Below are 56,360 nucleotides of genomic sequence, written 5' to 3'. Positions count from 1 at the left end.
GGATGAGGTCAAGCGCCAGTTGGAAGATCGCAATAACTGACGGAACGCTTTTCGAAACAGAACCGCGCTTTCCAGTGATGGATGGCGCGTTTCAGTAGTGAGTGTCAATCACGATAGTGTGCTTCCGTTTTGGCGGTCTTTTTGGGAATAAACGTCCCCAAATCTTGAACTTTGGAGCATAATCGTATATCGTCGATATACGATGAAAATAATTCTCGACAAAAATTCAACTGATGCTGCCCCCGATCTTGTGCAGCTCGGCATTGATGATGAAGCGGCTGCGCGCATTTGCGCTGCGCTGGGCCATCCTGTCCGCATTCGAATTATCCGCCAGTTGATGATGGAGGACGCCTGCTGCTGCAAGGATATTGTCGGCAAGCTCGACCTCGCTCAATCGACGGTTTCCCAACACCTCAAGGTCCTCGTGCAGGCTGGCCTTATCGATTATCGGCCTGATCGCCAGTCCTCGCGTTACAGCGTCAACTGGCCACAACTCAATGCTGTCCGCACGCATTTTGCTTCCTTCAAAAGCAGATGCTGCGGCTAAAACATGTCTCCCAAAAGTGGGAACCGGTTTTGGGATAAAGACATGCGTGAAAACAAAAAATAGAGCATTTCCCGAAAAACCCGAAGCGGTTTTCGGAAACGATGCGTCAATACAAACAAATAAAGCGGTAACGGAGTTTCATCTCGTACGAAATCGCTTGAGCCCACCGACTTGAAAGAACGCACCATGAGTTCCCCCAAAACGGTTTCCGCCGACTCCGGCGAGACGTTCAAAACACTGCGAAATCTCTGGCCCTATATGTGGCCGTCCGACAGGCCTGACCTGCGTATGCGCGTGGTCTGGGCCACGTTCTATCTGGTGATTTCCAAGATCGTACTCATCCTCGTACCCTATTTCTTCAAATGGGTGACGAATGCCTTGACCGGTCAGTTGAACCCGCCGGATTACATCCCGTTGTTTCTGGTCGGCGCAGTCATGCTGGTGCTGGCTTATAACGGTGCCAAGATCGTGCAGGCCGGTCTCAACCAGCTCCGCGATGCATTGTTTGCGAGCGTCGGCCAATATGCGGTGCGTCAGTTGGCCTACAGGACCTTCGTGCACATGCACCAGCTTTCGCTGCGGTTCCATCTGGAACGGCGTACGGGCGGGCTTTCGCGGGTCATCGAGCGTGGCACCAAGGGCATCGAAACGATTGTCCGTTTCACGATCCTGAACACGCTGCCCACCATTCTTGAATTTGCGCTGACGGCGGTGATCTTCGCCTTCGCCTACGGCATCTCCTATCTTCTCGTCGTCGCTGCAACGGTCTGCCTTTATACCTGGTTCACGATCAAGGCGAGCGACTGGCGCATCAATATTCGCCGCGAAATGAACGACTCCGATACGGATGCCAACACCAAGGCAATCGACTCGCTGCTCAATTTCGAAACCGTCAAATATTTCGGCAACGAGAACATGGAAGCCAAGCGTTTCGATGCTTCGATGGCGCGTTATGAAAAAGCGGCAACCCAGACCTGGACCTCACTTGGCTGGCTGAACTTTGGCCAAGCCGTCATCTTTGGCGTCGGCATGGCGGTGGTCATGGTCATGTCAGCGCTGGAAGTGCAGGCGGGAACACAGTCCATCGGCGATTTCGTTTTCATCAATGCCATGCTGATGCAACTATCCATTCCGCTCAATTTCATCGGTTTTATCTACCGCGAAATCCGTCAGGGCCTGACCGATATCGAGCAGATGTTCGATCTCCTCGATGTGAAGCAGGAAGTTGTCGACAAAGCCGGTGCGCCAGCATTGAAAATCGATCACGGCGCAATCCGTTTCGATGATGTGCATTTCGCCTATGATGCGAACCGTCCGATCCTGAAAGGCATCAGTTTCGAAGTTCCGGCAGGAAAGACGGTAGCGATCGTCGGACCGTCCGGGGCAGGTAAATCCACGATCTCCCGACTGCTGTTTCGCTTCTATGATGTGCAGTCCGGATCGGTTTCCATCGACGGGCAGGATGTCCGCGACGTTACGCAGGAAAGCTTGCGCAAAGTTATCGGCATGGTGCCGCAGGACACTGTTCTGTTCAACGATACGATAGCCTATAACATTCGTTATGGCCGCCCCGATGCCACGACCGAAGAGGTGGAAAAGGCGGCGGAACTGGCGCAGATTTCCGGCTTCATCAAGCACCTGCCGGAAGGCTATCAAGCCATGGTCGGCGAACGCGGCCTTAAGCTTTCGGGCGGTGAGAAACAGCGTGTAGCCATTGCACGTACGATCCTGAAAGCGCCTCCGATCCTGATCCTTGATGAGGCGACCTCCGCACTCGATACGGCCACCGAACAGGAAATTCAGTCAGCGCTCGACATCGTTAGCCGTGGCCGGACAACGCTTGTCATCGCGCACCGCCTGTCGACTGTGATCGGTGCCGATGAGATCATCGTGCTTAAGGACGGTCTGATCGCCGAGCGCGGCACGCATCGCATGCTTCTCAAGCATAAGGGGCTTTATGCGTCCATGTGGGCTCGCCAGCGCGAGGCCGATGAGGCGGAAGAGCGTCTGCGTCAGGTTCGTGAAAGCGATGAACTGGGTGTCGTCACACGCGGCGTTCCGGCGGCGGAATAGCCGGTTTACCGATGGCTATTTATATTAGGGCGCGATCACGTGCCCTAACAGCCGTGAATAATTTGCGAAATGGATTTCGATTCTGAACAGGATGAGGTAAATAACGGCCAAACTCAAAGGAAGAGCGATGAGCCTTACTGACACCATCCGCAACACTTTCGTGCCGATCCACCGGGAAGGCTATCCGTTTATCGCGGGCTTTTTCGTGGTTTCTCTCATTCTGGGCTGGCTTTGGGACCCGTTGTTCTGGATCGGCTTGGTGCTGACCGTCTGGTGCATCTATTTCTATCGCGATCCCGAACGCGTCACGCCAATGGACGATAATCTGGTCATCAGCCCCGCTGACGGCAAGGTTTCCTTCGTCGGTCCGGCAGTGCCGCCCGCCGAGCTGGATCTCGGTGCCGAGCCGCGCATGCGCGTATCGGTTTTCATGAATGTGTTCTCGGTTCACATCAACCGTTCTCCGGTGCGTGGTAAGATCGAGAAGGTCGTGCATCGCCCGGGCAAGTTCCTCAATGCAGAACTGGACAAGGCCAGCACGGAAAACGAACGCAACAGCGTTTTGATTGAAAGCCCGCATGGCAAGATCGGCGTTGTTCAGATCGCTGGCCTGGTTGCGCGGCGCATCGTTTGCTGGTCCAATGAGGATGATGATCTGTCCGTAGGCGAGCGGTTCGGTCTGATCCGCTTTGGATCGCGCGTCGATGTCTACCTTCCTGCAGATGCGACCGTTCGTGTCGCTGTTGGCCAAACGGCAATCGCCGGTGAAACCGTACTGGCCGATTACGGCAGTGTGCGCGGCGAGCCTGTGGTGCGGATCGGCTGAGCCGATGGAAACGCCTTTTCCGCCTTTTGAGCCCAACGGCCGCGTGGAATCATCGCGCGGCCCGAAGCTGTCGCAGATACCACTACGTATCGTTATTCCCAATGTCATAACGGTTCTCGCCATTTGTGCCGGTCTTACCGGCATCCGTCTGGCCTTCGAGAACCGCTTCGAACTTGCCGTCGTCATGGTGCTCGTCGCCGCCTTTCTGGATGGCATTGATGGTCGCGTCGCGCGCATGATGAAGGGATCGTCGAAATTCGGCGCCCAGATGGACTCGCTCGCCGATATCGTCAATTTCGGTGTGGCGCCTGCCTTGGTGCTCTATGCCTTCATGCTCGATCAGGCGCGTTCATTCGGCTGGATCGCGGCACTCCTTTATGCCATTGCCTGCTGCCTGCGGCTTGCTCGTTTCAATGTCATGCTGGAAGACCCGAACCGCCCGGCATGGCAAAGCAACTACTTCATCGGCGTGCCGGCACCGGCAGGTGCCATGCTTGTCCTACTGCCGGTCTATCTCGGTTTTCTCGGATTGACCCCAACGCGGGGGCTCGCTTTCGGCGTGGCGGTCTATACCGTAGCAATAGCGTTCCTGCTCGTAAGCCGTCTGCCGGTCTATAACGGCAAATCTGCCGGAAGCCTTGTCCGGCGCGATATCGTCATGCCGCTCATCCTGTTCGTCGTCGTTTACGTCGCGTTCCTGATGAGCTTCACTTGGCAAACCCTTAGCCTCACGGCGCTTGCCTATCTTGCTTTTCTTCCATTCAGCCTCGCGGCCTGGAACCGGCGTGAAGCCGCCGACCGAAAAGCAGAGAAAGATACCGGCTCCGAAGAGGATAAGCCGTCAGAGGAAAACTGAAGGCAACGTCTGCTTGATGAAACTGACGCGCTCCTCGACCGATGATTTCGGCAGGAGCGCGATTTCATATCCAAGCCGCCTGTAGGTTTTGTCCATCGCTTCGAACGTGCGTATGGCTTCTTCGAAGTCCTGCTTCCGCTCGGCATCCTGACCGAAGATTTCCGCCCATGGCGGCGTTAGAAAAACTGTTTTGTTATACTGAAACTGCCGGGCGGCCTCTTCCATATGCTGTGGAATGGGCAGATTGCACAGTGTCAGATAGCCGATCACGTCGGGAACACCGCGGTCGAAGAAGACCGTACCGCGCTGTTGTTCTGCCATTGCGTGCGAGCGCATTTCCCAGCACAGCATCAACTCTGCAAAAAGAACGCGATCTCTCCAGGGCAGGGCATTCCCGCCAATAGCGACTTGATCCTGAATAATGGCGCGTCCAGCTTCTACGGTGCGGGAAAAGCCGTCCTTCTCAAGCGCATCGATCAGTGTGCTTTTGCCCGATCCGGGCCCGCCGCTGATGATGATGAAACACTGGTGATCTTTGGTCATAGGTCCTCCAATAGCAAAGGGAACGCGCGCCAAAACGGTCGGTGCACGACGAAGGGATCTGAGAGTGGGGGAAATGCCCGCTGAAAAAAGAGCCATCAGGCGGCTAGGCGGGAAACGTCAATAAATAAGCAAATAGAACCGGCCCTGCCTATAAGCAAGGCCGGAAGAAAGAAATCAGCTCGGCAGATGATAGTCGAGGAAACGATCCTGACGCACATCGAATAGTTTTCCCGTGACGTCAAGCGAAGGATCGGCGAGCTTGACGATCTTTTCTGCGACGGACTGCGGTGTCGGCAGCGTCTCCGGATCTTCGCCCGGCATTGCCTGCGCGCGCATTGCAGTGCGTGTAGCGCCCGGATTGACCGAGTTGATCTTGAGCTTCATCTGCTTCGTTTCTTCAGCCCAGCTACGTGCCATGACTTCGACAGCGGCTTTTGAGGCGGCGTAGGGGCCCCAGAAAGCCCGGCAGGTATGTGCCACACCGGAAGAGAGCAGAATGGCACGCCCGGCGTCAGAAGCGCGCAGCAGCGGATCAGTGGACCGGATGAGGCGCCACACGCTGGTTACATTGACGTTCATGACCTTCTCGAAGGTCTTGGCCTCGACATGGCCGATTGGCGATATCGTGCCAAGAACGCCTGCATTCGCAACCAGAATATCGAGTTTGCCCCAGCGCTCATGAATGGTGCCGCCGAGGCGATCAATCGCCTCCATGTCGGTAATATCGAGAGGCACCAGTGTTGCACTACCTCCAAGCTTGCGAATCTCGTCGTCCAGCTCTTCAAGCCCGCCGATTGTGCGAGCAACCGCGATGACATGTGCGCCGCGTTTTGCCAGTTCGAGTGAAAGAAAATAGCCAATACCGCGCGATGCGCCTGTTACCAGTGCGATGCGGCCCGTAAGGTCGATGCTCATCTAGTCCCCATATTTCGTGCAAACACAAGAAACGGGCGGCCTTTTGGGCCGCCTGCGTGAAGAATTGGGCGATCAGCCGTTGCTAGCGAGCAGCGACAGCGTGTGCACGTTGCTCTCGCCTTCCTGATCAAGGAGGCGGGTCGGATATTCGCCCGTGAAATAGTGATCGGTGAAAGCGGGTGCTTTCGGATCACGTGGCTTTCCACCGACAGCCTTGTAGAGCCCGTCGATGGACAGGAACGCCAGGGAATCCGCGCCGATATAACGACACATGGATTCCAGGTCTTTGTGCTGGTTGGCCAGCAGCTTATCGGCATGGGGGGTGTCGATACCGTAGAAATCCGGATGGTAAATCATTGGACTTGCCACGCGGATATGCACTTCCTTTGCGCCTGCGTCGCGGATCATCTGGACGATCTTGACGGAGGTGGTACCACGCACGATGGAATCATCCACCAGCACGACGCGCTTGCCTTCGATCATGGCGCGGTTGGCAGAATGCTTCAACTTGACGCCAAGCGCGCGAATTTGCTGCGTCGGCTCGATGAAGGTGCGGCCCACATAATGATTGCGGATGATGCCATATTCGAACGGGATGCCGCTTGCCTGCGCAAAGCCGAGGGCGGCAGGCGTGCCGCCATCGGGCACCGGCACGACCACATCGGCTTCGATACCGGCTTCCTTGGCGAGCTCCATGCCCATATTCTTGCGCGCGACATAGACGCTGCGACCGCCGACGACAGAATCGGGACGGGCGAAATAGACATATTCGAACAGGCAGAGACGTTCCGGTGGCGGGTTTTCAGCCTTGATGGATTCGGTGGTGATGGAGCCGTCCTTCTGGATCTCGCAAATGACCACTTCGCCGTTCTCGACATCACGAATATACTTCGCACCGATAATGTCGAGGGCGCAGGTTTCCGAGCAGAATATAGGCTTGCCGTCGAGCTCGCCCATAACGAGCGGTCGGATGCCGATCGGATCGCGCGCGGCGATCAGCTTGGTGCGGGTCAGCGCCAGCATGGCGTAGCCGCCTTCGACCTGCCGGATGGCATCGACGAAACGGTCGGAGGAGGAAGAATGGCGTGACCGCGCAATCATATGCAGTACGACTTCCGTATCGGATGTCGCCTGGAAAATCGCCCCGGAAGCAATCAGTTGCTTGCGCAGTGTAATGCCATTGGTGAAGTTGCCGTTATGGGCAATGGCAATGCCGCCGACTTCCAGTTCCGCAAACAATGGCTGCACATTGCGCAGGATCGTTTCGCCGGTGGTGGAATAGCGCACATGGCCGATGGCGCGGTCGCCCGGCAGGCGGTTCAGCGTCGCCGCATCGGTGAAATGGTCGCCGACGAGGCCCATATGGCGTTCGGAATGAAAACGACGATTGTGATAGGAAACGATACCGGCGGCTTCCTGCCCGCGATGCTGGAGGGCATGCAGGCCCAATGCTGTCAGTGCGGCTGCGTCTTCATGGCCAAGTATGCCAAATACGCCGCACTCTTCATGCAGGGTGTCTTCGTCCAGCATGAAGGAGGCATTTTCAGAAGAATGGCTGGTCATTGCCGCAAGGCCTTTCGATTGCAGAGGCAACTAAAGCGCCTCTCTATCACAAGATGGCTTTTTGTTAAAAGCGAAGAGTTCACCGCTGCGTCGATATAGTCTTATCGACGACAGTATCGCACGATGTCGGCGAATAATCTCGCAAATTCCCGCCTGAAATATGATCGCGAAACCGAAATGACAATGTCTGAGCGTCATTTTGGCTATTTCATATCAACGGGCTTTTGCTTCCAAAATTGAAAAAGCCGCCAGCGGGGCTGACGGCTTTTCGACATTTCACAACCGGTTACTGCTGTGCAGGCGCGTCGTCTGGAACCGGTGCTTCTTCCTGCTCACCAGAAGCCGGAGCATTCTGCTGCGGCTTGAACTTATCGATCATCTGGTCGGGGTTGGCCGGCAGAAGATCGATCAGTTGCTGGCCGAAAGAATCGAGCATTGGCTTTGATTTCGCATTCGTCACCCAGGCTGGCTGGTTCGTTGGAACGAGCCAGTTGAAGAACAGCATGCCAACGACCACGAGAAGCACACCACGCACGCCGCCGAACAGAAAGCCGAGCGTGCGGTCGAGCGCACCGATACGACTATCGATGATGAAGTCGGCGATCTTCATGGTGATCAGCGAAACGACGATCAGCACCACGAGGAAGACCGCGCCAGCGGCGGCGATCTTCGCGATGGTTTCGTTATTGATATAGGGCTGCACGAAAGGCAGAACCGGCTGGTAGAAAAGATAAGCTGCCGCGGCCGCTGCCGCCCAGGATACCAGCGACAACACCTCGCGGGAAAAACCGCGCACCATCGCCAGAACGGCTGAAACCAGCGTTATCCCGAGTAGAATTCCATCAAGTATGGTTATCGGCATTCTGGCCTGTCCTCAGTTATTTGCGCAATCGTTTCAGTGCGCAGGGCAGTCAAAGATGCTGGAGCTTATCACCGGAAGGTTGACAGAACCTTCCAGTCGCAAGTTTCCAGATTTATTGCTTCTTTCCGGTTCCTGAAGCCGCGATGCGTGCCACAAGGTCGGGCAAAGCCGAAGTTTCCATCAGGCGGAAGCTGCGATCTTTCCACAGTTCGCCGCTGCCACCGGGCACCTCTGCCTGCCGGAAACCGAGCTTCTCGGCTTCCTTGAGCCTCTGTACTGCATGCGTTACCGCACGAACAGCACCGGAAAGGCTGATTTCGCCGAAATAAACACAATCTGGCGGAAGGGCAATACCGGCCATGGAGGAAACGAGTGCCGAGGCAACGGCAATATCGGCTGCCGGTTCGCTGATCCGATAGCCGCCCGCGACATTCAGATAGACATCGTGCTGGCCGAAACGGACACCACAATGCGATTCCAGCACGGCGAGAATCATGGCGAGACGACCGCCGTCCCAACCCACAACGGCGCGGCGCGGTGTGCCGAGCGAGGAGGGGGCGACGAGCGCCTGAATTTCCACCAGAACCGGGCGCGTACCTTCCATGCCGGCGAAGACCGCCGCACCCGGAGCTTTGGCATTGCGCTCACCCAGGAAAAGCTCGGACGGGTTGGAAACCTCGCGCAGCCCGCCATCCGACATTTCGAAGACGCCGATTTCGTCGGTTGGGCCGAAGCGGTTCTTCACCGTGCGCAGGATGCGATAGTGATGTCCGCCTTCACCTTCGAAATAGAGAACGCCGTCCACCATGTGTTCAACCACGCGGGGACCGGCAATCTGGCCGTCCTTGGTGACATGGCCGACCAGCACCACCGCAGCACCTGTCTGCTTGGCATAGCGGATCATGGCTTGCGCCGAGGAGCGCACCTGCGTCACCGTTCCAGGCGCCGAATCCGCCATGTCGGTCCAGAGCGTCTGGATCGAATCGATGATCACGAGATCGGGCCGTTTGGTGTCCGAAATAGTGGCGATGATGTCTTCGACATTGGTTTCGGCAGCGAGTTCCACTGCCGACGACGCCACACCAAGACGCTGCGCACGCAGACGTATCTGCGCGACCGCTTCTTCGCCTGAAACATAAACGATGCGCTGGCCGCGATTGGCAAGGGCTGCTGCCGCCTGTGTCAGCAGCGTGGATTTACCGATACCGGGATCACCGCCGATCAGGAGGGCTGAACCGCGCACGAAACCGCCGCCGGTAACGCGGTCAAGCTCGCTGATGCCGGAAATGATGCGCGGCGCGTCTTCAATGTCGCCGGAAAGCGAGGTCAGTGCGACGGCACGGCCCTTGCGCTTGGACAACATGGCGCCCGGACCGGATCCGATGCCGCTATTGGTGCCTTCCTCGACGAGCGTGTTCCACTCGCCGCAGGAATCGCACTTGCCCGCCCAGCGCGTATGCACTGTGCCGCAATTCTGGCAGATGAATTGAATGCGCGCCTTGGCCATCAGACGCGCTCCGTCTTGATCGTGATCTGATTATTCATACTGCTCCGGCACATAGGAACCCTCGGCCAGATCTGCAAATCGGGTGAATTCGGCCTGGAAGGCAAGCTTGACCGTTCCGGTCGGTCCGTGACGCTGCTTGGCGACGATCACGTCGGCGGTGCCGCGCACTTTTTCAAAGTGCTGCTTCCACTCTTCATATTTCGGGTCGAATTCGTCGCGCGGTTCAAGGTTCTTGACGTAATATTCCTCGCGAAACACGAAAAGAACCACGTCGGCGTCCTGCTCGATGGAACCCGATTCACGAAGATCGGAGAGCTGCGGGCGCTTGTCGTCGCGGCTTTCCACCTGACGCGAGAGCTGTGAGAGCGCGATGATCGGGACGTTCAGTTCCTTGCCGAGCGCCTTGAGACCGGTGGTGATTTCAGTGATTTCCTGCACACGGTTCTGCGCCGAGGCCTTCGACGAGCCGGTCATAAGCTGTACGTAGTCGATGACCAGAACATCAAGGCCGCGCTGGCGCTTCAGGCGGCGCGCACGTGCTGCAAGCTGGGCAATCGAGATACCACCGGTCTGGTCGATATAAAGCGGGATTTTCTGCATCACCTGCGAGCACGCAACCAGCTTTTCGAAATCGGTTTCGGTAATGTCGCCGCGGCGGATTTTCGAGGAGGAAACTTCCGTCTGCTCGGAAATGATACGGGTCGCTAGCTGTTCAGCCGACATTTCGAGCGAGAAGAAACCGACGACGCCGCCATTGATGGCTTTCATTGTGCCATCCGCCTGCTGTTCGGCTTCATAGGCATTGGCGATGTTGAAAGCGATGTTGGTTGCGAGCGAGGTCTTACCCATACCCGGACGACCCGCAAGGATAATCAAATCGGAAGGCTGCAAGCCACCCATCTTGCCATCAAGCGTGTGAATGCCTGTGGAGACACCCGATAGATGACCATCGCGCATAAAAGCGGCGTTGGCCATATCCACCGCAGTGGTGACCGCATCCTTGAAAGCCTGAAATCCACCGTCATAACGACCGGTTTCAGCAAGCTCGAACAGGCGGCGTTCGGCGTCTTCGATCTGTTCCTGTGGCGCATTGTCGACCGGCGCGTCATAGGCAACGTTCACCATGTCTTCGCCAATGCCGATCAGGGCGCGGCGTGTCGCCAGATCGTAAATAGCACGGCCATAATCCTCGGCGTTGATGATCGTGACGGCTTCGGTCGCGAGACGGGTTACATATTGGAAGATCGTGAGATCGCCCACCTTGCCTTCCGTCGGCAGGAAGGTCTTCATCGTCACGGGATTGGCCATCTTGCCCACCCGGATAAGATCGGTCGTGATCTCATAGATGCGACGGTGCAGAGGCTCGAAGAAATGGGTTGGCTTGAGGAAGTCCGATACCCGGTAAAAGGCATCGTTGTTGATCAGGATCGCGCCCAGCAGCGCCTGTTCCGCTTCAATATTATGGGGTGCTTCCCGATAGAGCGTGTCTTTTTGTTCCCGCGCATCGTCGAGTTTGCGTACCGCCGCTTCCGCCATGATTCTCAATCCTGTCCCTGATGCAACCAGCTAGCCCTCAAGCGATGCCAAACACAACGCGGCTTCGGATGATTCCTGCTGGAAGGAAAAACCTATACCATGATTCACACTGATCCACAGATCAGGCATCTCTTTTATGCACTTCCTATTGACGGAGATTGCGGGGAGCTACCGGTAACATTAATCTTCTCTCATTCATCTGGAGTACGATGATCTATGCGTGCATTCGACGCAAAGACCGGCTCTCTTTCACGAGGAATACTCATGCGACACCGCACCATTGCAGCCTGGCTTCTGACGGCGCTGGCTCTCCTCTCTTCACCGGTCGCTTCATCGGCTGCATCAGAACCGATCAAGGTAAAAGTGTTTATCGCCGCCATGTTCGAGATCGGTCAGAACAGCGGTGATCGCGCCGGAGAGTTTCAACGGTGGTATGAGCATTACTGGAAGGATGCCAAGCCGATCGAAGTGAAAGGCGCGCTGAAGCCGGTCTATTGCAACGATGATGGCGTATGCGGCTCCGTTCTCGGCATGGGCAAGGTGAACTCTTCGGCCAGCATGCAGGCAATCATGCTCGACCCGGCTTTTGATTTTTCCAAAACCTACTACATCCTGTCCGGCGTGGCCGGAACGCCGCCTTCACGCGGCACGATCGGCGATGTGAGCTGGGCAACCTGGCTTGTCGATTACGATCTGGGTCATCGCTGGGCGCCGGAAGAAGGCAAACCGGGTGAGCCGGTTTTCATGCCGCGGAAAGGCTACGAGGAATACCGCGTTTTCAAGCTCAATCCTGAACTGGTCGCGGCAGCGGTCCGCTTGGGCTCCGATGTCGAGCTTCGCGATTCAGCCGAGGCACAGGCTTATCGCATGCGCTATCCCGACAAGGCCGCGCAGGCGAAACCAGCCTTGAAGACGGGCACGCATATGACAGGAGATACATTCTTCCATGGTCCCGGACTGTCAAAAGAGGCACAGTATATCGCCAAGCTCTATGGTGCCGACGATTATCTCGCCACCGAGATGGAAGCTGCAGCGCTCGCGCTCGTTATCAAGCGGCAGCACGGTACAGACCGTATCCTCAGCTTGCGGGGTTCGGTGAATTTTGATCAAGGAAATCCGAAAGAAACGACGCTGCAGCACCTGGATCCGGCACCGGGCGAAACAGCGGGCGGGTTCGCTGAAACAGTCGAGAACATTTATCTCGTCGGCGCTCCGGTCGTGAATGACATCGTCACCCATTGGGACAAATGGGAAGCTGGTGTGCCAAAGTCAGAATAAGACAGGAAAAGCGGGTTGTTCCATCGGAACAGCCCGCTCTGCTTCAGGCATTCATGCTTTTGTTGACAGCGCGGGCTTCGCTATTGGCCCCTTTCGGTGCACTGTCGAGCCGCTTCAGGCGCTTTTCCTCGGCTTCGATATAGTTGCGCGTCAGGGGAACGGCTTCCTGCCTGTGCGCAATCTGGATGTGGAACACCATCATGTTCTGCCAACGGAAAGCGCTTTCGGAAGCGGCAAGATAGAATTCCCACATACGGCAGAAGCGTTCGTCATAAAGCGCCTTGGCCTGTTCGCGATTGGCCATGAAAGCCTCACGCCAGGCCTTGAGCGTTTCCGCATAATGCAGTCGCAGGATTTCTATGTCGGTGACATACAGCCCCGCCTTTTCGATATGCGGCAGCACTTCCGACAAGGCAGGGATATAACCGCCCGGGAAGATATATTTGCGAATGAACGGATTGGTCGCACCCGGCCCGTCGGCCCTGCCGATGGCATGCAGCAGGAACACGCCATCCGGCTTCATCAGCCGCGCCACATGCTGGAAATATTCCGCAAAATGGCCGACACCGACATGCTCGAACATGCCGACCGAAACCAGTCGGTCGAACTTGTCATCGATATTGCGATAGTCGGTCAGCTCGAATTTGGCCCGATCCGAAAGCCCTTCATCCGCGGCACGCTGATTAGCGATGCCGTGTTGTTCTTCCGATAAGGTCACACCGGTCACATTGGCCTTGAGGTGGCGAGCAAGATAAAGGCCCATGCCGCCCCAGCCGCAGCCGATATCGAGTACCTTATCGCCTTCCTTCACAAGCAATTTCGCCGCGATATGGCGTTTTTTGGCAAGTTGCGCTTCGGCTAGCGTCGCATTTGGCGGATCGAAATAGGCGCAGGAATATTGCTTGTCCGGATCGAGGAACAGATCGTAAAGCTCGCCGGAAAGGTCGTAATGTCTTTTGATATTGTCGGACGAACGCGCGATCGTGTTCATCTGCTGGAAGCGGCGAAACAGAATGCGCAACTTTGCCAGCGCCTTCATCCATGGCTCTATCGCCACGGTCGGCCCGGTATTTTCAAACACGATCTGGAGCAGCGTGTAAATATCGCCTTCCAGAAAGTCGATCTCGCCGTCCATGAAACATTCTGCGAGTTTCAGTTCCGGGTCGAGCGCAACGGCGCGCTCGGCGTGCTTTGTCTTGAAGTGTATATGAACCGGCACACCGGTCCTGTCGCCATACTGCGAAAGCGCACCACTAGAATCGGTGACCGTCAGGTCGCCGGTTTTAATCATATGCGAAAGAACAGTACGCATCATTCCATACATCGGCCCCATCTCCTCTTCAGGATCGAAGCAGGCGCACGTCCATGCGTTTGCATGGCAGGCGGCAGTGCATAAGTATCAAAGCCGCTCTGTCATCAGATTTTCAGGCAATATCCCCTTGGTCAAGCGGCCTCGGGAGTAATGCCCAAGCAACGCAGACGTTTCCGTCAGCACCCTCTGCAATCCAATACTAATATGCAGAATAGGGAGTTTTACCGATCTGAAAAGAGAAAATGCCCGACGGAGGCCGCCGGGCACGATCATATAAAGTTTACCACGATGGGAATGCCTGCTGACAGAGCGGGCGTTCGCAGGGATAAAAGGCGGCTAATTAAGCCTGATCTTCAGCTTCTTCGTCTTCGTCGAAGACTTCTTCCGAAAGCGGTGCTTCTTCGATGCCATAGATGGCTTCGATCGAGGTCAGGTCTTCACCCTTTGCCTGACGTTCGGCTTCTTCAGTCGAACGAGCGATATTGACCGAAACCTGAACCTGAACTTCCGGGTGCAGCGAAATCGAGACTTCGTGCAGGCCGATCGTCTTGATCGGATGGTTCAGTTCAACCTGGTTGCGGTGCAAGGTGAAGCCGTTCGCCGTGATGATGTCGGCGATGTCACGGGTCGAAACCGAACCATAGAGCTGACCGGTTTCGCCAGCCGAACGCACAACGATGAACGATTCGCCGTTGAGCTTGGTTGCAACTGCTTCGGCTTCGTTCTTGCGTTCCAGGTTCTGGGCTTCGAGCTGAGCGCGCTGGCCTTCGAACTTCTTCTTGTTGGCTTCGTTGGCACGAAGAGCCTTGCCCTGCGGGAGCAGGAAGTTACGGGCGTAGCCGTCCTTGACCTTGACGGTTTCGCCCATCTGGCCGAGGCGGCCGATACGTTCCAGAAGAATAACGTCCATTGGAGTTTCCTTTCGAGTTTCTGATTCGGTTACTGACTGTCAGTGCCCGGCATTTTCGAGACTGGCGCGCCGCGCGAAGTGTCGAAAAGTCCGAGAACCATGAAGATGAAAAGCAGGAATGCGAAGAGTATGATCGCAAAGTAGGCCAGCCACAGCGCCACAGGGCGCCACACCTTGCCGCGTGTGCGAAAATGCATGATGGCAAGGCCTGACATCATGAAACCGGCACTGAGCGCCCCGGCCACGACGGTTGCGATCAATCCGGCGCCGCCAGGAAGAAATGCAACCGCGAGAGCGACCGCGAAGACGAGCAGGGCCGGGCGCGGCATGCGCAGTGTTGCGGGCCAGTCATCACGCGGACGGCGCAGGCGACCCGACATGGAAATCAGGCGCTGCGCCAGATAAAGATTGCCAACGAGAATCGCAAGGCAGGTTGCCGGCTGGATCGCAGGCAGGGCGACCATCAGCAACGACGTTACATTGTTGCGAATGTCCTCGCTGGCCGTAAACTGAGGATCGGCTTCGGCAACCCGGTCGATAAGCGTATTCGCGAGTTCGCGTGCCATGTCCGGGCCAAAGCCCAGGATTGCGCCGATAACGATGAAGCTGAGCGCTACCATCAAGGCAAGCCGGAACACGATATCCGACAGCGGAAACCAGACCAGAACGTCCTTCGGTCCGCCAAGTTCTTCGGCAGGCCGTGCAAGACCGCAAAGATAGGCACCCGTCGCGGCAGGAATGAAGCTGGTCAATGCCATCAACAAGGCGGCCATCGGAACCGCGACAATGCCGACGGCAACCGTGGCTGTGGCGGCGGCAACGATACCGGCGCTCGAACCCCAGCCAAGGGCGACAACGAAGATGGGAAGCGGCGTCAGGAAATAGAGAACCATCGCCATGGCCGCCATAGCGCCACCCTGGGCGATGACGCCGGACGACATCAAGGCCGAGGCAAGCCCAGCCAATATGCCGATACCGATAATGGTTCCGTTGAACTTCATGAGTTTCGCTGTCCTGCTCCGGCTATTCCGGTTCTGCAGTTAGAGAGGGCTACAAAGCATGTCCAACAAAAGTGGAAACCGGTTTTGTGTCCGGACATGCCCAAGAATGTGCCACGTCTCAACTTGGGTTTTCAGTACGCTCCGCCGCGCCCATCGCAATGGAGGAAAAGGAACCGGAAGGCGATCTCTGCGAGAACGCCTTCCGAAATCTTGTTCTTACTTCACAACGTAAGGCAGCAGGCCGAGGAAACGGGCGCGCTTGATCGCCTTGGCGAGTTCGCGCTGCTTCTTCTGGCTGACAGCCGTAATACGGGAAGGAACGATCTTGCCGCGTTCAGAAATATAACGCTGCAGAAGCTTGATGTCCTTGTAGTCGATCTTCGGTGCGTTTGCGCCGGAGAACGGGCACGTCTTGCGACGGCGATGGAAAGGACGACGGGTCGGGATCTGATTGATATCAACCATGATTATGCTCCTTCACCAGCTTCGTTGTCGCGCGGGCGACGTGGGCCGCGATCGCCACGATCACCGCGATCGAAACCGCCTTCACGACGGCGCGGACGATCATCACCATCGCGATCGCGACGGTCGTCGCGGCGGGTGAGCATGGCCGACTGGCCTTCTTCGTGTTCTTCAACGCGAACGGTGAGGAAGCGAAGAACGTCTTCGTTGATGCGCATCTGGCGTTCCATTTCAGCAACGGCTGCAGCCGGAGCGTCAATGTTTACGAGCGTGTAATACGCCTTGCGATTCTTCTTGATACGGTAGGTGAGGGGACGCAGACCCCAGTTTTCGACCTTACCGACCTTGCCGCCATTAGCTTCGAGGACACCCTTGTACTGTTCGACGAGAGCGTCGACCTGCTGCTGGGAAATGTCCTGGCGGGCAAGAAGCACATGTTCATAAAGAGCCATTGGCTTTGCCTTTCTTCGTTTTATCACGCCGACACCAGCGGCTAAGCCCCTGCGACTTCTCTTTTGCCGGAAAGCCGGTGAAGAAAGGACGCGTATTTGAGACGGTCGAGAGCGGAGACACGGGAGGCAGAAGCGCTTGTGACTTCCAACGTATTTCTAACTAAATAATCAGTCAGAACCACGGCCCTCCGTTCAGCCCCCAGCTGGTGCCGAGCAATGAACGGGCGGCTATTACGTGTTTTTCCCCTTGTTTGCAAGCGCGATATCCCCGAAAAACCGACAAATGCTTGACTTTTCGCTCAAGGCTAAGGCACATCGCGCCAAATTGTGCATTTAATTGCAAGGCACGTCGCCGGTAACTCATACGAGTTTCGGCGCGATGATATGCATAAAACCAGAATGAGGCATCAATGGCGGTAGCATTTACCTTTCCAGGACAGGGCAGCCAGGCGGTAGGCATGGGCAAGGCCTTGGCCGAACAGTTCGCGGAAGCACGCGCCGTCTTCGACGAAGTAGACGCGGCACTGGGCGAAAAGCTTTCCGCCACCATGTTCGAAGGACCGGAAGACGTATTGACGCTGACCGCGAATGCGCAGCCTGCGCTGATGGCTGTTTCGATGGCCGTGCTGCGCGTCATGGAAGCGCGCGGTTTCTCGCTGAAGGACAAGGTTTCCTACGTGGCCGGTCATTCGCTGGGTGAATATTCGGCACTTTGTGCAGCGGGTACATTCTCGCTTGCTGATACCGCGCGCCTCCTGCGCATCCGCGGCAATGCGATGCAGAAAGCTGTACCCGTCGGGGAGGGCGCGATGGCTGCGATCATCGGTCTGGAGCATGGCGACGTGGAAGCGATCTGCGTCGAAGCCAAGGCTTCCGGTTCCGTCCAGATCGCCAATGATAATGGCGGCGGTCAGTTGGTAGTCTCTGGTTCCAAGGCTGCCGTTGAACTGGCCGCCAAGCTGGCTTCGGAAAAGGGCGCAAAGCGCGCCATCATGCTGCCGGTATCCGCCCCCTTTCATTCAACCTTGATGGGCCCCGCTGCAGACGCCATGCGCGAAGCGCTTGCTTCGGTCGAAAAGCACAATCCGATCGTGCCACTCATTGCCAATGTGCGCGCGGCGCCGGTGACCGACGCCAATGAAATTGCCGATCTGCTGGTCGAGCAGGTGACGGGTCAGGTGCGCTGGCGCGAAACGATCGAATGGTTTGCGGCCAATGGCGTCACCACGCTTTATGAAGTAGGTTCGGGCAAGGTTCTGACCGGTCTGGCGCGTCGCATCTCCAAGGATGTTGCGGGTGCTGCTGTCGGTTCGGCTGAAGAAATCGATGCAGCGCTTGCTGCTCTCGGCGCTTGATTCCGAAAAGTTGCAGACTTTTCGGATAAGATCATGCGATAAAAATTGAGAAGCTAAAAGGATCCGACATGTTTGATCTGACTGGCCGCAAGGCTCTGGTAACCGGCGCAACCGGTGGTCTTGGCGAAGCGATTGCCCGCGCACTTCATGCACAGGGCGCAATCGTCGGCCTGCACGGTACGCGCGAAGAAAAACTGAAAGAGCTTGCTGCTGAACTTGGCGACCGTACCTTTATTTTTCCGGCCAATCTTTCCGACCGTGAGGCTGTCAAGGCTCTCGGCCAGAAGGCAGAAGAGGAAATGGGCGGCGTCGACATTCTGGTCAACAATGCTGGTATCACCCGTGATGGTCTGTTTGTGCGCATGAGCGACGAAGACTGGGATGCCGTTCTCAACGTCAATTTGACCTCGGTCTTCAATCTGACGCGTGAGCTGACCCATCCGATGATGCGTCGCCGCAATGGCCGCATCATCAACGTCACGTCCATCGTCGGTGTGACCGGCAATCCCGGTCAGGCGAACTACTGTGCGTCGAAGGCAGGCCTCATTGGCTTTTCCAAGTCGCTGGCGCAGGAAATCGCCAGCCGCAACGTGACGGTTAACTGCATCGCTCCAGGCTTCATCGAATCGGCCATGACCGACAAGCTGAATGAAAAGCAGAAGGAAGCGATCATGAGCAATATCCCCATGAAACGTATGGGGATTGGTGCCGATATTGCTGCTGCCGTGGTTTATCTTGCCAGCGATCAGGCAGGCTACGTGACGGGCCAGACCCTACACGTGAATGGTGGTATGGCTATGATCTAAACCTCCTTCTTCCCTGAATTATGGTATAAAATGCCTTAATACCGGGCTTGGAGAAGGAAAAGGCGCTTTGCCTTGCTCAAGAAGCATGGTAATGCGCCCATCGAGAATTGCGGCATTCTGAGTAGAAGTGCCGCGATCCTGTTCCGAAAGGAATATCCACAGGATGACTGTCCGAGCGGCTTCGCTCGAAACTTGGCAGACATCTTATAACTTGATTACAATCCTGCATGCCGCTAACCAAGGCAGAGCAACAAACACACAGGTCGAGGTTCCGACATGAGCGATACCGCAGAGCGCGTCAAGAAAATCGTTGTTGAACATCTGGGCGTAGATGCCGACAAGGTCACGGAAGGCGCAAGCTTCATCGATGACCTCGGCGCAGACAGCCTCGACACGGTCGAGCTGGTCATGGCGTTCGAAGAAGAATTCGGCGTTGAAATTCCTGACGACGCTGCCGAAACGATCCTTACGGTCGGCGACGCTGTGAAGTTCATCGACAAGGCTTCTGCCTAATCTGAACTTGGGCATTGGGCTGGGGTTCTCGCGAATCCCGGCCCTGCTTGTCTTTGATCGTCTCTTCTCTTTCAACGGAGAGGGGCGAGCAAGCAAGAAAGGTCGCCCAGCGGCCTGATTGTGAATCTGCCAGAACACTGATCGGAGATCGTGTTCGACATGGCAGGCTCCGGTTTTAACAATTGGAGCACCCTCCCTCTAAAGTCAGGCCCGGACATATGTTCTGCCGGTTAAAGCCTGCGGGAAGGTGTTCGTGACATAACAGAGTTTTAAGGGGTGGATATGAGGCGTGTCGTCATCACCGGTCTTGGTCTGGTGTCGCCGCTTGCGAGCGGTGTCGAAGAGACCTGGAAGCGTCTTATTGCCGGTGAAAGCGGTGCTCGCCGCGTCACGGAATTTGAAGTCGATGATTTGGCTTGCCAGATCGCTTGCCGCATCCCTCTTGGTGATGGAACCAATGGCACCTTCAATCCCGACCTCCATATGGAGCCCAAGGAACAGCGCAAGGTCGATCCGTTCATCGTCTATGCCGTCGGCGCTGCCGATCAGGCGCTGGACGATGCCGACTGGCATCCTGAAAGCGACGAAGATCAGATCCGCACCGGTGTTCTCATTGGTTCCGGCATTGGCGGTATCGAGGGTATTGTCGAGGCGGGCTACACGCTGCGCGACAAGGGCCCACGCCGTATTTCGCCGTTCTTTATTCCTGGTCGTCTGATCAATCTGGCTTCCGGTCATGTGTCGATCAAGCACAAGCTACGCGGTCCGAACCATTCGGTCGTGACAGCTTGCGCGACCGGCACACACGCCATTGGCGACGCTGCCCGTCTGATCTCGTTCGGCGATGCGGATGTCATGGTTGCCGGTGGAACGGAATCACCGGTCAGCCGCATTTCGCTGGCTGGTTTTGCCGCCTGCAAGGCGCTGTCCACCAAACGTAACGATGACCCGACCGCAGCCTCCCGTCCGTATGACGAAGACCGCGACGGCTTCGTGATGGGTGAAGGCGCTGGCGTTGTGGTTCTGGAAGAACTGGAACACGCCCTGGCGCGCGGTGCGAAAATCTATGCGGAAGTGATCGGCTACGGCCTGTCGGGTGACGCTTATCACATCACGGCTCCGACCGAGAGTGGTGAAGGTGCCGAGCGCTGCATGGTTGCGGCTCTCAAGCGCGCTGAAATCACGCCGGACCAGATCGACTACATCAACGCCCATGGCACATCGACCATGGCCGACACCATCGAACTGGGTGCTGTCGAGCGCGTGGTTGGCGATGCGGCTTCGAAGATTTCCATGTCCTCGACCAAGTCATCCATTGGCCATCTGCTGGGTGCTGCCGGTGCCGCTGAAGCAATTTTCTCGACGCTTGCCATCCGTGACAATGTTGCGCCTGCGACGCTTAATCTCGACAAACCGGCTGTTACGACCAAGATCGATCTGGTTCCGCACAAAGCGCGTGAGCGTAAGATCGACATTGCTCTGTCGAACTCCTTCGGATTTGGCGGAACCAATGCTTCTTTGGTTCTGCGCCGATACTCCTGATCTGTTTCGCTGAAAATAAAATATCGAATTTAAAAAACGCGGGGATTTCTCCGCGTTTTTGCCAAAATATAACCGGATGCGATGTTTAAAATCGTGAACAGCGGTTAGTGTGGTTACGACTCCGGAGAGTTTAATTCGCTCTAACGGAAAACAGGTACAAAAGCCGTTCCAGGCGGGCATTCGGCACAATGTGGCGGAACGTTCGCCAAAATAGATAGACAGAGCCTTTCTCGTGGTTTGGTTTGAACCAACGAAATACTCTGGACCGAGGTGATTGAGTGAATTCAGAGGCGCCATCCGGAACGACCCCTGCAGACGAGCAGCCCAAAGGCGCGACGCAGGAAACGAACGCGACTTCCAAGCCGTTCGTGCCGAAATCCGCGTCTGAAGCCTTGCGCCCCGAGCCTGGAACACCACCGCCGCGCAAGCGCTCGCGCCATGCCCGCAGCCAGATCGTCGTTTTCATGAACTTCATGCTGTCGCTGGTGGTACTGGTTCTGCTCGGTGCGTCTGCCTTGTTCTATTTCGGCAAGATGCAGTTTGACGCCAAGGGACCGCTCACCGCTGAAACGACTTTTCTCGTCAAGCGCGGCGCCGGTATCGCTGAAGTTTCGAACAGTCTGGAAAACCGTGACATCGTCAGCGATGCGCGTATCTTCCGTTATGGCATACGCACATTGGGACATGAGAACGATCTGAAGGCAGGTGAATATGCCATTCCTGCCGGCGCGACGATGCGTGATGTGATGGATATCCTCATCAGCGGCAAATCCATCATGTATCCGCTGACTATTCCGGAAGGTCTGACGGTCAAGCAGATTTTCGACCGTATTTCGGCAGATCCAATTCTTGTCGGCGACATGCCGAAGGATATGCCGCCGGAAGGTGCGCTCTTCACTGATACGTTGAATTTCACGCGCGGCACGACGCGCTCAGAGATCATCGATCGTATGGTAGCCTCGCAGAAGAAGCTAGTCGATGATGCCTGGGCAAAACGCGATCCAGACTTGCCGATTAAGGACAAGAATGAGTTCGTGACACTGGCTTCCATTGTGGAAAAAGAAACCGGTATCGCTTCTGAACGCCCGCATGTGGCCTCGGTCTTCGTCAACCGCTTGAAGAAGGGTATGCGTATCCAGTCCGATCCGACCATCATTTATGGTCTGTTCGGCGGTGCCGGCAAACCTTCCGATCGACCGATTTTCAAGTCGGACATCGAAAAGCCGACCCCTTACAACACCTATGTGATCAACGGCTTGCCGCCGACACCGATTGCCAATCCGGGCAAGGCAGCACTTGAAGCGGTCGCCAATCCGCTGGATACGGAAGACCTTTACTTCGTTGCCGACGGTACAGGCGGTCACGTGTTCTCAAAGACGCTGGAGGAACACAACGCCAATGTCCGTAAATGGCGCTCCGTGGAACAGCAGAAGAATATCGAGCAACAGAACAATAACGGCAATAATACAAGCCAGAGCTCGGGCCAGTAGCGGCGCCGCTACGATTTTTGGCGGGCTTGAAAATATGTGACCGAAGCCGGTGGTATCGTCGGCTTCGGCTTGGCTTTTAGAGTAAGTTCGCACCTTCGCGGGCGTGAGTTGAGGGGACGGAACGCATGGCGCTCCAAAGCATGACCGGATTTGCACGCCATGCCGTGCAACACGCCATGGAAGGCGGAGAAGCGCGCATCGTCTGGGAAGTGCGTTCCGTCAATGGCAAGGGGCTCGATCTTCGGCTGCGTCTGCCGCAAGGGCTTGAAGCGGCCGAACATCCGGTCCGTTCTATGCTCGCGCGTCATTTCTCGCGCGGTAATTTTCAAGCAAGTCTCAGCGTTGAACGTAGCGAAGCTCAAGCCGGTTTCAGCATCAATCAGGCCATGCTCGCCGAGATCCTGAAGCTAGGTGCCGATTTGCAGGCGAAGCACGGATTGGCACCTGCCAGCGTAGACGGTATCCTTTCGCTGCGCGGTATTATTGATCAGGCGCAGATGGTTGATGATGAAGATGACCGTGGCGGGTTGGAAGCTGCGATCGTCTCAGGCTTTGAGGAAACGCTCAAGGCAATCGCCGATGCGCGCAGGCAGGAGGGCAAAGCCCTTTTCACCATTCTTTCCGCTCATGTCGACAGCATCGAACGCTTGACCGGGAGCGCTCGCCGCGACCCGTCGCGAGGCACCGATGCGATCAAGGCCCGACTTTCTGGACAAGTGGCCCTGTTGATGGATTCCGCACGCGAACTCGATGAAGCGCGGCTCTATCAGGAAGCGGCATTTCTTGCGACCAAGGCCGACATTCAGGAGGAGCTTGACCGGCTGGATACCCATGTGGCATCCGCCCGCAAGCTTCTGGCCGATGGCGGTCCTGTCGGACGCAAGCTCGATTTTCTTTCACAGGAATTTAATCGTGAGGCTAATACACTGTGTTCTAAATCGAATGCAGCGTCGATCACAGCGATCGGCCTGGAATTGAAGGCGGTCGTGGATCAGTTTCGCGAACAAGTACAAAATCTGGAGTAACAGGTATCATGGCCATCTCTTCGGTTGAAAATGGCGTCGCACGCAGAGGCTTGATGGTGGTGATTTCGTCGCCATCCGGGGCCGGTAAATCCACGATTGCCCGGCTTTTGCTGGAAGACAAGAAGATGAATCTCTCGCTGTCGATCAGCGTGACGACGCGCCCGCGCCGTCCGAGTGAAATAGAAGGGGTCCACTACCATTTCAAGACGATCCGCGAATTCGAACGCCTGCGTGACAATGACGAGTTGATCGAATGGGCCGAGGTTCACGGCAATTTCTATGGCACGCTGCGAGAAACGGCTGAAATCGCGCTGGCCGACGGTCAGGACATGCTGTTTGACATCGACTGGCAGGGCGCAGACCAATTGCAAGCCAAGATGCCAGCCGATGTGGTGTCAATTTTCATTTTGCCACCCACCATGCGCGAACTGCAACAGCGTCTGAACCGCCGCGCTGAGGATACGGCTGATGTCATTGAGACCCGCTTGCAGAATGCTCGTTTTGAAATCCAGAAATGGGTGAAATACGATTATATCGTCATCAACGAGGATCTCGACCGCTCCTTCACGGCGATCAAGTCGATCATTGAGGCTGAGCGTCTTCGTCGCGACCGCCGACCGGGTCTGTTCGATTTCGTAACAGGTTTGCTGGAAGAAGAACCGGGCATTTAAATTTCTGGAAAGTCCCCTGAGCCGTGTCGTCTGCAGGTACAGAAACCAAGCACTGGTCCATCGTGGAACTCCTTCACGAGACGGTCAAGAACCCGAACATTCATGTGCGCGGCAGGCACAGCTATTACAGCAATGCATGGACAGGCTCGTTCGAAGAGAGTGTCGTTCGTTATCTTTATGGTGACGAATACAGTCTGCAGGCCTGGGAGTCCCAATGGGCTGTGGATCAGCTTTATATTGGTGATTACGTCTGCATCGGTGCAGAGGCTGTCATCTTGATGGGCGGCAACCACACGCATCGTACGGACTGGTTCAGTCTCTATCCATTTCCCGATGTCATTCTCGAAGCCTACAAGGGAAAGGGTGACACGATTATCGGGGATGGGGCATGGCTTGGAATGCGTGGCATGATAATGCCCGGAATTACTATTGGAGAAGGCGCAATCGTCGCTTCTGGCGCAGTCGTCACAAAAGATGTTGCAGCTTACACCATCGTGGCCGGCAATCCTGCAGCGCCTATTCGGTCCCGTTTTCCAGCAACGACTGTCGATGCTCTTCTGAGCCTCAGAATCTACAGATGGGACGAAAAGAAATTTGACGCCATGAGAGCGTATCTTTGCGCAGATGATATCAATGCGCTTGTGACAGCTTCTGCTTACTATGACAAAAATACCGGAGCGGCAGAATAAACCCGTTCACGCCAGTCTGATTGTCACGCGATCTGTGTCGGCTACCAATTGCCGAAAAGCATCGAGAAAAGGTTTGCCGCCGCGTGTTTGCAGGTTGTTCAAAGCTTCAACATTCTTGAACACCAACTCGCATTCACCAGGCCAACCGGGGCCTTGCCATTGCACAGCATCCCAGAACGCGTCGAGCGTGTAACCGAAGGATTCTTGATCTTGGGCCGGGACGGCTGAAAGATAACGCCGCCAGAGTTCATCGGGACTCTCAATGCCAGCGCAATCGATTTCGTAGATGGGCAGCATGTCAGTCTAGCAGGATCAGCAGGCCGTCCACCATGCCGAGGACAAGAATGAGCGCACCCATTGTTATGGCCGTCACGATCAGCATACGCTTTTGCCGGTCGCGCTTTTCCGTTCGCTTGCCCGTCCAGTCATAAGGCGATTCAGGCATTCCTCTCTCCAGATCGGCGCGGCATTGAAAATTGCCGTGCAGGATCGCTTTCCCCGTAGCCTGCACTTTACCGTCAATATCTGCAAGTTTGATGATGCTGATAAATTCGCATCTGCCTAAGCCGCGTTCAAAATGACAGGCGGTTATACAGCCGTGCCACCCACCGTTACCTGGTCCATGCGAAGATGCGGCTGGCCAACCCCGACAGGAACCCACTGACCGCCCTTGCCGCAATTGCCGCTGCCGGTATCGAGCTTCATGTCGTTGCCGATCATCGATATCCGCTGCATGGCATCCGGGCCGTTGCCGATCAGCATTGCACCTTTGATCGGCACTCCGATCTTGCCATTCTCGATCATGTAGGCTTCGGTGCAGCCGAACACGAACTTTCCGGATGTGATATCCACCTGGCCGCCACCGAAAGAAACAGCGTAGATTCCCTTTTTCATAGAGGCGATGATTTCCTCCGGGGTCTTATCGCCTGACAGCATATAGGTGTTGGTCATGCGTGGCATCGGTGCATGGGCATAGGATTCACGGCGGCCGTTGCCGGTCGCTTCCATGCCCATCAGGCGCGCATTCTGGCGATCCTGCATGTAATTGACCAGTTTTCCGTCTTCGATCAACACGGTGCGATTGGTTGGCGTGCCTTCATCGTCAATCGTGAGAGAACCACGCCGTTCGGCGATCGTGCCGTCGTCGACGACCGTTACGCCCTTGGAGGCAACCTGCTGGCCGAGCAAACCCGCAAAGGCCGATGTTTTTTTTCGGTTGAAGTCGCCTTCCAACCCATGTCCTACGGCTTCATGCAGCATAACGCCCGGCCAGCCATTGGCCAGAACAATGTCGAATGTGCCTGCCGGGGCAGGGATGGCTTCCAGATTGACAAGTGCCTGCCGCAATGCCTCATCAGCGGCGTGCTGCCAGCTTTCGACGGTGATGAATTCGCCAAAGCCCTTGCGTCCGCCAACCGTATGCGAACCCGATTCCTGACGGTCGCCATCGCCAGCCACCACAGAAACGCTCAACCGCACCATGGGGCGTATATCGCGCACGAAGTGACCGTCGGCGCGCAGAATTTCGACCTGCTGCCATGAACCTGCAAGCGAAACGGAAACCTGACGGACTTTAGGGTCTTTGCCGCGCAGATACGCGTCGATCTGCTGCAAAAGCTGCACCTTGGTGTCGAATGTCGGCGAACCGATGGGGTTTTCATCCGTGTATAGATGACGGTTGGTGCCCGCAGGTGCTGCTGAATAACTTCCGCCGTCGCCCTTCAATGTAGCCGATACAGCATCAGAAGCACGCTTCAGGGCGGCAAGCGAAAGATCGCCAGCATGGGCATAACCGATGGCTTCACCCGCAACCGATCGCAGGCCGAATCCTTGATCCTGATTGAAGGAGCCGGTCTTGAGGCGGCCATTGTCGAAAACAAGCGCCTCCGCCTCGCGGTATTCCACAAAGAGCTCGCCGTCGTCGCGGCCTTTCAGGCTTTGGGCGACCAGGCGCTCGATATCGTCGCGGCTGACGTCGAAACTGTCGATCAGGCTTTTCATAAAAATAAATCCTGCAGCATGTGTTTGCTGCAGGATGTAAGCCTTAAATCGGTTGAGAACAACCACATGTAGGTATGAGGCAGATGATTCAGGCTATAGTGAGCCGAAAATGGTGGGTTTCGAGAACCGGAGCGCAGCGTACTTAAAGGTACGTGAGCACCGGAAGCGCAGAAAAACGCCATTTGCAGGCCACTATATCGTGAATCACGGAAGGGCGTCGAAGCCTTCACCAAACCCTTTAAGATCCACCGGAATGCCAACGCCCTCTTCCGGCGTCTGGAAGACGATGAAGGTGGCAGCCTTTCCGGAGCGCAGCGTCTTGAGAAGATCGTCCTCAAGGATCACCTCGGCATAGCAGCCGTCTTCGAAGCAGCGGACGAAGTAGGCGCGACCAATATCCTTGCCATCGACATTGAGGCCGAGGCCGTTGGGCAAGAGAACGCCCAGCGGTGCCAGAACACGAAGAATGCGTGCCTTGTTGTCCGCCGTCTTGAGAACCACGACTGAAAGACCCAGTTCAGGGCGCTTTGCGGCGACCACGTTCTGGATCAGTGCGCACTGCTCCGTCTTGGCGCCAGCAGGCGTGTCACAGAGAACGGACCAGGCGCCATGCTGCGACTTGAGCTTGCCGCTCTGCTGCGGGCTGGTCGGGGCTGCCTGCGACTGGGCCGCAGGGGCTTCTTGTGGGGTTTGTAACTGCGCCGGGGTGTCCTGAGCAACCGAAGGAAGCGTTGCAACGGCGAGCGCCATACCGGCGCCTGTTGCAAGGGTTGCGAGGCGCTGGCTGATCGTGCGGCGGGCGAGCATGCGAAAAGTCATGAAATCTCCAGATCGAATCACCGGGACGTTAACGCGCTGCATTGGCCATGGAAAGCGCCGTGACAGGCGTTTATCAGTCCTGGCCATCATAGCAACGGTGATACCGTCTGTTGCGTCGATTGTCACGCGGCACATTAAAAGAAACGTCTTGTCAAATCATGGCTTCATTATGGGTTTCGTGCGGTTTTCCCAAGTTTTCATGGCGAAAATGAACCGCTCTGCGGCATTGAATACACTCGGACATTCGCTCTTTCTCGAGTGGGCTGCGCGCAAAAATGCCGCACAGGAACGTATTCGCCTTCCTTGCGGTGTGCGCTAAGGTGTGGTTTGAACGCCGACGGGGGATGCGGCCGTCTTTAACGTCCGGCGTCCAGCTCGAAAGGGCGAAAAGGGAGAGAGTTCTGGTGGATAAGATTGTTGCCACAACGAAGGGCGCCTTCGGCGGCGCTCTTGCAGTGCTGTGGACGACTGGTGCCGCTTTTGCGGATCAGCCTCGTCCGTGGGAATGGAGATTTCAGGACGCTGCGACTGGGATTGCCGAACAGATTCATTGGTTTGAGCGTTATACGCTCTGGTTCATTATACCAATTACCCTGCTGGTTCTGTTTTTGTTGATCTGGGTAGCGCTACGCTTTCGCGCGAGTGCAAACCCGGAGCCATCCAAGACCAGCCACAATACCGCTATTGAAGTGATCTGGACCATCGGGCCTGTGATCATTCTTCTGTTCCTGGCGGTTCCGTCCTTCCAGCTTCTGACGGCGCAATATTCGCCTGAGGATCCGACGCTGACGGTCAAGGCAACGGGATACCAGTGGTACTGGGGTTACGAATATCAGGTCGATAATCCAGTCAGTTTCGATGCCCTTCTGCTGAAGGATGCCGATCGCGCTGCCGCTGGAAAAGAGGATCGTGCGCGTTATCCGCGTCTTCTCGCCGTCGACAACGAAGTCGTGGTTCCGATCGGCGAAACGGTTCGTCTCCTCGTCACCGCTGCCGACGTGATCCATTCGTGGACGATCCCGGCTTTCGGTGTGAAGATGGACGCTGTTCCGGGCCGCATCAACGAAGCCTGGTTCAAAGCAGACAAAGAAGGCCTCTACTACGGCCAGTGCTCGGAGCTTTGCGGCAAGGATCATGGCTTCATGCCGATCGCGGTGCGCGTTGTCTCGAAAGAGCAGTATCAGACCTGGCTCGCTGCTGCGGGATCGGATCTGAACGGCGCGAACAAGGCACTTCAGGCCGCTGTTGAAGGTGGCGCAAACGATAAAGTGGCTGCGGCGGGTCTCTGATCCCGATCGCCAAGACTGTTGAAAAACGGGAGCGAATTCCATGGCTGGCACAGCAGCTCACGAGCATGGTGCCCACGACGACCACAAGCCGCATGGCTGGGTTCGTTGGGTATACTCGACCAATCATAAAGACATCGGTACTCTGTACCTGATTTTTGCAATCATCGCCGGTATCATCGGCGGCGCTCTGTCCATTGCGATGCGCGCCGAACTCCAGGAGCCGGGTATCCAGATTTTCCATGGTCTGGCGTCCATGGTCTACGGCGTCGAGGGCGATGCCGCGCTTGATGCCGGCAAGCAGATGTTCAACGTGTTCACCTCGGCGCATGCCCTGGTCATGATTTTCTTCATGGTTATGCCTGCGTTGATCGGCGGCTTCGCCAACTGGATGGTGCCGCTGATGATCGGCGCGCCGGACATGGCTTTCCCGCGCATGAACAACATTTCGTTCTGGCTTCTGCCGCCTGCGCTGTTGCTGCTGATGATCTCGCTGTTCATGCCTTCGGCACCTGGTGGCTGGGGCCCCGGTGGTGGTTGGACGCTTTATCCGCCGCTTTCGACCTCCGGTCAGCCCGGACCGGCTGTGGACTTCGCTATCCTTGCAATCCACATCTCGGGTGCCTCGTCGATCCTCGGCGCGATCAACTTCATTACCACGATCCTCAACATGCGCGCACCGGGCATGACGCTGCACAAGATGCCGCTCTTTGCCTGGGCCGTGCTGGTGACGGCGTTCCTGCTTCTGCTTTCGCTGCCGGTTCTGGCAGGCGGCATCACCATGCTGCTGACGGATCGCAACTTCGGAACGACCTTCTTCACGCCGGACGGCGGTGGCGACCCGATCCTTTACCAGCACCTGTTCTGGTTCTTCGGTCATCCTGAAGTGTACATTCTGATCTTGCCGGGCTTCGGCATCGTCAGTCACATCATTTCGACCTTCTCGCGCAAGCCGATCTTCGGTTACCTCGGCATGGCTTACGCCATGGTCGCCATTGGCGTCGTCGGCTTCGTCGTCTGGGCTCACCACATGTATACGGTCGGCCTGTCGCTCGACACGCAGCGTTACTTCGTTTTCGCGACGATGGTCATCGCGGTTCCGACGGGTATCAAGATCTTCTCGTGGATCGCGACTATGTGGGGCGGTTCGCTGACCTTCCGTGCGCCGATGCTGTGGGCAATCGGTTTCATCTTCCTGTTCACGGTCGGCGGTGTGACGGGCGTCCAGCTCGCCAATGCCGGTCTCGACCGTGCTCTTCATGATACCTATTACGTCGTTGCACACTTCCACTACGTGCTGTCACTAGGTGCGGTGTTTGCAATCTTCGCGGGCTGGTACTACTGGTTCCCGAAGATGAGCGGCTACATGTACAACGAGTTCACGGCGAAGCTGCATTTCTGGGTCACCTTCGTTGGTGTGAACCTGGTCTTCTTCCCGCAGCACTTCCTCGGTCTTGCAGGCATGCCGCGCCGCTACATCGACTATCCGGACGCCTATGCGGGCTGGAATATGGTGTCGTCCTACGGCTCCTACATTTCGGGCTTCGCCGTCCTGATCTTCCTCTACAATGTCTTCGAGGCATTCGCGAAGAAGCGTGAAGCGGGCGCAAACCCATGGGGTGAAGGCGCAACCACGCTGGAATGGCAGCTTTCGTCGCCGCCTCCATTCCACCAGTGGGAACAGTTGCCACGCATCAAGTAATTGTGCGATGGGCGGAGTCCGGAAAAGACTTCGCCCTTCCTTACAAAATGTGCTATGGCGGGCGGCATTCTGTTCCGCCCGTCGCCGGTAGACGAAAAGTCGGCCACTAAGCACGGCGCTTTCCGGCGGGAACAGAATGGTTTCCGGGAGGACATGGTTGTGATGGTGCCGATCCGTGCTGTAGGGGCGGGGTGTTCGGACCGGTGAATTTGAGGTTTTTGAAGTTAAAATGTCTCTGGTGGAAAAAAACGCAGGTACCGACGACGCCCTCGCTCTCTCCGAAGCGACTGCGCGGGATTACCTTGTTCTTTTGAAGCCTCGGGTGATGTCCCTTGTGGTCTTCACCGGGCTGGTCGGTCTCGTGGTCGCCCCGGGACATATGAATCCCGTACTCGCTGCCATCAGCATCTTGTGCATCGCGGTCGGCGCGGGTGCGTCCGGCGCACTGAACATGTGGTACGATGCCGATATCGATGCGGTGATGAAGCGTACGCGCAACCGGCCCATTCCAGCCGGCGTGATTGCTCCCAATCAGGTTCTGGCTTTCGGCCTGACCTTGTCAGCCTTTTCGGTCGTTACACTCGGCCTGATGGTCAATTGGCTGTCGGCGGCACTGCTCGCCTTTACGATTTTCTTTTACGCCGTGGTCTATACGATGTGGCTGAAGCGCTCGACGCCGCAGAACATCGTCATCGGCGGTGCCGCAGGCGCATTCCCTCCAATGATAGGCTGGGCGGCCGCGACAGGTGAGGTCACCTGGGACAGCGTCGTCCTGTTCATGATTATCTTCTTGTGGACACCTCCGCATTTCTGGGCACTGTCGCTTTTTTCATCCAATGATTATGAAGCGGCGCGTATTCCGATGATGCCCAACGTCAAGGGTGAACTTTCGACCCGACGTCAGGCGCTCTTCTATTCGATCATTATGGCGCCGGTTGGTGTTCTGCCCTGGGTGCTTGGCTTCGCTGGCCCCGTCTATGGCGCGATTTCGACGCTGCTAGGATTGGCTTTCGTTTATTACGCCTGGCGCCTTTGGGCTGCCGGATCGCAGCCGGCAATGCTGGCAGCGGCGCGTAAGCTGTTTCGCTTCTCGCTGCTCTACTTGTCAGGACTATTTGCGGTGCTGCTTGCCGAAGCGCTGGTAATGAAGGCGTTTTCCGCCTTTGGAGTGTTCTAATGGATAAAACCGAACAGAAGCCGATGGACAGCGAACTGGAGCTGATTGTTCCGACGGAACAGCAAAAGAAAGCCCAGCGCAATCGTTCTTGGGGGTTGGCGATCGCTCTGGCGCTGTTCGTGCTGCTTGTCTACGTCGGCACGATTGCGAAACTGGGTACCAACATTCTAGTACGGCCGCTCTAAAGCATGTCTCCCGAAAGTAGGAACCGGTTTTGGGATAAAGACATGCTTGAAAACAAAAGTTTAATGCGCGTCATATGAATATGAGAAAACGCGACACGCTTTAGAGCTTCATCTGGGAGGAGAATATGGCGGATCAGCAGGAAAAAGATCAAAAGCTGAGGAAGCAGCAACGTTCCAACGCAACGATTGCTGTTGCTTGCCTGTCTTTCTTTGTCTGCATGATCGGCGCGGCCTATGCCTCCGTGCCACTTTACCGCATTTTCTGCCAGGTAACGGGTTATGGTGGCACGACACAGCGCGTCGAACAATATTCCGATACGATTCTGGACAAGACGATCAAGGTACGTTTCGACGCAAACACGGCCAATGGGCTGCCATGGGATTTCCAACCCGTGCAGCGTGAGGTGACGGTTCGCATCGGCGAGACGACAATGATCAAGTATGAAGCGCGTAACCTGTTTGATGCGCCGACCTATGGCCGCGCAAGCTTCAACGTCGCGCCAGGCCGGGCAGGGGCCTATTTCAACAAAGTCGAATGCTTCTGCTTCACGGATACGACCTTGAAGCCGGGCGAAGATATGGAAATGCCGGTGGTGTTCTTTGTTGATCCGGAGATCGTCAACGATCCCGATCTGAAGGACGTCAAGACGATCACACTATCCTATACATTCTTTCCGATTGAAAAGCCGAAGCCGGTGGCGAATGCCGGGGTCGCGGCATCCACCAACGGAAGCTGACACTGATAAGTGCGGCGCATAATGCCGCAAAGACAAAACAATGAAGCGGTTTTATTCTTATAAGAGATACCGCTTGTTACAGACAGACTTGCTTGGAATCGCATTTGAGGTTTAAGCAGGAAGGTACGAGAGAGGAGTCCCTAAGGGGATTTACGGGGAGAGACATGGCCGACGTTCATCAGAAAAATCACGACTATCATATCATCGCGCCGAGCCCTTGGCCGTTCCTGAGCTCGATGGGTGCATTCGTGCTTGCCGTCGGCGGTATTGCCTGGATGCGTTACATCAATGCCGGTGAGCTGCCGTTCTTCGGCCTCAATGTGGTGACGCCCTGGATTTTCTTCATCGGTCTCGCGATCGTGCTCTACTGCATGTATGGCTGGTGGTCCGATACGATCAAGGAAGGACATGAGGGCCACCATACCCGTGTCGTATCACTGCATCTTCGCTATGGCATGATCATGTTCATTGCCTCGGAAGTCATGTTCTTCGTGGCGTGGTTCTGGGCGTTCTTCGATGCCAGCCTCTTCCCGAACGAAGTGCATCAGGTAGCGCGCGCTGCGTTCACAGGCGGCGTCTGGCCTCCAAAGGGCATCGAGGTTCTCGATCCGCTGCACCTGCCGCTCTACAACACCGTGATTCTGCTTCTGTCGGGCACGACGCTGACCTGGTCGCACCATGCGCTGCTGCACAATGACCGCAAGGGCATGATCACGGGTCTCGCGATCACTGTGGCTCTCGGTGTTCTGTTCTCATTTGTGCAGGCCTACGAGTACATACACGCACCGTTTGCGTTCAAGGACTCGATCTACGGCGCGACATTCTTCATGGCGACCGGTTTCCACGGTTTCCATGTTATCATCGGTACGATCTTCCTTCTGGTCTGCCTCTTCCGCGCCATCGGTGGTGACTTCACGCCAAAACAGCATTTCGGTTTTGAAGCCGCTGCCTGGTACTGGCACTTCGTTGACGTGGTCTGGCTGTTCCTCTTCTTCGCCATCTATGTATGGGGTGGCTGGGGTGCGCCTATGCATGCCGGCTGATCGCTAGCGGTCAAAAGTTCCGAGGCGGCCCTGGCAACATGGCCGCCTTTTGTTTGCGAAGAAACTACAGAATCGTGCTTTGTGCGTCCGAGAGGACGCGCGGCGCCTGAGGAGAAGGGAAGCGCAATGCCGGATCACAATCATTATCCTCCCGTCGATCCCATAAAGAGTGGCATTGCCGGACATTGTCCGCGTTGCGGTGAGGGGAAGCTGTTTGAAGGTTTCCTGAAAGTGGCTCCGCGCTGCACTGCTTGCGGACTGGATTATTCTTTTGCCGATTCCGGCGACGGCCCGGCGGCGTTTGTCATTCTCATCATCGGTTTTATAGTCGTCGGTCTTGCACTCTGGATGGAAGTGAATGTCGGACCGCCGCTTTGGGTGCATTTTATCCTGTGGGTGCCGCTCGCCATCATCCTCAGTCTCGTGGCCATGCGGTGGGCCAAGGGTATCCTCATCAATATGCAATATCGCAACAAGGCAGCGCCCGGCCGTATAGACAGCCGACAGGATGATGGCAAATGACGACAGCTCAGCAGTCGCGGCGATTTCCCTGGGGTGTAGTGATCGCATCCACAGTTGCGCTTGTCATTCTGCTGGCGCTCGGCACCTGGCAGGTGGAGCGTCTGCAGTGGAAGGAGGCGCTGATCGCGTCCACCGAGCAGCGCATCCACGAGCCACCCCTTCCACTGTCCGAAATGGAAAAGATCTACAAGCAGGAAGGGTCCATCGAATATCGTCCGGTGACGGTCTCGGGCACTTTCATGCATCAGGGCGAACGGCATTTTCTGGCCACGCATAACGGGGCGGCAGGTTACTATGTCTACACGCCTCTGATGCTGGAGGACGGGCGCTTCGTGCTCGTTAATCGCGGCTTCGTTCCATACGAAAAGAAAGAGCCTGCAACGCGAGCCGAAGGCCAGGTTGACGGTCCGGTCAGCGTGACCGGCCTGGCGCGTGATCCGCTTTCGGCAAAGCCCGGTTACTTCCTCCCCGACAATGATATCGCCAAGAATGTTTTCTACTGGAAGGACTGGACGGCGATGGCGGAAAGCGCTGATCTGCCAAACCTCGATGAGGTTGTGCCGTTCTTCATTGATGCCGACAGCAAGCCCAATCCGGGTGGCCTGCCAATCGGTGGCGTGACGATCATCGACTTTCCCAATAACCATCTGCAATATGCTGCCACATGGTATGGCCTTGCTCTGGCTCTGATAGGGGTTGTCGGGACGTGGTTGTGGCGCTATCGCTGTCTCAGGAAAAGTGGAGACCGGTTTTCCATCCGAGACAGCGAGAATAAAGACGAAGAGGGTTGAGGGGTTGACAACGGCCTCGTTGCAGCCCAACTCCCAGACTAAAGCATGTCTTCCAAAAGAGAGCACCGGTTTTTGGATAGAGGCATATGCAAAAATACTACACCTGAAGCGTAACTAGCTTCCGGTTTCAAGCCACGCCGAACTTTGCGAGCACGCTTCATGACTAATCAACGACCACCACTGGAAATCCGCCTTTGCGGCCCGCGCGGCTTTTGTGCCGGGGTGGACCGGGCGATCCAGATCGTCGTGCTGGCGTTGAAGAAATATGGCGCGCCGGTCTATGTTCGCCATGAGATCGTTCACAACCGTTACGTGGTCGAGGGCTTACAGTCACGTGGTGCGATCTTTGTCGAGGAACTGGACGAGATCCCGGCGGAACACCGCGAGCAGCCAGTGGTATTTTCGGCTCACGGCGTGCCGAAGTCCGTGCCTGCGGATGCGGAAGCCAAGAACCTGTTTTATCTCGATGCAACCTGCCCCCTGGTTTCCAAAGTGCACAAACAGGCCATGCGCCATCAGCGTCTTGGCCGCCATGTCATTCTGATCGGCCATTCCGGGCATCCAGAAGTGATCGGCACCATGGGCCAATTGCCGGATGGTGCAGTGACGCTGATCGAGACGGTTGAAGATGCGCGCAACTGCCATTTCGATGACGAGAACAATCTCGGCTTCGTGACGCAGACGACGCTTTCGGTGGACGATACGGCAGGGATTATCGAGGAACTGGAGGCACGTTTTCCGAACCTTTCAGCTCCGGCAGCGGAATCGATCTGCTATGCCACCACCAACAGGCAGGACGCAGTGCGTTCAGCCGCTCCGGGGTGCGATCTGTTTCTGATCGTCGGTGCGCCAAATTCCTCCAACTCCAAGCGTCTGGTTGAAGTTGCGGAGAAGGCAGGTGCGCGGATGTCGATGCTGGTTCAACGCGCTGCCGATATCGAATGGGATCGGATCGGCGATATATCGGTTGTCGGGCTGTCGGCAGGTGCTTCGGCCCCTGAAATCATCGTCGATGAAATCATCGATGCCTTCAAGGCGCGCTTCAATGTGATGATCGAACTGGCTGAAACCACGGTTGAAAGCGAAAACTTCCTTGTGAATCGCGAGATTCGCGATGTGGAACTGACGGTGCAGGACATGGCATTCGTCAACGGGGAACACCGGGTGGTCGGCATTCCGAAACTGATGCCCAAGATCATACAAGGGAAATAAGCGGCATGGCCGTCTATACAGATATCAATGAAATCGAACTTGGCGCTTTCCTGCAGCAATACGATATCGGCACACTGACGTCTTACAAAGGCATTGCGGAAGGGGTGGAGAACTCCAACTATCTTCTGCACACCACTTCGGGGTCGTTCATCCTGACGCTTTACGAAAAGCGCACCAATCGTGAAGATCTGCCGTTCTTTCTTGGCCTGATGCAGCATCTGGCGAGCCGCAACCTCGAATGCCCGCAGCCAGTGGTCCGTCGTGACGGTACGACAATCGGCGAACTTGCGGGACGCCCTGCGGCAATCGTCACCTTCCTGGAAGGTATGTGGATGCGCCGCCCGACTGTCGAGCACTGTGAGGCGGTTGGCGAAGGGTTGGCCCATATGCATCTGGCGGGCGCCGATTTTTCGCTGCGCCGTCGCAACGGTTTGACACTTTCCGACTGGCGCCCTTTGTGGAACCTGTCGCGTGAACGCGCGGATACGGTGGAACCCGGTCTCGTTGGCGAGGCAGAGGCCGATCTCACTTTTCTGGAAAAGAACTGGCCCTCCGACCTGCCGCAGGGCGTGATCCATGCGGATCTTTTCCCGGACAATGTTTTCTTCCTTAACGACAAGCTCTCGGGTTTTATCGATTTCTACTTCGCCTGCACGGACATTCTGGCTTATGATGTTGCCGTCTGCCTCAACGCATGGTGCTTTGAAAAGGACTTTTCCTATAACCGCACCAAGGGAGCAGCGTTTCTGCGCGGCTACACCTCCATTCGCCCGCTTTCTACGGCGGAGGCCGATGCACTGCCGGTTCTGGCGCGCGGCGCTGCCATTCGTTTCATGCTGACCCGGCTTTACGACTGGCTGAATGTTCCGGAAGGCAGTTTCGTGGTCAAGAAAGATCCCATGGAATATGTGCGCAAGATGCGCTTTCACCGCCAGATCGAAACGGCTGCCGAATATGGTCTTGAGCAGCAGGGAGCGGCTGCGTGAAGCAGATAGAGGCTTTTACGGATGGTGCCTGCTCGGGCAATCCCGGTCCTGGCGGCTGGGGCGCAATTTTGCGCTGGAACGGCAATGTCAAGGAACTGAAGGGTGGTGAAGCCGACACGACCAACAACCGCATGGAGTTGATGGCGGCTATTTCGGCACTTTCGGCATTGAAGGAACCGTGCGAAGTCGATCTCTATACGGACTCGGTCTATGTGCGCGACGGCATCTCCAGTTGGATCGAAGGCTGGAAACGCAATGGCTGGAAGACGGCTGCCAAGAAACCGGTCAAGAATGCCGAATTGTGGCAGGCGCTCGACGAAGCGCGCAAGCCGCATAAGGTCAACTGGCACTGGGTCAAGGGCCATGCAGGGCATCCGGAAAATGAACGCGCTGACGAACTTGCCCGGGAGGGCATGGAGCCATTCAAATATGGCGGTCGTAAATCATTGAAGGTGCAATAATGGTTACAGGCGAAAAGGGCGGCATTTGCCGCCCTTTTTGTTTGATTAAAGCTGTTCGAGAACAGCCGATGCGGCTGACGTGACCGCCTGTCCGGCCTGTTCTTCGATATTGAGCGTCTTGACTACCCCATCTTCCACGATTGCCGAATAACGCTTGGAGCGAATGCCAAGGCCGCCAGCAGTCGCGTCGAGCTCAAGGCCCGCAGCTTTCGTGAACGCTGCGGAACCATCGGCCAGATAGAGAATCTTGCCTTCGCCACCCGTGCTCTGTGCCCATGCGCCCATGACGAAGGCGTCGTTCACCGCAACAACGGCGATCTGATCGACACCCTTGGCGAGGATCGCATCGCGGTTCTCGAGATAGCCTGGCAGGTGATTGAGGCTGCAGGTCGGCGTGAAAGCACCCGGAACGGCAAAGAGAACGACCTTCTTGCCCTTGAAGATTTCGTCGGTCGTCATCTCCTTGACACCATCTGCGGTCTTTACCTTGAAAGTCGCTGCAGGCAGCTTGTCGCCAACTTTGATCGTCATTTAATTTCTCCTCGGGGCAGGGGCCGTCTGTTCCACTGCCTGTTGTCAAATTCTGGAACGCGTTTCGATATGATTGAATCAGATCGGCGCGTCTCAACTGTTTGTTTTGACGCGCATCTTATCCGAAAACCGTTTCACACTTTTCGGGATGCGCTCCAATCCACACCGCACAGCGCGGGCGGCACAGTTAAACCGATAGCAGGTCGCCGAGCAATTTCAACATCCAGATAAGAGCATCAAGCGCTGGAAGGGAAGTCTAATCCAGTGTCACCTGACCGGAGACGGCTTTTCCATTCTGCACAATGGTATAGTCGATAATGGCGTTATCTGCTTTCCCACGCACCCGGGCAGCAAAGCGGTGGCCGGAATGCCCGTCCTGAACTGCAACGGCGTCGGAAAGCCCGATTTTGTCGCTGGCAATGAACAGCTCCGCAGGGGCTGCGGGATCGGGAACGGTGAGATTGAAGACGGCTTTGTCTCCTTCCCGCTTCACATCACTGATGCCGAATGCTGAAGATGCGGGTATAGGCAGTCGGTCGAAAGCCGTCTCAATAATCGTGCGGTTGGCAATCGCCTGCGGCGAAGCTTGCTGTCCTTCGTCATCGAGCGGAAACTCGAATGTTGCCTGCACCGGAACGCAGATTTTCTCGCAGACTCCAAGGAAAACATGACCCTTCAGTCGTGTATCGGCGGAGGTCAGTTGAAAGACTATCGGCAGGGAAACGGGCTGCTTATATCCAATGCCACCTTCATCGTCTCCACCAAACCGGACAGGTGCAGGGAAATCAATCCGCGCTTTCGCATCACCCTCAATCGTGATCTGAGGCGGGACACCTGCGTCGCCCGGATTGCGCCAATAGGTCTTCCAGCCTGGTTGCAACTCGATCTGCAATGCACCGCGCCGTTCATGACTGGCCGCATTGTCAGCGCCGTTGTCTTCAATGATGACGCGAACGCGCCCGCCGGGCGTCTCGGTCCAGTCGGAGGTGGAAGCCATGGCTGGAAACGCCAGTGAGGCCAGCAGCAATGGTGCGAGGACAAAAGTTCGGATGTTCATGGACGAAAGATGGAATGAAAAGATGGTCGCTTCAAGCCCAATTGTGGTGAGCTTGCTGCGCGTTGATGGCTAGTGGTCTTTTTTGATCCCGACATTTGCCCGACACCAGTAACCAAGGATGCAAATGTCGGAATCAGACCACTAATGTGGTGGCTGACAATCTCGTCATCTATCTTCCAGATCGGATTACGCTTCAAAGCCTGCAGTCGAAATAAATGACCATTGTTATTTTGCGCAGTCTTGCTACCTTCATATTCATGACCATTCTTAAAGCGCCGAACAAGGAGCAGGGTTTTCTGAACGGGCAGTTCCTGCTTGCCATGCCCGGAATGAGCGACGAGCGTTTTGCCCGGTCTGTGGTCTATATCTGTGCGCATTCCGATGAAGGTGCGATGGGGTTCATCATCAATCAGCTTCAGCCCGTGGAATTTCCTGACCTTCTGCGTCAGATTGGGATCATAGACGAGGATGAGCTGATTATTCTGCCGGAGCGGGCGCAGCATATGATGGTGCGCAATGGAGGACCGGTGGATCGCACACGTGGCTTCGTCTTGCATTCGGATGACTATATGGTCGACTCCACCATGCCGGTTTCTGAAGATGTCTGTCTCACTGCAACCGTAGATATCCTGCGTGCCATTTACGGAGGCAGGGGACCGTCACAAGCCCTGATGGCGCTTGGCTATTCCGGCTGGGCGCCGGGCCAGATCGAGGCAGAACTTGCCGAGAACGGTTGGCTAACCTGCGAGGCGCCGCTCGACATGCTGTTCGATAGCGATATCGAGGGCAAGTATTCGCGCCTGATGCTTCATATGGGCATCGATATGTCCCGGCTTGTTTCCGACGCGGGGCATGCGTGATTTAGGGGAGTAAGGCAATAGGGCAGTAAGGCAGTATGTTAAGTGAATAGGGGAATAAGGGAGTATGTTTTGATTGCGGATGACAGCAACCACTATATTCTTCACTGCCCTACTGCCCTCATCAAGCCGCCGCCGCGTCCAACTGTTCGCGGATCATGCGAGTTGCTTCGTCGCGGCTCGTCGGCTGGCCGAACATGAAGCTCTGCACATACTCGCACCCCATCTGGCGAAGCTGGAGCGCATCGCTTTCGCTTTCCACACCTTCGGTTACGACGGCGAGGCCGAGATCATGTGCCATGCTTATAATCGAGCGTAGCAGGGTAGCTTTCTGGGGCTGATCGCCTTTCACGAAGGAGCGATCGATCTTGATGATGTCGAACGGGAAACGCGTGAGATAAGCCAGCGAGGAATAACCCGTCCCGAAATCATCGAGCGACAGGCCTATGCCCATGGCTTTGAGCCGGGCCAGGACATGCGTGGACTGCTCCGGGTTTTCCATGAGGACGGACTCTGTCAGCTCAAGCTTGAGGCTGCCCGGATTGAGATGGATGCGGGAAAGCACTGAACGGACATCGTTGATGAGGTCCTGACGGATAAGTTGTGTGGATGAAAGATTGACCGAAACGAAGAGGTCGAGCTTCGGGAATTGTTCCTGCCACGCGAAAAGGTCTTCCGCAGCCCGCTGCATCGCAAACAGGCCAAGCTGGATTATAAGGCCGGAATTTTCGGCAATCGGAATGAATTCCGACGGTGAAATTGCGCCGCGTCGAGGATGCTCCCAGCGCATGAGGGCTTCGAAACCGGCAATCGTGCCTTCATCAAGCTTGACGATGGGCTGATAGACGAGACTGATCTCGTCGCGTTCAAGCGCACGACGCAGATCGGATTCGAGCTGGAGCTTGTCGCTGCCGATGGCTCTGAATGCGGGACGGAACGGCTCGATGCGGTCACCGCCGAAACGTTTTGCCTGATACATGGCAAGTTCCGCGTCCTTCACGAAATCTTCGGCGGACGTTGCCGTTTTCGTCCATGTAATCAGGCCGACGGATGAGGTCAGGACAATTTCGCGCTTTGCATAGGCAATTGGTGCACGCACGGCCTGACGCAGAGCCTCAGCAAAGGAGGCGATGCGGCCCGGATCGCTTTCAGAGGCGAGCAGCAAGCCGAACTGGTCTGAGGACAGGCGCGAGAGCGTATCCTGTGGCTTCATGAGGCGCGCCAGACGACGCGAAACGGTCAGAAGGATCGTGTCGCCCGCCGACATACCGAGGCTGTCGTTGACCTGTTTGAAGCGATCTATATCGATGATGAACACTGTCGGGTGCAGATTGCTTTCGCCGCGCGCCATGTTCATGACATTGCTGAGACGATCGAGGAACAGCTCGCGGTTTGGAAGACCGGTCAGGTTGTCGTGCACGGCATCGTGCAGCAAGCGTTCCTCTGCCTTCTTCTGTTCCGTCACATTGACGAGCGTGCCGACGCAGCGCACCACTTCGCCATCGGAGCCGATGACCGGGCGTGCCCGAAGCGCATACCAGTGATAGTGGCCATCATTGGCACGCAGCCGGAAAATCTGACCGATACGTCCGCGCCGGTTCTCCAAAATGGCATCAAGTGTGGACCGGAACCGATCGCGGTCGTCAGCGTGCATAACGGGAAGCCAGTTGCGTACCGGACCTTGCAGGCTGTTGGCGGTATTGCCGAGATAATTGGCGATGTCGGGCGTCGTCACCACGCGATCACGCGGCACATCCCAATCCCATACGATGTCTCCCGCGCCGATGACGGCAAGCGCCTGTCGCTCCATATCGGACAGAAGGCCCTGTTGCAGCGCCCCGCCGGCGAAGGCATGCTGCATGACGGTAAAGCCGATCAGAAGGACGATCAGGACAAGACCGCCACCAAGTGCGGGCTGCACAATGTCATTATCGAGCCTGCCCGAAACCGTCATCCAGGCACCCAGCAACCATATGAGGGTCAGGAGCCAGGCCGGTATCAGCATGACGGCGCGATCATATCCCTTGACCGCCAGATAACCGATGATGGCAACACCGGACAGAACGGTCAGTGCGAGCGAAATGCGCGCAATACCGGAAGCCACGGGCGGATCGAAGACGGCGACGCCCGCAAGTGCCAGCAGGCCTAGCACCCAGGTCACCGCGCCATAGCTGAAATGATCGTGCCAGCGGTTGAGATTGAGATAGGTGAACAAGAAAATCACAAGAGAGGCGGCAAGCGCCACTTCGGTACCTGCTCGCCAAATCTGCTCATTGCCCGGCGTTATCTCCATCAGCTTGTTCCAGAAGCCGAAATCGACGCAGATATAGGCCAGAACTGCCCATGCAAGCGCGGCGGTGGCGGGAAACAGGGAAGTGCCCTTAACGACGAAAAGGATGGTCAGAAACAGCGCCAGCAAGCCGGAGATGCCGAGCAGGATACCGCGATAGAGCGTGTAGGAATTGACCGCATCCTTGTAGGCTTCGGGCTCCCACAGATAAAGCTGAGGCAGGTTATGCGAAGATAGTTCAGCCACGAAGGTGACGACGCTGCCAGGATTGAGCGTGATGCGGAAAACGTCTGCATCGGCACTTGGCTGGCGGTCGAGCGCAAAGCCCTCGCTCGGGGTGATCGATGCAATGCGCGGAGATCCAAGGTCGGGCCAGATGACGCCGGAGCCGACGAGACGAAAATGCGGAGCCACAATCAGGCGGTCGATCTGCTCGTCGGTAGGGTTTGCAATAGAGAAAGCGGCCCAGTCGCCGGAAGCCTTGCTGTTCTGATCGGCTTGCACCTCAATGCGGCGCACAATGCCGTCGGGACCCGGTGCGGTCGATACCTGCACGCTTTCGCCCTTGTTGCGTAGAAGTTCGACAGCGCGGGACAGGTCGAGGGCGGTATCTTCCTTGGAAATCTTGATCGGTTCGATGGCCGATGCCTGGACGACCGAAACGGTCAGAAAGACCACAAGCGCGAGAAACCGAGCGCCAGCAACAAACCACTTATCCGCAAAACCCGTCACGAGCGTCCAACCTTGCCATTGATCATGCGGCTATCCGTCATACGTTTGTCGCTTTCTAAAAGGGCAAAAAGCAGGTGGTCCTGCCAGAAACCGTTTATCTTGAGATAGGAACGCAGCAGTCCTTCTCTCTCAAATCCGGCTTTTTCGAGAAGCCGTATCGAACGCTCGTTATGAGGGATACAGGCTGCTTCAATCCGGTGCAACCGGAGTTGATCGAATGCGAAGGGGATAACCAGCGATAGGGCTTCGGTCATATAGCCCTTGCCGGCGTAAGGCTCGCCGCTCCAGTAGCCGATCATGCCGTTCTGGCCGACGCCACGCCGGATATTGCCGAGCGTAATGCCGCCGACGAGCTTGTTGTCGCTATTGCGGAACACGAAAAATGGATAGCCGGTTCCAGCCGATATTTCATCTTGAAAACGGCGCATCCGATGGCGGAAGGCACTCTTGGTGAGGTCGTCGTCGGGCCATGTTGGCTCCCACGGCGCAAGAAAGGCGCGGCTCTGTTCCCGCAGGCTGGCCCAACTCGCAAAATCGCTCATCATCGGCTCACGCAGATAAATGCGCTGGCCACGCAGGACAGTCGGATTGCTTCTACGGAAGGGCAGGCCGATCATGACGGGATAAGGCAATATGGCAGTAAGTCAGTAAGGCAATAGGGAAGGGTGGACGTATTCGCCGAGCTAAACATACTGCCCTACTCCCCTAATGCCCTATTGCCTCAATTATACAGCGATCTTCCTCGCATGCGCGCCGGTCGAAAGTGCATCCGATAGCCCGTCGAAGCTCATCAGTCGCCCAACTGGGCCGACACCGGCGATGGTGGGCTTGCTGTCGAGGAACAGGCGTCCTGCCAGATCGGTCAACCGTTCTGGCGTAATCAGCGAAAGACGATCCATCAGTTCGCTGTTATCGACAGGGCGACCATAGAGCAGGAACTGGCGCGCGACCTGTCCCGCACGGCTTGCAGCGCTCTCCTGTGACATGAGAAGGCTTGCACGATACTGCGCGCGGGCGCGGTCCACTTCTTCGAGGCTGATGGAGTCGGCTGCCTTATGCAGTTCATCGATGAGGACGGGAACCAGTTCGACCAGCTCGTCGCGACCCGTTGCAGCGTGGATGCCGAACAAACCGGTATCCGAGAAGCCCCAATGGAAGGCATAGACCGAATAGCAGAGGCCACGTTTCTCGCGCACTTCCTGGAAGAGGCGTGAGGACATGCCGCCGCCAAGGACCATGGAGAGAAGCTGCGAGGCATAGAAATCGCGCACATGGTAGGCACGGCCTTCGAAGCCGATCAGAACCTGTGCATCCATGAGTTCGCGATTTTCACGGAAATCACCGCCAACATAGTGAGCAAGGTCAAGGGTCGGCGCTGTGTTGTGGGCGCGGAAACCGCCGAGGCGTTTTTCGACTTCCTTCACGAATGCATCGTGATCGACACCGCCGGCAGCCGTCACGACCATGCGGTCGGCGCTATACTGCTCGTCCATATAAAGGCGCAGATCAGCGGAGGTGAAAGACATCACCGTCTCAGGTTCGCCAAGAATGGCGCGTCCGATCGGTTGATGGCGGTAGGCTGTTTCCGTGAAACGGTCGAAAACAATATCGTCGGGCGTGTCGTGTGCCGCGCCGATCTCCTGCATGATGACCTGTTTCTCGCGTTCCAGCTCAGCTTCGTCGAACTTGGACGCGGTCAGGATATCGGAGAGAATGTCGATAGCCAGCGGCACGTCATTGCGCAGAACGCGCGCATAATAGGATGTGGTTTCGACGCTGGTGGCGGCATTGATCTCGCCGCCGACATTTTCAATATCCGATGCTATTTGCCAGGCAGTGCGGTTTTCGGTTCCCTTGAATGCCATATGCTCGAGAAGATGAGCAATGCCATGCCTGTCGGCAGCTTCGTTTCGCGCACCGGCCTTGACCCAGATTCCAAGCGCCACGCTTTCCACGTGGGACATTGTATCGGTGGCTATCGTCAATCCATTGGAAAGACGCGTTACTTCAACACCCATAAGCAAACTGCTCCCTGCATTCCCGCTCTGGTTCTCGTCTCGGAGCCGGTCTTTTTAAGCTCTCGAATGGCGGCGAACGTATTCTTCCACGATTTTCAGGTCGTTGTGAAGAACTGTGAAGCTTTCTTTTCGTTGCATCAAGTCCGAAAGCCATGCTGGAAGCTGTGGCTCGACACCACTGGCAGCCTTTACGGCATCGGGGAATTTGGCCGGATGCGCGGTTGCAAGAACAACCATCGGTGCAGCATCGGACACATTTTCGCGAGCGACCTTCACGCCGATTGCCGAATGCGGATCAAGCAGATAGCCGTCCGCCTCAAGCACGGATTTGATCGTTGCTGCGGTCTCGTCGACAGTCGAACGGCTGGCCGAGAATTCGCTGCGGATCGCCGAAAGAGGCTTTTCGGAGATCGAAAAGCCTGCTGATTGCTTCAGGCTGTCCATCAGGCCGCGCAATGCTGCCGCATCGCGTGCATGCGCTTCGAACAGGAGACGTTCGAAGTTTGAGGAAATCTGGATATCCATCGACGGTGATGTCGTCTGTGCAACACCGCGCATTTCATACGCGCCGGTTTCCAGCGTGCGCGAGAGAATGTCGTTGTCGTTGGTGGCGATAATCAGCCGGTCGATGGGCAATCCCATGCGCTTGGCCACATAGCCTGCGAAAATATCGCCGAAATTACCAGTCGGTACAGTGAAAGATACAGCGCGATCCGGCGCGCCGAGGCTCAGTGCGGCCGTAAAATAATAGACAACCTGCGGCATGATGCGCGCCCAGTTGATCGAGTTCACACCCGAAAGCGACAGCGCATCACGGAACTGAAGGTCGTTGAACATGCCTTTCACAAGGTTTTGGCAATCGTCGAAATTGCCTTCAATGGAAAGGGCATGGACGTTGGAAAAGCCGGACGATGTCATCTGGCGCTGCTGCACCGGCGATACGCGACCGTTCGGGAACAGAATAAAGATATCGGTATTGTCGCGACCGCCAAAGGCTTCAATGGCTGCGCCGCCCGTATCGCCCGATGTGGCGCCGACGATAGTTGCACGTTCGCCGCGCTGTGCCAGCACATAATCCATCATGCGGGCGAGAAGCTGCATGGCGACGTCCTTGAAGGCGAGCGTCGGACCATGGAAGAGTTCAAGCACGAATTCGTTTGCGCCCGTCTGCACCAGCGGGCAGACCGCATCGTGGCGGAAAGTGCCGTAGGCTTCATGTACCATGCGACGGAAATCCGAATGCGGAATTTCGCCGTCGACAAATGGAGTGAGCACCGCCAGCGCAATATCCACATAGGATTTTCCGCGCAGATCGCGGATCTGTTCTGGCGAAAACTGGGGATAATCCTGCGGCAGATAGAGACCGCCATCCCGGGCGAGACCGGCGAGCAATGCATCGCTGAACCCCAGGACCGGCGCTTCCCCACGCGTGCTTACATATTTCATTTCTTGGGCCTTCATTTCAGATCGGCGCGGTTTTGAGCCGGGTAATGCAATAGAGCCTCCCTAAAAAAGCCGCAAGGTTTTAAAGCATGTTGACGCGTATGGGGTTGCTCTCCGGAGCAAAAAACGGGAAAACGTCATCGCGCTACACACATGCGTGATGTAGAAGACAGGTCGATCAGTGCAGGGAAGCCCGGTTTATGCAAACAGCACCACAGAATCGTTCATCGTTGTTTCCAGTCTTTGCAACGGTTTTGCTCGCAGCCCTCGCAGGCTGCACAACCAGTGGCACCGACAAGGCTGCCGACGGAGGCTCAGGTTCTTCCTTGACCACTCCCGCCGCTACCGGCGACCAGCGCATCAAGGAATCCGAGCTGCGCGCTTTCTGCCCTTCGGTTTCGCTGCGTGACGGCACAGCCTTCTTCAATACGTATGAGAAGGGCGGTGACAAGGATCCCGCGCGTGTGATCTATCAAGCCGCCCTGACAGATACGACCCGCGCCTGTCAGCATGGCGCAGGGACCATGACGATTGACGTCGCTGCTGCCGGCAAGGTCGTACCTGGACCCAAATACAAGAGCGGCACCATCACCATGCCAATCCGTGTTGCCGTCCGCCAGGGCGATCAGGTTATCTATTCCAAGCTGCACAAGCAGGCGGTTACGATAGCCAATGGAGATACCGCTACACAGTTCGTCTTCAATGACAAGACGATCACCGTGCCGATGGCGGACAAGAACAATATCCAGATTTTCGTAGGTTTCGATGAAGGTCCTTACAACACGAAATAATGAATTGCCGTCAGGCGCATGATCATGAAATCGTTCTTTTAGTTATAATGCGCGGAAAGATATTTCCGCGCATTATTTAATTTTGGCTTTTCCATTTAATAGTATTCGGCTTGAAGTTTTGCTCAGTGGGCCGGCAAAAACTTACAGAGTGCATGCTTGGCACGTTGAATGCCATGGTCATTAGAGACTGTTAGAAACGCAACCTTTTACGATATCAATATAACAGGTATGATTTTCTTGATCCTGGCTGTCGAATAAATTTGCGGTTAAGTATCGATGAACAAGGGTGCTGCATTTTCAAAAACGTTTCGTGGCAGTGCACGTAGCTCGGACGCCTCATATGGAAGATGTTTAAAGTAAGTGGTCGTCAATTGGGCAACGGTTTCTGCCTGCGCACGATCACGTTGACGCTTAACTGGTTCACCATCTCCCCTTTGGGAGATCCAGAATTTATGAGCGACAAAAATACGTGGGTCCGGAGCGACTATACGCAAAGGCTCCCCCTTTTCATCAATCGCAATTGCCTCGAAGGGTGGTGAATTTTCGAGCCAATCAAGCCCTTCGATCGCAGCAGCAACAAGTTCATCTTCACAGTTACCAATGCTTTCACGGCTTTCCCTCCAAATGGGTTTGGCTGGAGGTTTGATTAAGTCAACCAAATATCCCTCTCGGTTTGCGGCGCGATAGCTGGAACGTGTACGTTCAAAAGATTTATCGACTTTCTTCAGGAGGCCGAGGAGTGAGTTATTCTTTATGTCGTCATCTACGACCATTTTGAGAGAACGACGCGCATCCATGAGCAGATCGATATCGTCAGTGGCGGTGATGCCTGGATCCACAAACACACCGGCGATTGCTTCGTAAGCAAATATCGCATTAGTACCAACGATCCGAATCCCGGCACCAAGCAAGCCAGCATTGTCGACGGCTCGAATAATCCGAGCCGTAAGATGAGGTACGCGGCCAAGCCGTAGTGCGCGATTAACAGCTGTCTGGCGTTCCATTTGAGATTTGCGCGCGCTCAAGACCTCTTGCGCGGCTTGACGAGCTGCATCCCATTTGACTTTTATCGCCTCAGTTTCTGGTGAGCGGCGACCTTCCACCTTTTGACGTCTGACTCCGGCAGAATTATAATAGCTGCGCATCAAATGTTCGGTTCCGCCAACACTATGCCAAACTAATGAACCACGGAAGCTTTTGACCGTTGCAGATGCTTGCTGAAAGGCTTCATAGCGTTGATCGGAGTTAACCTTTTCACGCCTCTGATCATTATTTAGTTCTATAAAATCAATCATATCAACATAACCGACATAATTTACAACAAACTGTTGCAGACGCAGACTATGCAAATTTAATCAACGTTGCAACAGTTTCGATTGATAATATTATTATGTGTTGATCATATTGAAATTAATGTTCTTTTTTAGATTAAACGACTATCTACCGTCAGATGAACGAGTGGTTCAGCCGCAAGCACGAAGATGTATGGCGCCGGTAGCGATCCGTTTGCGGAAAACAAGACAGAAGTGCAGCAAAACCGTCGCTGAAAAGTTTGATTGCGCCAATGCTTGTGAATAAATGCAGATCGATAAAATTCGAATTAAATGCGACTGCCTGCGTGAAATGAATGGCAACAGGTTTGCGCTAGTGTGGTCTCATGAAACAGAAATATGAACGCATTCTTGAACCGACGGACACCTGGGCGATCTTCGATACGTCCACTGGCGAGCCCGTCATCATGGGAACCCGTATGCTGATCGGCCTCTCTGAGAGCGAAGCCGAAGAGCTTCTGGCCATTCTCAATGCTCCGCCCAAGGGGCGCAACAAGCAATCCGCCGCCTGACAAAAGCCAGGCGTCGGATTATCTCGTTCAGGCATCAGTCCAGATGGACAGGGCTTCGATAACGCTCGGCAAATCTTTGTGGCGATGGATGACGGTTTCCGCACCGGCATCGGTCAGCTTGTCGGCATGGCCGGGATAGGTGTGAGCACCGCCCGTAAAGCCGATCACACGCATTCCAGCAGCGCGAGCGCCCTGAATGCCATGCGCGGAATCTTCAATCACGATGACATCTTTCGGATCGACGCCGAATTGCTTGGCTGCATAAAGGAACACGTCTGGAGCAGGCTTGGTCTTTTTGGTGCCGACTTCCTTCGCTGAGAAGATATTGGGCGCGAACAATTCGTAAAGACCGACACGCTTCAGCATGCTTTCCAATCGATGGCTGGTCGAATTGGAACAGATGCACTTCGGCAGCTTCAGCGCCGATACAACTTCCACGATGTCCTCAACCGCCTGAACTTCGTTCTTGAGCTTCTCGTCCAGAATCTTTTCGGATTTGTCGAGAAGCGATGCCGAAAGCGGAATCCCTGCTTCGCGCTCCACGGTGAGGAGAATATCCTGCCACGTCAGACCGGCAAAACGTTCAGCCATTTCATCTGCGGCGATCTGATAACCGGCTTCGGTCAGAAGCGTGGATTCGACTTCCGCTGCGATAATTTCGGAATCCACCAAAACGCCATCGCAATCGAAAATAATGAGGGACGGTGCCGCCATGATCATAGCCTTTTATTGGGAGGAGTGGGCACCGGCAGCAGCCGGAAACACCGCGATTGAGCTACACCTTTATGGCGAAGCCGTCAAATCGCGGTTGGTTCGGATTCAGACCTCGCCGGAAACTTCACGGCGTCGCCGGTCCAGTTCTTCGCTGTAGCGACGCAGCGTGTGCGCTTCACTGAGAAGACCGAGCACCTTACGCTCCTGTGCGTTGTTTACCACGGCCAGAGCTTCGCTTTCTGCCCGGTCGAAACGGGCGACGGCTTCCTTGGCGTTCATCTGGGGCAGCAGGAACTCGTCCTGATATTTGAGAAGCTGGCTGATGCTGTGTTCGCCGTCGGATGTGTCGAAGCTGTCGGCATAGACCTCTGGAACCGGGATCATGCCGACATAGCGTCCATCGGCATCGACTGCGATGACGCGCTGGGTCGAGCCGAGAGGGAAATCGTGCCGGAATGTTTCGATGTCGGTATCGATCAGCACGGTTCGCACATCGTGACGCATCATCCGGTTTACGGTCAGATTGCGTATCCAGCCGATATCGTGGGCGGACCGGATGGCCTCGCCGCGCAGGTGGAAGCGCCAAGTCGCGAAGGAGTAACCGAAGGTCTTCCGCACCATCAGCGAGGACGAGACGACGGCTCCAAGAACGAGCATCGCGATTGGAAAATCACCGGTCATTTCCAGTGCAAGAAAGGTCATTGTCATCGGGCCGCCGACGACTGCGACGGCAAGAGAGCTCATGCCGATAACGGCATAGACCTCAGGTGCAAGTGCCAGGCCGGCAGGCAGCACTGCTCCGGCCACGGCGGCAAACAGCTTGCCCGTCAGCGCGCCGAGAAATAGCGATGCGAAGAACAGACCGCCGCGAAAACCTGCGCCGATGGAGACGGCAGAGGCAAGCGACTTGCTGAGGATCAGGAGCAGGAGCGCCGGAATAGTGATATTTGCATTGAGATCGAGATGCAGCGCCCCATGTCCTGAGGCCAGAACCTGAGGCGAAATGAAAGCGATCATGCCGACGACGGCACCACCGATTGCTGGCGCCATAACGTTCGGCACCACGCTGCGTCGAGCGACCTTCTCAACAAAGGTAACCCCGCGCATGATGAGGATGGCAATACCTGCCGAAAAGAAGCCGAGAACGAGCGCTGGCACGTAGTCGCGCGGCGTGATGTCGTTGATCTGACCGATATCGATGACAAAGGGCGCTCCGCCAATTGCCTGCGTCACCAGCGCGCCAACGATCGCCGCCACGACGACAGGCGCCAGCGTGGCAATCGAATAGACGCCGATGATGAGTTCGAATGCATAGAATGCGCCAGTCAGCGGAGCATTGAAGGCGCTGGCAATAGCTGCCGCAGCGCCGCAGCCGACCAGCGTTCGCAAATCGGCGCGACGAAGCTTGAGTGCCCGACCGATACGGGATGCAAAACCGCTCGCAAGCTGCGTATAAGCGGCTTCAAGCCCGACCGATGCGCCGAAACCGTTCGAAATCAGGTTCTGTCCGACGAGAATGAAACTGTCCGTCAGCGATAGGCGTCCACCATGAAGTGCATTTGCTTCGATAGGGTCGACGATGGGCCGCTTGCGCCAGCGCGCGAGAACCCAGATCACGATCCCCATCAAGATGCCGCCCGCGAGCGGCGCGATATAAGCGCTGGGTTGCAATGATGCCGCCGAGCTCAGTTTCTCACCGGGTTCAAGAGCGAAGATTGCCTGATGCATCCATTGGGAAATGCTGCCAATCGCGGCAACCATCAGCCCTGAAATGATGCCGATGACGGTGCCGGCGATAACGAGGCCTATTTCGCTGCCGCGAACCAGTGCACGCATGCGAAAGGGTACAAAGAGAACCCGCAAATACCGGTTATGCCGCAGTTCAGCGATATTCATCATAAAATACACCGGACAAGCGGGGCGGCGCGCATGCCCGCCACGCAAATTCAGAAGTTGACTGCCGATTATAGGCAAAAAGGGATAACCAAGCCTTATCAAGGGCAAGAAGTTAAAGTTACAATTGCATAGCGATCGCGGCGTTAAGATGACAGGCGGCAAAATGTCGAGGGTCAATTGACCATGAAAAGCCCGGAACTGCGGACTTTCCACCTCGCTTAAGAAAAGATTTACGATTTCAATCACTTGGCGTTAACTGCATATTTACCCTACCCGGTAACCATAAGGACAAGTTTTTTGCGTCCACAGGTAATCGAGTATCCCATGTCTCTTGTACGTCTTGCACATGAGTTGCCCATTGAGGCTCCGCGTACCGCCTGGCTTGATTCCATCATCAAAGGTGATTGCGTCGCGGCTCTGGAACGCCTGCCGGATCATTCCGTGGACGTTATTTTTGCCGATCCTCCCTATAATCTCCAGCTTGGCGGCGATTTGCATCGCCCCGACCATTCGATGGTCAGCGCAGTTGACGATCACTGGGATCAGTTCGAGAGCTTTCAGGCCTATGATGCCTTCACGCGTGCATGGCTTATGGCCTGCCGTCGTGTCCTGAAGCCGAATGGCACCATCTGGGTCATCGGCTCCTACCACAATATCTTCCGGGTTGGCTCGCAGTTGCAGGATCTCGGCTTCTGGCTCCTGAACGATGTCATCTGGCGCAAGACGAACCCGATGCCGAATTTCCGCGGCCGTCGTTTCCAGAACGCTCATGAAACGCTAATCTGGGCTTCGCGCGATCAGAAGGGCAAAGGTTACACTTTCAATTATGAAGCGATGAAGGCCGCCAATGACGACGTACAGATGCGCTCGGACTGGCTGTTCCCGATCTGCACCGGTTCTGAACGCCTGAAAGACGAAAATGGCGACAAGGTTCATCCAACCCAGAAGCCGGAAGCATTGCTTGCCCGCATCATGATGGCATCCAGCAAGCCTGGCGACGTCATTCTTGATCCGTTCTTCGGTTCTGGAACGACGGGTGCGGTTGCCAAGCGCCTCGGACGCCACTTCGTCGGTATCGAGCGCGAACAGAGCTATATCGATGCAGCGATGGCCCGTATTGACGCTGTTGAACCGCTCGGCAAAGCCGAACTGACGGTGATGACCGGCAAGCGGGCCGAACCGCGCGTGGCGTTCACCAGCGTTCTCGAAGCTGGCCTTCTTCGCCCCGGCACGGTGCTTTGTGATGAACGTCGCCGTTTTGCTGCCATTGTTCGCGCCGATGGTACGCTGGCTGCCAACGGTGAAGCGGGTTCGATCCATCGTATCGGTGCAAAGGTTCAGGGCTTTGATGCCTGCAATGGATGGACTTTCTGGCACTACGAGGAAAACGGCGCGCTGAAGCCAATTGATGCCCTGCGCAAGGTCATTCGCGACCAGATGGCAGTTGCAGGCGCTTAAAGCACATCCCGAAAGGTGCGAAGCGGTTTTCGGATAAGATGCGCAAACGATTAGATATCGGACGGCCTCCAGCATAGTCTGATAGTGAGGCGCTCGAAGCATCGGCTTCGGGCGCCTTCGCTATTTTAGGCACGGAGCATTTCCTGTTTTGATTGAATCGTAGGAGATGCTCTATTCGTTTGTTTTTACGCATGTCTTTACCCCGAAGCCGGTTCCCGATTTCAGGGATGCTCTAAAGCGTGTCGCCGTTAACCGGATTCATGATTCCAGTTTGGCTTGAAGTATGCTTCACTTTGCCCATGGAAGGAGATGCACCATGGGCTAGCCGCATCCGATAGAGTTGCGTGAGCGTGTTGTTGCGCTTGTGAATGAGGGGCATGGCAACCGTGAAGCCGTTCGGCATTTCCGGGGTTCGCTTCGGTTCGTCAACAACATGGTGATCCTGCATCAGTAATCCGGTTCTCTGATCGCCGCCAAGCAGGACCACCCGCCTGGTGGTGCGAATCTCTTGGCTCATGGGGATTGGGTCCGCGAGCGGATGTCTGTCCGTAGAGTAACGACTTTGGACGAACTGTGGGTTGCGTTCGCGGAGCGCGGCATTGAAGTCCAACGTGCCACGGTAGGGCGATTTCTGCACCGGCTCGGGCTGAGCAATAAAAAAGCCCCAAGGCAAGCGAGCAGCGCAGGCTTGAGATCGCCAAGGCGCGTGACCTGCGGATCAACCGTCGAAAGCGGTTCTTCAACAAAGCCTTGGCGCGGCTCATCTTTATCGACGAGACCTCCACGAATACGCGCCTGACAAAACGCACCGGATGGTCGGCCAAAGGAAGTCGCTTTGCCGACTATGTTCCGTTCGGGAACTGGAAGACGCAGACCTTCATTGCCGGACTGTGCTGCCATGGCCTGACCGCGCCATGGATCGTCGACGCTCCGATGAACAGCCGCATCTTCGAAAAATGGATTGTGAGACACCGCTTGTGCCGACACTGTCGCCCGGTGACGTCGTGATCCTCGATAATGTCGGCTTCCACAAAAGCGAAAGGGCGGAACAGTTGGTCAAGGCGGAAGGCGCATGGCTTCTATTCCTGCCGTCCTATTCGCCAGACCTGAATCCCATCGAAATGGCCTTCTCAAAACTCAAGGCACTCCTGCGAAAGCGCGCCGCGCGAAGCTTCGATGCCATCTCCAATGCTCTCGGTGGCATCATCAGCCTCTTCTCCGTCACCGAATGCCTAAACTTCTTCAAGGCAGCAGGATATGAGGCTGAATAAATGCGACACGCTTTAGCCTGTTTTGCCTGTGACAGCCCTGATACAGGCAAGCACCATATCTTGCGCCCGTTTCCTGTGCTTTTATTCGCGGTCAACTTGTTATAAGGTTTTGGCAGGAACTTATAACGCTGCTAACGGTAAGATCGGCTATAAGGTTTTTGGCAGGAACTTATAACGACATAGTTCAACTCGCCGCCGGTACGACCAACTCATTCGAAAAGGCCAAGGATGAAAGAGATCGACATCAGCTATAGAACGATGTTCGCGGAGTTGGCGCAGCGGACAATGGATGCACAATTCGTAGCAGACTTTCCTTTAGAAGGATGGTTTGTGACCGTAACTGTCAAAGATCGCGATTATTGGTATTTCGATCTCCCCACCCCCGAGGGCAAAGACAAACGAAGCTACGTCGGCCCCGCGAGCGACGAAGCCATCGCTAAGCGGGTAAGAGCCCACAAAGAGATCAAGGACAACATCCGAGAGCGTAGACGCATGGTTAGCACGCTGCGACGCGCCGGCCTTCCCGGTCCTGATCCCTTCGCTGGTGACGTCACGAAAGCCTTGGCCGATGCTGGGTTGTTCCGGCTGCGCGCCATCTTGATTGGGTCGGTGGCATTCAGCACCTATGCTGGAATGCTCGGTGTCCGGCTGCCCTCTGCCGCGCTGCAGACAGGCGACGCAGACTTCGCTCAGGACTTCGCAATATCGGCTGGTGTCCAAGATAGTCTCCCGCCAATCCTCGAAATCCTCCAGTCAGTCGACCCTGAATTCCGCGCGATTCCGCACCAGGCCGATAAGGCTAAGGTGGTCGCCTTCGTGAACGCCAAAGGCTATCGGGTGGAGTTCTTGACCGGAAATCGGGGATCAGAAGAATACACTGGCAAGCCGTCGCCCATGCCCGCCCTCGGCGGCGCGTCGGCGGAGAATCTGCGGTTCCTTGATTACCTGATCTACGAGCCTATCCGCACAGTGCTACTTTTCCGCGAAGGCATAAACGTTCTCGTTCCTGCTCCCGAGAGGTATGCCGTACACAAGCTGATTGTGTCGTCGCGAAGACTCACTGACACGTTGGGGCGTTTGAAAGCTGACAAAGATCTAACGCAAGCCGCTTTGCTCTTCGAAGCCCTCGTGCAAACGCGCCACGGCATTGAACTAAGCGATGCTTGGGAGGAAGCATGGGAGCGCGGTGATGCATGGAAAGAGGGTATTGTCAGCGGCCTATCTAGACTACCCAAAAACGGAGTTGAAGCGTTAAGAGAGGCACTCGGGTCCGATTTTGTCGAAGGCTTACTAAAAAGGTGATCGACAGATTTCGCGAGAAACGAAAGACGACGACAGGCCAGTCTATGATTAGGCATAAAAGGCCGTGATCCGCTCTACCGCTGCCATAGCGAAAGGGCGTGACGTTGGTCAAGGCGGAAGGCGCATGGCTTCTATTCCTGCCGTCCTATTCGCCAGACCTGAATCCCATCGAAATGGCCTTCTCAAAACTTAAGGCACTCCTGCGAAAGCGAGCCGCACGAAGCTTCGATGCCATCTCCTATGCTCTCGGTGACATCATCAGCCTCTTCTCCGTCACCGAATGCCTAAACTTCTTCAAGGCAGCAGGATATGAGGCTGAATAAATGCGACACGCTTTAGAAGGCGAGACCCAGGGCTTTCAAATCAGCGCCCAACTTGCCCGCATCCGTAAAATGCACAGCCTGCCAGCCAGCCTGTCTGGCGCCATCCACATTGTGCATTGTGTCATCGATGAAAAGCGTTGCCGCGGGATCAAGGTCGAACGATGCAACGTGATGATCG

Annotated in this window: 59 protein-coding genes and 1 pseudogene (2 of these 60 cut by a window edge); 34 read left to right on the top strand and 26 right to left on the bottom strand. The window is 56.0% G+C overall.

Going from position 1 to position 56,360, the window contains the following annotated elements; translation table 11 throughout:
* The 5 genes from FIB18_RS07105 to pssA form a co-directional block, all read left to right on the top strand.
* Positions 1-40, top strand: partial view of an Ig-like domain-containing protein gene (locus FIB18_RS07105; protein ID WP_140020038.1) — the end only. Its footprint begins 1,232 nt before the window's first position; the window shows 40 of its 1,272 coding nt (coding positions 1,233-1,272); the start codon falls outside the window, past its left edge; the stop codon is at positions 38-40.
* A 162-nt stretch (positions 41-202) separates the two neighbouring features.
* On the top strand, positions 203-547 hold the full coding sequence (locus FIB18_RS07100; protein WP_140020037.1) for an ArsR/SmtB family transcription factor: 345 nt from the start codon (positions 203-205) through the stop codon (positions 545-547).
* Positions 548-733: 186 nt separating this feature from the next.
* On the top strand, positions 734-2,620 hold the full coding sequence (locus tag FIB18_RS07095; RefSeq protein ID WP_140020036.1) for an ABCB family ABC transporter ATP-binding protein/permease: 1,887 nt from the start codon (positions 734-736) through the stop codon (positions 2,618-2,620).
* Positions 2,621-2,747: 127 nt separating this feature from the next.
* The gene (locus FIB18_RS07090) at positions 2,748-3,446 is read left to right on the top strand and encodes a phosphatidylserine decarboxylase (protein WP_140020035.1); all 699 of its coding nucleotides are present in this window, start codon (positions 2,748-2,750) and stop codon (positions 3,444-3,446) included.
* A 4-nt stretch (positions 3,447-3,450) separates the two neighbouring features.
* A complete protein-coding gene (pssA, locus tag FIB18_RS07085; RefSeq protein ID WP_140020034.1) occupies positions 3,451-4,302 on the top strand; it encodes a CDP-diacylglycerol--serine O-phosphatidyltransferase in 852 nt (283 codons plus the stop codon).
* On the opposite strand, the gene FIB18_RS07080 is transcribed toward pssA, so the two are convergent.
* The 6 genes from FIB18_RS07080 to FIB18_RS07050 form a co-directional block, all read right to left on the bottom strand.
* Positions 4,288-4,845 (bottom strand): AAA family ATPase, encoded by a 558-nt coding sequence (locus tag FIB18_RS07080; protein WP_140020033.1) that lies wholly within the window; start codon positions 4,843-4,845, stop codon positions 4,288-4,290. The genes pssA and FIB18_RS07080 overlap by 15 nt on opposite strands.
* Before the next feature lie 174 nt (positions 4,846-5,019).
* The gene (locus tag FIB18_RS07075; RefSeq protein ID WP_140020032.1) at positions 5,020-5,760 is read right to left on the bottom strand and encodes an SDR family NAD(P)-dependent oxidoreductase; all 741 of its coding nucleotides are present in this window, start codon (positions 5,758-5,760) and stop codon (positions 5,020-5,022) included.
* 72 nt (positions 5,761-5,832) lie between these two features.
* Positions 5,833-7,323 (bottom strand): amidophosphoribosyltransferase, encoded by a 1,491-nt coding sequence (purF, locus tag FIB18_RS07070; RefSeq protein ID WP_140020031.1) that lies wholly within the window; start codon positions 7,321-7,323, stop codon positions 5,833-5,835.
* 286 nt (positions 7,324-7,609) lie between these two features.
* Positions 7,610-8,185, bottom strand: coding sequence for a CvpA family protein (locus tag FIB18_RS07060; protein WP_140020030.1), 576 nt, complete (start codon positions 8,183-8,185; stop codon positions 7,610-7,612).
* Positions 8,186-8,297: 112 nt separating this feature from the next.
* Positions 8,298-9,692 carry a DNA repair protein RadA gene (radA, locus tag FIB18_RS07055; RefSeq protein WP_140020029.1) on the bottom strand — a complete coding sequence of 465 codons (1,395 nt, stop codon included), beginning with the start codon at positions 9,690-9,692 and terminating at the stop codon, positions 8,298-8,300.
* A gap of 30 nt (positions 9,693-9,722) precedes the next feature.
* The gene (locus tag FIB18_RS07050; protein ID WP_140020028.1) at positions 9,723-11,228 is read right to left on the bottom strand and encodes a replicative DNA helicase; all 1,506 of its coding nucleotides are present in this window, start codon (positions 11,226-11,228) and stop codon (positions 9,723-9,725) included.
* Between the two features lie 216 nt (positions 11,229-11,444).
* Between FIB18_RS07050 and FIB18_RS07045 the strand changes: the two genes are divergently transcribed.
* Entirely contained in the window at positions 11,445-12,506 is a 1,062-nt protein-coding gene (locus tag FIB18_RS07045; RefSeq protein ID WP_235894855.1) for a purine-nucleoside phosphorylase, read from the top strand.
* Positions 12,507-12,549: 43 nt separating this feature from the next.
* Here FIB18_RS07045 and FIB18_RS07040 read toward each other — a convergent pair whose 3' ends face one another.
* From FIB18_RS07040 to rpsF, 5 genes are all read right to left on the bottom strand, one after another.
* Entirely contained in the window at positions 12,550-13,830 is a 1,281-nt protein-coding gene (locus FIB18_RS07040; protein ID WP_140020027.1) for an SAM-dependent methyltransferase, read from the bottom strand.
* A 328-nt stretch (positions 13,831-14,158) separates the two neighbouring features.
* Entirely contained in the window at positions 14,159-14,728 is a 570-nt protein-coding gene (rplI, locus tag FIB18_RS07035; RefSeq protein ID WP_140020026.1) for a 50S ribosomal protein L9, read from the bottom strand.
* 29 nt (positions 14,729-14,757) lie between these two features.
* Positions 14,758-15,729: a DUF2232 domain-containing protein gene (locus FIB18_RS07030; RefSeq protein WP_140020025.1), complete on the bottom strand. Its 972-nt coding sequence runs from the start codon at positions 15,727-15,729 to the stop codon at positions 14,758-14,760.
* A gap of 216 nt (positions 15,730-15,945) precedes the next feature.
* Positions 15,946-16,194: a 30S ribosomal protein S18 gene (gene rpsR, locus FIB18_RS07025; RefSeq protein WP_006466219.1), complete on the bottom strand. Its 249-nt coding sequence runs from the start codon at positions 16,192-16,194 to the stop codon at positions 15,946-15,948.
* Positions 16,195-16,196: 2 nt separating this feature from the next.
* Positions 16,197-16,643, bottom strand: a complete 447-nt coding sequence (gene rpsF, locus FIB18_RS07020) for a 30S ribosomal protein S6 (RefSeq protein WP_140020024.1) — start codon at positions 16,641-16,643, stop codon at positions 16,197-16,199.
* A gap of 410 nt (positions 16,644-17,053) precedes the next feature.
* On the opposite strand from rpsF, the gene fabD reads away from it, so the two are divergent.
* The 8 genes from fabD (at position 17,054) to FIB18_RS06970 (ending at position 24,734) form a co-directional block, all read left to right on the top strand.
* Complete coding sequence (gene fabD / locus FIB18_RS07010) at positions 17,054-17,998, top strand: ACP S-malonyltransferase (RefSeq protein WP_140020023.1); 945 nt, start codon at positions 17,054-17,056, stop codon at positions 17,996-17,998.
* Between the two features lie 68 nt (positions 17,999-18,066).
* Positions 18,067-18,804 (top strand): 3-oxoacyl-[acyl-carrier-protein] reductase, encoded by a 738-nt coding sequence (fabG, locus tag FIB18_RS07005; RefSeq protein WP_140020022.1) that lies wholly within the window; start codon positions 18,067-18,069, stop codon positions 18,802-18,804.
* A gap of 276 nt (positions 18,805-19,080) precedes the next feature.
* A complete protein-coding gene (locus tag FIB18_RS06995) occupies positions 19,081-19,317 on the top strand; it encodes an acyl carrier protein (RefSeq protein WP_002963616.1) in 237 nt (78 codons plus the stop codon).
* 282 nt (positions 19,318-19,599) lie between these two features.
* On the top strand, positions 19,600-20,859 hold the full coding sequence (gene fabF, locus FIB18_RS06990) for a beta-ketoacyl-ACP synthase II (protein ID WP_140020021.1): 1,260 nt from the start codon (positions 19,600-19,602) through the stop codon (positions 20,857-20,859).
* Between the two features lie 278 nt (positions 20,860-21,137).
* Positions 21,138-22,349, top strand: a complete 1,212-nt coding sequence (gene mltG, locus FIB18_RS06985; protein ID WP_140020020.1) for an endolytic transglycosylase MltG — start codon at positions 21,138-21,140, stop codon at positions 22,347-22,349.
* Between the two features lie 125 nt (positions 22,350-22,474).
* Positions 22,475-23,374: a YicC/YloC family endoribonuclease gene (locus FIB18_RS06980; RefSeq protein WP_140020019.1), complete on the top strand. Its 900-nt coding sequence runs from the start codon at positions 22,475-22,477 to the stop codon at positions 23,372-23,374.
* An 8-nt stretch (positions 23,375-23,382) separates the two neighbouring features.
* Positions 23,383-24,045 carry a guanylate kinase gene (gene gmk / locus FIB18_RS06975; protein WP_140020018.1) on the top strand — a complete coding sequence of 221 codons (663 nt, stop codon included), beginning with the start codon at positions 23,383-23,385 and terminating at the stop codon, positions 24,043-24,045.
* 23 nt (positions 24,046-24,068) lie between these two features.
* The gene (locus FIB18_RS06970) at positions 24,069-24,734 is read left to right on the top strand and encodes a CatB-related O-acetyltransferase (protein ID WP_140020017.1); all 666 of its coding nucleotides are present in this window, start codon (positions 24,069-24,071) and stop codon (positions 24,732-24,734) included.
* 6 nt (positions 24,735-24,740) lie between these two features.
* Here the strand turns inward: FIB18_RS06970 and FIB18_RS06965 are convergent, their stop codons facing one another.
* From FIB18_RS06965 to FIB18_RS06955, 4 genes are all read right to left on the bottom strand, one after another.
* Positions 24,741-25,031: a barstar family protein gene (locus FIB18_RS06965; RefSeq protein WP_140020016.1), complete on the bottom strand. Its 291-nt coding sequence runs from the start codon at positions 25,029-25,031 to the stop codon at positions 24,741-24,743.
* Between the two features lies 1 nt (position 25,032).
* On the bottom strand, positions 25,033-25,179 hold the full coding sequence (locus FIB18_RS24810; protein WP_158295701.1) for a hypothetical protein: 147 nt from the start codon (positions 25,177-25,179) through the stop codon (positions 25,033-25,035).
* Positions 25,180-25,322: 143 nt separating this feature from the next.
* Complete coding sequence (tldD, locus tag FIB18_RS06960) at positions 25,323-26,735, bottom strand: metalloprotease TldD (RefSeq protein WP_140020015.1); 1,413 nt, start codon at positions 26,733-26,735, stop codon at positions 25,323-25,325.
* Positions 26,736-26,939: 204 nt separating this feature from the next.
* Positions 26,940-27,554 carry an invasion associated locus B family protein gene (locus FIB18_RS06955; protein ID WP_105541206.1) on the bottom strand — a complete coding sequence of 205 codons (615 nt, stop codon included), beginning with the start codon at positions 27,552-27,554 and terminating at the stop codon, positions 26,940-26,942.
* Here FIB18_RS06955 and FIB18_RS06950 point away from each other — a divergent pair.
* From FIB18_RS06950 to rnhA, 12 genes are all read left to right on the top strand, one after another.
* Positions 27,553-27,873, top strand: coding sequence for a hypothetical protein (locus FIB18_RS06950; protein ID WP_140020014.1), 321 nt, complete (start codon positions 27,553-27,555; stop codon positions 27,871-27,873). The genes FIB18_RS06955 and FIB18_RS06950 overlap by 2 nt on opposite strands.
* Before the next feature lie 85 nt (positions 27,874-27,958).
* Positions 27,959-28,843, top strand: a complete 885-nt coding sequence (gene coxB / locus FIB18_RS06945; protein WP_140020013.1) for a cytochrome c oxidase subunit II — start codon at positions 27,959-27,961, stop codon at positions 28,841-28,843.
* A gap of 40 nt (positions 28,844-28,883) precedes the next feature.
* A complete protein-coding gene (gene ctaD / locus FIB18_RS06940; RefSeq protein ID WP_140020012.1) occupies positions 28,884-30,542 on the top strand; it encodes a cytochrome c oxidase subunit I in 1,659 nt (552 codons plus the stop codon).
* A gap of 229 nt (positions 30,543-30,771) precedes the next feature.
* Positions 30,772-31,719 (top strand): heme o synthase, encoded by a 948-nt coding sequence (locus tag FIB18_RS06935; protein WP_140020011.1) that lies wholly within the window; start codon positions 30,772-30,774, stop codon positions 31,717-31,719.
* Positions 31,719-31,904 carry a hypothetical protein gene (locus FIB18_RS06930; protein WP_140020010.1) on the top strand — a complete coding sequence of 62 codons (186 nt, stop codon included), beginning with the start codon at positions 31,719-31,721 and terminating at the stop codon, positions 31,902-31,904. Before FIB18_RS06935 ends, FIB18_RS06930 begins: the two co-directional genes overlap by 1 nt.
* A gap of 125 nt (positions 31,905-32,029) precedes the next feature.
* A complete protein-coding gene (locus FIB18_RS06925) occupies positions 32,030-32,641 on the top strand; it encodes a cytochrome c oxidase assembly protein (protein WP_140020009.1) in 612 nt (203 codons plus the stop codon).
* A 164-nt stretch (positions 32,642-32,805) separates the two neighbouring features.
* Positions 32,806-33,684, top strand: a complete 879-nt coding sequence (locus FIB18_RS06920) for a cytochrome c oxidase subunit 3 (RefSeq protein WP_140020008.1) — start codon at positions 32,806-32,808, stop codon at positions 33,682-33,684.
* 126 nt (positions 33,685-33,810) lie between these two features.
* The gene (locus tag FIB18_RS06915) at positions 33,811-34,206 is read left to right on the top strand and encodes a DUF983 domain-containing protein (RefSeq protein ID WP_140020007.1); all 396 of its coding nucleotides are present in this window, start codon (positions 33,811-33,813) and stop codon (positions 34,204-34,206) included.
* On the top strand, positions 34,203-34,997 hold the full coding sequence (locus tag FIB18_RS06910; RefSeq protein ID WP_140020006.1) for an SURF1 family protein: 795 nt from the start codon (positions 34,203-34,205) through the stop codon (positions 34,995-34,997). Before FIB18_RS06915 ends, FIB18_RS06910 begins: the two co-directional genes overlap by 4 nt.
* Before the next feature lie 159 nt (positions 34,998-35,156).
* Entirely contained in the window at positions 35,157-36,209 is a 1,053-nt protein-coding gene (gene ispH / locus FIB18_RS06905; RefSeq protein ID WP_140020005.1) for a 4-hydroxy-3-methylbut-2-enyl diphosphate reductase, read from the top strand.
* 5 nt (positions 36,210-36,214) lie between these two features.
* On the top strand, positions 36,215-37,195 hold the full coding sequence (locus tag FIB18_RS06900) for a homoserine kinase (RefSeq protein ID WP_140020004.1): 981 nt from the start codon (positions 36,215-36,217) through the stop codon (positions 37,193-37,195).
* A complete protein-coding gene (rnhA, locus tag FIB18_RS06895) occupies positions 37,192-37,656 on the top strand; it encodes a ribonuclease HI (RefSeq protein WP_140020003.1) in 465 nt (154 codons plus the stop codon). Before FIB18_RS06900 ends, rnhA begins: the two co-directional genes overlap by 4 nt.
* A gap of 45 nt (positions 37,657-37,701) precedes the next feature.
* On the opposite strand, the gene FIB18_RS06890 is transcribed toward rnhA, so the two are convergent.
* Together FIB18_RS06890 and FIB18_RS06885 are read right to left on the bottom strand one after the other, a co-directional pair.
* On the bottom strand, positions 37,702-38,187 hold the full coding sequence (locus tag FIB18_RS06890; protein WP_140020002.1) for a peroxiredoxin: 486 nt from the start codon (positions 38,185-38,187) through the stop codon (positions 37,702-37,704).
* 256 nt (positions 38,188-38,443) lie between these two features.
* Positions 38,444-39,244, bottom strand: coding sequence for a protein-disulfide reductase DsbD domain-containing protein (locus FIB18_RS06885; protein WP_140020001.1), 801 nt, complete (start codon positions 39,242-39,244; stop codon positions 38,444-38,446).
* A gap of 257 nt (positions 39,245-39,501) precedes the next feature.
* Between FIB18_RS06885 and FIB18_RS06880 the strand changes: the two genes are divergently transcribed.
* Positions 39,502-40,104: a YqgE/AlgH family protein gene (locus FIB18_RS06880; protein WP_140020357.1), complete on the top strand. Its 603-nt coding sequence runs from the start codon at positions 39,502-39,504 to the stop codon at positions 40,102-40,104.
* Between the two features lie 121 nt (positions 40,105-40,225).
* On the opposite strand, the gene pdeA is transcribed toward FIB18_RS06880, so the two are convergent.
* From pdeA to thrC, 4 genes are all read right to left on the bottom strand, one after another.
* The gene (pdeA, locus tag FIB18_RS06875) at positions 40,226-43,123 is read right to left on the bottom strand and encodes a phosphodiesterase PdeA (protein WP_140020000.1); all 2,898 of its coding nucleotides are present in this window, start codon (positions 43,121-43,123) and stop codon (positions 40,226-40,228) included.
* On the bottom strand, positions 43,120-43,740 hold the full coding sequence (locus FIB18_RS06870) for a GNAT family N-acetyltransferase (RefSeq protein WP_140020356.1): 621 nt from the start codon (positions 43,738-43,740) through the stop codon (positions 43,120-43,122). Before FIB18_RS06870 ends, pdeA begins: the two co-directional genes overlap by 4 nt.
* Before the next feature lie 108 nt (positions 43,741-43,848).
* Positions 43,849-45,141 (bottom strand): M16 family metallopeptidase, encoded by a 1,293-nt coding sequence (locus FIB18_RS06865; RefSeq protein WP_140019999.1) that lies wholly within the window; start codon positions 45,139-45,141, stop codon positions 43,849-43,851.
* 54 nt (positions 45,142-45,195) lie between these two features.
* The gene (gene thrC, locus FIB18_RS06860) at positions 45,196-46,587 is read right to left on the bottom strand and encodes a threonine synthase (protein WP_140019998.1); all 1,392 of its coding nucleotides are present in this window, start codon (positions 46,585-46,587) and stop codon (positions 45,196-45,198) included.
* Between the two features lie 197 nt (positions 46,588-46,784).
* Here thrC and FIB18_RS06855 point away from each other — a divergent pair, with 197 nt between their 5' ends.
* Positions 46,785-47,375: a hypothetical protein gene (locus FIB18_RS06855; RefSeq protein WP_012090861.1), complete on the top strand. Its 591-nt coding sequence runs from the start codon at positions 46,785-46,787 to the stop codon at positions 47,373-47,375.
* Positions 47,376-47,641: 266 nt separating this feature from the next.
* Here the strand turns inward: FIB18_RS06855 and FIB18_RS06850 are convergent, their stop codons facing one another.
* Positions 47,642-48,724, bottom strand: coding sequence for a nucleotidyltransferase family protein (locus FIB18_RS06850; RefSeq protein ID WP_235894854.1), 1,083 nt, complete (start codon positions 48,722-48,724; stop codon positions 47,642-47,644).
* A gap of 308 nt (positions 48,725-49,032) precedes the next feature.
* Here FIB18_RS06850 and FIB18_RS06845 point away from each other — a divergent pair, with 308 nt between their 5' ends.
* The gene (locus FIB18_RS06845; protein ID WP_012090863.1) at positions 49,033-49,218 is read left to right on the top strand and encodes a hypothetical protein; all 186 of its coding nucleotides are present in this window, start codon (positions 49,033-49,035) and stop codon (positions 49,216-49,218) included.
* Between the two features lie 27 nt (positions 49,219-49,245).
* Here the strand turns inward: FIB18_RS06845 and FIB18_RS06840 are convergent, their stop codons facing one another.
* The gene (locus tag FIB18_RS06840) at positions 49,246-49,932 is read right to left on the bottom strand and encodes an HAD family hydrolase (protein ID WP_040130235.1); all 687 of its coding nucleotides are present in this window, start codon (positions 49,930-49,932) and stop codon (positions 49,246-49,248) included.
* Positions 49,933-50,037: 105 nt separating this feature from the next.
* Positions 50,038-51,828, bottom strand: coding sequence for a chloride channel protein (locus tag FIB18_RS06835; protein ID WP_140020354.1), 1,791 nt, complete (start codon positions 51,826-51,828; stop codon positions 50,038-50,040).
* A 324-nt stretch (positions 51,829-52,152) separates the two neighbouring features.
* On the opposite strand from FIB18_RS06835, the gene FIB18_RS06830 reads away from it, so the two are divergent.
* Entirely contained in the window at positions 52,153-53,286 is a 1,134-nt protein-coding gene (locus FIB18_RS06830; protein WP_109986196.1) for a site-specific DNA-methyltransferase, read from the top strand.
* A gap of 232 nt (positions 53,287-53,518) precedes the next feature.
* On the opposite strand, the gene FIB18_RS25170 is transcribed toward FIB18_RS06830, so the two are convergent.
* Positions 53,519-53,803 carry a hypothetical protein gene (locus FIB18_RS25170; protein ID WP_235894853.1) on the bottom strand — a complete coding sequence of 95 codons (285 nt, stop codon included), beginning with the start codon at positions 53,801-53,803 and terminating at the stop codon, positions 53,519-53,521.
* Positions 53,804-54,036: 233 nt separating this feature from the next.
* Here FIB18_RS25170 and FIB18_RS25335 point away from each other — a divergent pair, with 233 nt between their 5' ends.
* From FIB18_RS25335 to FIB18_RS06815, 4 genes and pseudogenes are all read left to right on the top strand, one after another.
* Entirely contained in the window at positions 54,037-54,294 is a 258-nt protein-coding gene (locus FIB18_RS25335; RefSeq protein ID WP_268898984.1) for a transposase, read from the top strand.
* Entirely contained in the window at positions 54,201-54,557 is a 357-nt protein-coding gene (locus tag FIB18_RS25165) for a transposase (protein WP_235894852.1), read from the top strand. Before FIB18_RS25335 ends, FIB18_RS25165 begins: the two co-directional genes overlap by 94 nt.
* A gap of 228 nt (positions 54,558-54,785) precedes the next feature.
* On the top strand, positions 54,786-55,859 hold the full coding sequence (locus FIB18_RS06820) for a nucleotidyltransferase family protein (protein WP_140019997.1): 1,074 nt from the start codon (positions 54,786-54,788) through the stop codon (positions 55,857-55,859).
* Positions 55,860-55,969: 110 nt separating this feature from the next.
* Positions 55,970-56,182, top strand: a pseudogene (locus tag FIB18_RS06815) (transposase); the annotation flags it as partial.
* Positions 56,183-56,194: 12 nt separating this feature from the next.
* On the opposite strand, the gene FIB18_RS06810 reads toward FIB18_RS06815, so the two are convergent.
* Positions 56,195-56,360: the final stretch of an HAD-IA family hydrolase gene (locus FIB18_RS06810; RefSeq protein ID WP_109986198.1), read on the bottom strand. 449 nt of this gene lie beyond the right edge of the window; 166 of the gene's 615 nt are visible here — the last part of the coding sequence; its start codon lies off the right edge, out of view — the gene reads right to left on this strand; the stop codon is at positions 56,195-56,197.

Origin of the sequence: Brucella pecoris (assembly GCF_006376675.1) — a bacterium.
Classification (GTDB): domain Bacteria; phylum Pseudomonadota; class Alphaproteobacteria; order Rhizobiales; family Rhizobiaceae; genus Brucella; species Brucella pecoris.
The sequence above is the reverse complement of the archived record's forward strand: the minus strand, read 5'-3'. Positions and strand labels throughout refer to the sequence as shown.

Excerpts from the sequence above, each read along its gene's own strand:
- FIB18_RS06880 (WP_140020357.1), top strand. The coding sequence starts at position 39,502 with ATGACCATTCTTAAAGCGCCGAACAAGGAGCAGGGTTTTCTGAACGGG.
- fabG (WP_140020022.1), top strand. The coding sequence starts at position 18,067 with ATGTTTGATCTGACTGGCCGCAAGGCTCTGGTAACCGGCGCAACCGGT.
- FIB18_RS25165 (WP_235894852.1), top strand. The coding sequence starts at position 54,201 with ATGGATCGTCGACGCTCCGATGAACAGCCGCATCTTCGAAAAATGGAT.
- FIB18_RS07030 (WP_140020025.1), bottom strand. The coding sequence starts at position 15,729 with ATGAAGTTCAACGGAACCATTATCGGTATCGGCATATTGGCTGGGCTT.
- FIB18_RS06955 (WP_105541206.1), bottom strand. The coding sequence starts at position 27,554 with ATGACTTTTCGCATGCTCGCCCGCCGCACGATCAGCCAGCGCCTCGCA.
- FIB18_RS07100 (WP_140020037.1), top strand. The coding sequence starts at position 203 with ATGAAAATAATTCTCGACAAAAATTCAACTGATGCTGCCCCCGATCTT.
- FIB18_RS06920 (WP_140020008.1), top strand. The coding sequence starts at position 32,806 with ATGGCCGACGTTCATCAGAAAAATCACGACTATCATATCATCGCGCCG.
- FIB18_RS07045 (WP_235894855.1), top strand. The coding sequence starts at position 11,445 with ATGCGTGCATTCGACGCAAAGACCGGCTCTCTTTCACGAGGAATACTC.
- purF (WP_140020031.1), bottom strand. The coding sequence starts at position 7,323 with ATGACCAGCCATTCTTCTGAAAATGCCTCCTTCATGCTGGACGAAGAC.
- FIB18_RS07060 (WP_140020030.1), bottom strand. The coding sequence starts at position 8,185 with ATGCCGATAACCATACTTGATGGAATTCTACTCGGGATAACGCTGGTT.
- FIB18_RS24810 (WP_158295701.1), bottom strand. The coding sequence starts at position 25,179 with ATGCCTGAATCGCCTTATGACTGGACGGGCAAGCGAACGGAAAAGCGC.
- FIB18_RS06855 (WP_012090861.1), top strand. The coding sequence starts at position 46,785 with ATGCAAACAGCACCACAGAATCGTTCATCGTTGTTTCCAGTCTTTGCA.
- FIB18_RS06980 (WP_140020019.1), top strand. The coding sequence starts at position 22,475 with ATGGCGCTCCAAAGCATGACCGGATTTGCACGCCATGCCGTGCAACAC.
- FIB18_RS07040 (WP_140020027.1), bottom strand. The coding sequence starts at position 13,830 with ATGTATGGAATGATGCGTACTGTTCTTTCGCATATGATTAAAACCGGC.
- FIB18_RS06885 (WP_140020001.1), bottom strand. The coding sequence starts at position 39,244 with ATGAACATCCGAACTTTTGTCCTCGCACCATTGCTGCTGGCCTCACTG.
- FIB18_RS25170 (WP_235894853.1), bottom strand. The coding sequence starts at position 53,803 with ATGAGCCAAGAGATTCGCACCACCAGGCGGGTGGTCCTGCTTGGCGGC.
- FIB18_RS06910 (WP_140020006.1), top strand. The coding sequence starts at position 34,203 with ATGACGACAGCTCAGCAGTCGCGGCGATTTCCCTGGGGTGTAGTGATC.
- fabF (WP_140020021.1), top strand. The coding sequence starts at position 19,600 with ATGAGGCGTGTCGTCATCACCGGTCTTGGTCTGGTGTCGCCGCTTGCG.
- FIB18_RS07050 (WP_140020028.1), bottom strand. The coding sequence starts at position 11,228 with ATGGCGGAAGCGGCGGTACGCAAACTCGACGATGCGCGGGAACAAAAA.
- FIB18_RS06890 (WP_140020002.1), bottom strand. The coding sequence starts at position 38,187 with ATGACGATCAAAGTTGGCGACAAGCTGCCTGCAGCGACTTTCAAGGTA.
- FIB18_RS06935 (WP_140020011.1), top strand. The coding sequence starts at position 30,772 with ATGTCTCTGGTGGAAAAAAACGCAGGTACCGACGACGCCCTCGCTCTC.
- FIB18_RS06830 (WP_109986196.1), top strand. The coding sequence starts at position 52,153 with ATGTCTCTTGTACGTCTTGCACATGAGTTGCCCATTGAGGCTCCGCGT.
- radA (WP_140020029.1), bottom strand. The coding sequence starts at position 9,692 with ATGGCCAAGGCGCGCATTCAATTCATCTGCCAGAATTGCGGCACAGTG.
- FIB18_RS06835 (WP_140020354.1), bottom strand. The coding sequence starts at position 51,828 with ATGAATATCGCTGAACTGCGGCATAACCGGTATTTGCGGGTTCTCTTT.
- FIB18_RS06845 (WP_012090863.1), top strand. The coding sequence starts at position 49,033 with ATGAAACAGAAATATGAACGCATTCTTGAACCGACGGACACCTGGGCG.
- FIB18_RS06900 (WP_140020004.1), top strand. The coding sequence starts at position 36,215 with ATGGCCGTCTATACAGATATCAATGAAATCGAACTTGGCGCTTTCCTG.
- FIB18_RS06925 (WP_140020009.1), top strand. The coding sequence starts at position 32,030 with ATGGCGGATCAGCAGGAAAAAGATCAAAAGCTGAGGAAGCAGCAACGT.
- rpsR (WP_006466219.1), bottom strand. The coding sequence starts at position 16,194 with ATGGTTGATATCAATCAGATCCCGACCCGTCGTCCTTTCCATCGCCGT.
- pssA (WP_140020034.1), top strand. The coding sequence starts at position 3,451 with ATGGAAACGCCTTTTCCGCCTTTTGAGCCCAACGGCCGCGTGGAATCA.
- FIB18_RS06950 (WP_140020014.1), top strand. The coding sequence starts at position 27,553 with ATGAAATCTCCAGATCGAATCACCGGGACGTTAACGCGCTGCATTGGC.
- FIB18_RS07095 (WP_140020036.1), top strand. The coding sequence starts at position 734 with ATGAGTTCCCCCAAAACGGTTTCCGCCGACTCCGGCGAGACGTTCAAA.
- FIB18_RS07075 (WP_140020032.1), bottom strand. The coding sequence starts at position 5,760 with ATGAGCATCGACCTTACGGGCCGCATCGCACTGGTAACAGGCGCATCG.
- rpsF (WP_140020024.1), bottom strand. The coding sequence starts at position 16,643 with ATGGCTCTTTATGAACATGTGCTTCTTGCCCGCCAGGACATTTCCCAG.
- FIB18_RS06915 (WP_140020007.1), top strand. The coding sequence starts at position 33,811 with ATGCCGGATCACAATCATTATCCTCCCGTCGATCCCATAAAGAGTGGC.
- gmk (WP_140020018.1), top strand. The coding sequence starts at position 23,383 with ATGGCCATCTCTTCGGTTGAAAATGGCGTCGCACGCAGAGGCTTGATG.
- rplI (WP_140020026.1), bottom strand. The coding sequence starts at position 14,728 with ATGGACGTTATTCTTCTGGAACGTATCGGCCGCCTCGGCCAGATGGGC.
- FIB18_RS06870 (WP_140020356.1), bottom strand. The coding sequence starts at position 43,740 with ATGATCGGCCTGCCCTTCCGTAGAAGCAATCCGACTGTCCTGCGTGGC.
- ctaD (WP_140020012.1), top strand. The coding sequence starts at position 28,884 with ATGGCTGGCACAGCAGCTCACGAGCATGGTGCCCACGACGACCACAAG.
- FIB18_RS06930 (WP_140020010.1), top strand. The coding sequence starts at position 31,719 with ATGGATAAAACCGAACAGAAGCCGATGGACAGCGAACTGGAGCTGATT.
- fabD (WP_140020023.1), top strand. The coding sequence starts at position 17,054 with ATGGCGGTAGCATTTACCTTTCCAGGACAGGGCAGCCAGGCGGTAGGC.
- FIB18_RS06840 (WP_040130235.1), bottom strand. The coding sequence starts at position 49,932 with ATGGCGGCACCGTCCCTCATTATTTTCGATTGCGATGGCGTTTTGGTG.
- FIB18_RS06820 (WP_140019997.1), top strand. The coding sequence starts at position 54,786 with ATGAAAGAGATCGACATCAGCTATAGAACGATGTTCGCGGAGTTGGCG.
- FIB18_RS07080 (WP_140020033.1), bottom strand. The coding sequence starts at position 4,845 with ATGACCAAAGATCACCAGTGTTTCATCATCATCAGCGGCGGGCCCGGA.
- FIB18_RS06995 (WP_002963616.1), top strand. The coding sequence starts at position 19,081 with ATGAGCGATACCGCAGAGCGCGTCAAGAAAATCGTTGTTGAACATCTG.
- FIB18_RS06865 (WP_140019999.1), bottom strand. The coding sequence starts at position 45,141 with ATGGGTGTTGAAGTAACGCGTCTTTCCAATGGATTGACGATAGCCACC.
- tldD (WP_140020015.1), bottom strand. The coding sequence starts at position 26,735 with ATGAAAAGCCTGATCGACAGTTTCGACGTCAGCCGCGACGATATCGAG.
- FIB18_RS07090 (WP_140020035.1), top strand. The coding sequence starts at position 2,748 with ATGAGCCTTACTGACACCATCCGCAACACTTTCGTGCCGATCCACCGG.
- FIB18_RS06965 (WP_140020016.1), bottom strand. The coding sequence starts at position 25,031 with ATGCTGCCCATCTACGAAATCGATTGCGCTGGCATTGAGAGTCCCGAT.
- thrC (WP_140019998.1), bottom strand. The coding sequence starts at position 46,587 with ATGAAATATGTAAGCACGCGTGGGGAAGCGCCGGTCCTGGGGTTCAGC.
- ispH (WP_140020005.1), top strand. The coding sequence starts at position 35,157 with ATGACTAATCAACGACCACCACTGGAAATCCGCCTTTGCGGCCCGCGC.